Origin of the sequence: Chryseobacterium capnotolerans (genome assembly GCF_021278965.1) — a bacterium.
GTDB lineage: Bacteria > Bacteroidota > Bacteroidia > Flavobacteriales > Weeksellaceae > Chryseobacterium > Chryseobacterium capnotolerans.
In genome coordinates this window covers 2481505-2538545 of the sequence record NZ_CP065589.1, presented here as the reverse complement: position 1 = coordinate 2538545, position 57041 = coordinate 2481505, and the positions used below count along the sequence as shown (strand labels likewise).

Annotated in this window: 58 protein-coding genes and 2 pseudogenes (2 of these 60 only partly in view); 26 read left to right on the top strand and 34 right to left on the bottom strand. The window is 34.8% G+C overall.

The genetic code is table 11. The annotated features are described in order from the left end of the window. Both H5J24_RS12085 and H5J24_RS12080 read left to right on the top strand, forming a co-directional pair. Positions 1-349, top strand: partial view of a bestrophin family protein gene (locus tag H5J24_RS12085; protein WP_346729998.1) — the 3' end only. 452 nt of this gene lie to the left of the window's left edge; 349 of the gene's 801 nt are visible here — the last part of the coding sequence; its start codon lies beyond the left edge, outside the window; its stop codon occupies positions 347-349. Positions 350-359: 10 nt separating this feature from the next. Then, positions 360-905, top strand: coding sequence for a DUF488 domain-containing protein (locus H5J24_RS12080; RefSeq protein ID WP_390881154.1), 546 nt, complete (start codon positions 360-362; stop codon positions 903-905). Positions 906-966: 61 nt separating this feature from the next. On the opposite strand, the gene H5J24_RS12075 is transcribed toward H5J24_RS12080, so the two are convergent. The 6 genes from H5J24_RS12075 to moaA all read right to left on the bottom strand — a co-directional run bounded on the left by H5J24_RS12075 (position 967) and on the right by moaA (position 5785). Beyond that, positions 967-2007, bottom strand: coding sequence for a HesA/MoeB/ThiF family protein (locus tag H5J24_RS12075; protein WP_068942981.1), 1041 nt, complete (start codon positions 2005-2007; stop codon positions 967-969). A 343-nt stretch (positions 2008-2350) separates the two neighbouring features. Further along, entirely contained in the window at positions 2351-2956 is a 606-nt protein-coding gene (locus H5J24_RS12070) for an NTP transferase domain-containing protein (RefSeq protein WP_068942982.1), read from the bottom strand. Beyond that, complete coding sequence (gene moaC, locus H5J24_RS12065) at positions 2937-3413, bottom strand: cyclic pyranopterin monophosphate synthase MoaC (protein ID WP_068945060.1); 477 nt, start codon at positions 3411-3413, stop codon at positions 2937-2939. The genes H5J24_RS12070 and moaC overlap by 20 nt, the downstream gene beginning before the upstream one ends. A 178-nt stretch (positions 3414-3591) precedes the next feature. Continuing rightward, positions 3592-4065, bottom strand: a complete 474-nt coding sequence (locus H5J24_RS12060; protein WP_232816328.1) for a molybdopterin-binding protein — start codon at positions 4063-4065, stop codon at positions 3592-3594. Next, positions 4065-4793, bottom strand: coding sequence for a molybdopterin molybdotransferase MoeA (locus tag H5J24_RS12055; RefSeq protein WP_232816327.1), 729 nt, complete (start codon positions 4791-4793; stop codon positions 4065-4067). Before H5J24_RS12055 ends, H5J24_RS12060 begins: the two co-directional genes overlap by 1 nt. 2 nt (positions 4794-4795) lie before the next feature. After that, a complete protein-coding gene (gene moaA, locus H5J24_RS12050) occupies positions 4796-5785 on the bottom strand; it encodes a GTP 3',8-cyclase MoaA (protein WP_232816326.1) in 990 nt (329 codons plus the stop codon). 338 nt (positions 5786-6123) lie between these two features. Here moaA and H5J24_RS12045 point away from each other — a divergent pair, with 338 nt between their 5' ends. Next, entirely contained in the window at positions 6124-6990 is an 867-nt protein-coding gene (locus H5J24_RS12045; RefSeq protein ID WP_068942984.1) for a helix-turn-helix domain-containing protein, read from the top strand. Between the two features lie 3 nt (positions 6991-6993). On the opposite strand, the gene H5J24_RS12040 is transcribed toward H5J24_RS12045, so the two are convergent. The 7 genes from H5J24_RS12040 to H5J24_RS12010 all read right to left on the bottom strand — a co-directional run bounded on the left by H5J24_RS12040 (position 6994) and on the right by H5J24_RS12010 (position 13136). Beyond that, on the bottom strand, positions 6994-7902 hold the full coding sequence (locus tag H5J24_RS12040; protein ID WP_185124658.1) for a PhzF family isomerase: 909 nt from the start codon (positions 7900-7902) through the stop codon (positions 6994-6996). 302 nt (positions 7903-8204) lie between these two features. After that, entirely contained in the window at positions 8205-8960 is a 756-nt protein-coding gene (locus H5J24_RS12035; protein WP_068942985.1) for a LytR/AlgR family response regulator transcription factor, read from the bottom strand. Beyond that, positions 8957-10024: a sensor histidine kinase gene (locus tag H5J24_RS12030; protein ID WP_082811178.1), complete on the bottom strand. Its 1068-nt coding sequence runs from the start codon at positions 10022-10024 to the stop codon at positions 8957-8959. The genes H5J24_RS12035 and H5J24_RS12030 overlap by 4 nt, the downstream gene beginning before the upstream one ends. A 33-nt stretch (positions 10025-10057) precedes the next feature. Continuing rightward, on the bottom strand, positions 10058-10966 hold the full coding sequence (locus tag H5J24_RS12025) for a DUF6268 family outer membrane beta-barrel protein (RefSeq protein ID WP_068942986.1): 909 nt from the start codon (positions 10964-10966) through the stop codon (positions 10058-10060). 471 nt (positions 10967-11437) lie between these two features. Continuing rightward, positions 11438-11839: a DoxX family protein gene (locus tag H5J24_RS12020; RefSeq protein ID WP_068942987.1), complete on the bottom strand. Its 402-nt coding sequence runs from the start codon at positions 11837-11839 to the stop codon at positions 11438-11440. An 11-nt stretch (positions 11840-11850) separates the two neighbouring features. Then, a complete protein-coding gene (locus tag H5J24_RS12015; RefSeq protein ID WP_068942988.1) occupies positions 11851-12471 on the bottom strand; it encodes a hypothetical protein in 621 nt (206 codons plus the stop codon). Positions 12472-12536: 65 nt separating this feature from the next. After that, positions 12537-13136, bottom strand: coding sequence for a Crp/Fnr family transcriptional regulator (locus tag H5J24_RS12010; protein ID WP_068942989.1), 600 nt, complete (start codon positions 13134-13136; stop codon positions 12537-12539). 166 nt (positions 13137-13302) lie between these two features. On the opposite strand from H5J24_RS12010, the gene H5J24_RS12005 reads away from it, so the two are divergent. The 3 genes from H5J24_RS12005 to H5J24_RS11995 all read left to right on the top strand — a co-directional run bounded on the left by H5J24_RS12005 (position 13303) and on the right by H5J24_RS11995 (position 16973). Continuing rightward, positions 13303-13755 carry a hypothetical protein gene (locus tag H5J24_RS12005; RefSeq protein ID WP_068942990.1) on the top strand — a complete coding sequence of 151 codons (453 nt, stop codon included), beginning with the start codon at positions 13303-13305 and terminating at the stop codon, positions 13753-13755. A gap of 655 nt (positions 13756-14410) precedes the next feature. Beyond that, a complete protein-coding gene (locus H5J24_RS12000) occupies positions 14411-15835 on the top strand; it encodes a tetratricopeptide repeat protein (RefSeq protein ID WP_228407618.1) in 1425 nt (474 codons plus the stop codon). Between the two features lie 724 nt (positions 15836-16559). Further along, the gene (locus tag H5J24_RS11995) at positions 16560-16973 is read left to right on the top strand and encodes a hypothetical protein (RefSeq protein ID WP_068942992.1); all 414 of its coding nucleotides are present in this window, start codon (positions 16560-16562) and stop codon (positions 16971-16973) included. Positions 16974-17079: 106 nt separating this feature from the next. Here the strand turns inward: H5J24_RS11995 and H5J24_RS11990 are convergent, their stop codons facing one another. The 7 genes from H5J24_RS11990 to H5J24_RS11960 form a co-directional block, all read right to left on the bottom strand. Further along, a complete protein-coding gene (locus H5J24_RS11990) occupies positions 17080-17520 on the bottom strand; it encodes a hypothetical protein (RefSeq protein WP_082811180.1) in 441 nt (146 codons plus the stop codon). A 7-nt stretch (positions 17521-17527) separates the two neighbouring features. Further along, positions 17528-17875 carry a DoxX family protein gene (locus H5J24_RS11985; RefSeq protein WP_068942993.1) on the bottom strand — a complete coding sequence of 116 codons (348 nt, stop codon included), beginning with the start codon at positions 17873-17875 and terminating at the stop codon, positions 17528-17530. Between the two features lie 220 nt (positions 17876-18095). Continuing rightward, entirely contained in the window at positions 18096-18509 is a 414-nt protein-coding gene (locus H5J24_RS11980) for a hypothetical protein (RefSeq protein ID WP_068942994.1), read from the bottom strand. Positions 18510-18714: 205 nt separating this feature from the next. Then, a complete protein-coding gene (locus H5J24_RS11975) occupies positions 18715-19905 on the bottom strand; it encodes an MFS transporter (RefSeq protein WP_068945065.1) in 1191 nt (396 codons plus the stop codon). Between the two features lie 257 nt (positions 19906-20162). Beyond that, positions 20163-20765, bottom strand: a complete 603-nt coding sequence (locus H5J24_RS11970; RefSeq protein WP_232816325.1) for a response regulator transcription factor — start codon at positions 20763-20765, stop codon at positions 20163-20165. 6 nt (positions 20766-20771) lie between these two features. Continuing rightward, positions 20772-22952, bottom strand: a complete 2181-nt coding sequence (locus H5J24_RS11965) for a sensor histidine kinase (RefSeq protein WP_232816324.1) — start codon at positions 22950-22952, stop codon at positions 20772-20774. 71 nt (positions 22953-23023) lie between these two features. After that, a complete protein-coding gene (locus H5J24_RS11960; protein ID WP_232816323.1) occupies positions 23024-23764 on the bottom strand; it encodes a hypothetical protein in 741 nt (246 codons plus the stop codon). Between the two features lie 885 nt (positions 23765-24649). Between H5J24_RS11960 and H5J24_RS11955 the strand changes: the two genes are divergently transcribed. From H5J24_RS11955 to H5J24_RS11920, 8 genes are all read left to right on the top strand, one after another. Next, positions 24650-25009, top strand: coding sequence for a helix-turn-helix domain-containing protein (locus H5J24_RS11955; protein WP_068942997.1), 360 nt, complete (start codon positions 24650-24652; stop codon positions 25007-25009). Positions 25010-25417: 408 nt separating this feature from the next. Beyond that, positions 25418-26692: an aminotransferase class I/II-fold pyridoxal phosphate-dependent enzyme gene (locus H5J24_RS11950; RefSeq protein ID WP_068942998.1), complete on the top strand. Its 1275-nt coding sequence runs from the start codon at positions 25418-25420 to the stop codon at positions 26690-26692. Next, a complete protein-coding gene (locus tag H5J24_RS11945) occupies positions 26685-27323 on the top strand; it encodes a TetR/AcrR family transcriptional regulator (RefSeq protein WP_068942999.1) in 639 nt (212 codons plus the stop codon). Before H5J24_RS11950 ends, H5J24_RS11945 begins: the two co-directional genes overlap by 8 nt. Positions 27324-27423: 100 nt before the next feature. Further along, positions 27424-28509: a DNA polymerase III subunit gamma/tau gene (dnaX, locus tag H5J24_RS11940; RefSeq protein ID WP_068943000.1), complete on the top strand. Its 1086-nt coding sequence runs from the start codon at positions 27424-27426 to the stop codon at positions 28507-28509. Between the two features lie 32 nt (positions 28510-28541). Further along, positions 28542-29123: a hypothetical protein gene (locus tag H5J24_RS11935; RefSeq protein ID WP_228407619.1), complete on the top strand. Its 582-nt coding sequence runs from the start codon at positions 28542-28544 to the stop codon at positions 29121-29123. A 396-nt stretch (positions 29124-29519) separates the two neighbouring features. Beyond that, the gene (locus H5J24_RS11930; protein ID WP_068943001.1) at positions 29520-30602 is read left to right on the top strand and encodes a chorismate mutase; all 1083 of its coding nucleotides are present in this window, start codon (positions 29520-29522) and stop codon (positions 30600-30602) included. A gap of 125 nt (positions 30603-30727) precedes the next feature. Next, positions 30728-31654 carry a ribosome small subunit-dependent GTPase A gene (rsgA, locus tag H5J24_RS11925; protein ID WP_068943002.1) on the top strand — a complete coding sequence of 309 codons (927 nt, stop codon included), beginning with the start codon at positions 30728-30730 and terminating at the stop codon, positions 31652-31654. 610 nt (positions 31655-32264) lie between these two features. After that, on the top strand, positions 32265-32681 hold the full coding sequence (locus H5J24_RS11920) for a nucleoside-diphosphate kinase (RefSeq protein WP_034687444.1): 417 nt from the start codon (positions 32265-32267) through the stop codon (positions 32679-32681). An 83-nt stretch (positions 32682-32764) separates the two neighbouring features. Here the strand turns inward: H5J24_RS11920 and H5J24_RS11915 are convergent, their stop codons facing one another. Then, positions 32765-34612 carry an alpha-L-fucosidase gene (locus H5J24_RS11915; protein ID WP_068943003.1) on the bottom strand — a complete coding sequence of 616 codons (1848 nt, stop codon included), beginning with the start codon at positions 34610-34612 and terminating at the stop codon, positions 32765-32767. 153 nt (positions 34613-34765) lie between these two features. Between H5J24_RS11915 and chrA the strand changes: the two genes are divergently transcribed. The 3 genes from chrA to chrI are packed head-to-tail and all read left to right on the top strand — an operon-like array spanning position 34766 to position 36616. Beyond that, positions 34766-34990: an MNIO class RiPP chryseobasin precursor ChrA gene (chrA, locus tag H5J24_RS11910; RefSeq protein WP_068943004.1), complete on the top strand. Its 225-nt coding sequence runs from the start codon at positions 34766-34768 to the stop codon at positions 34988-34990. Positions 34991-34993: 3 nt separating this feature from the next. Then, the gene (gene chrH / locus H5J24_RS11905) at positions 34994-36091 is read left to right on the top strand and encodes an MNIO family chryseobactin maturase (protein ID WP_068943005.1); all 1098 of its coding nucleotides are present in this window, start codon (positions 34994-34996) and stop codon (positions 36089-36091) included. A gap of 33 nt (positions 36092-36124) precedes the next feature. Then, positions 36125-36616, top strand: a complete 492-nt coding sequence (gene chrI, locus H5J24_RS11900) for a chryseobasin maturation helper ChrI (RefSeq protein ID WP_068943006.1) — start codon at positions 36125-36127, stop codon at positions 36614-36616. Positions 36617-36830: 214 nt separating this feature from the next. Here the strand turns inward: chrI and rpe are convergent, their stop codons facing one another. Both rpe and chrP read right to left on the bottom strand, forming a co-directional pair. Continuing rightward, positions 36831-37481 carry a ribulose-phosphate 3-epimerase gene (rpe, locus tag H5J24_RS11895; protein ID WP_068943007.1) on the bottom strand — a complete coding sequence of 217 codons (651 nt, stop codon included), beginning with the start codon at positions 37479-37481 and terminating at the stop codon, positions 36831-36833. Positions 37482-37596: 115 nt separating this feature from the next. Next, entirely contained in the window at positions 37597-38670 is a 1074-nt protein-coding gene (gene chrP, locus H5J24_RS11890; RefSeq protein ID WP_068943008.1) for a chryseobasin maturation metalloprotease ChrP, read from the bottom strand. Between the two features lie 51 nt (positions 38671-38721). Between chrP and H5J24_RS11885 the strand changes: the two genes are divergently transcribed. Further along, a complete protein-coding gene (locus H5J24_RS11885; protein ID WP_068943009.1) occupies positions 38722-39426 on the top strand; it encodes a DUF4294 domain-containing protein in 705 nt (234 codons plus the stop codon). A gap of 34 nt (positions 39427-39460) precedes the next feature. Here the strand turns inward: H5J24_RS11885 and H5J24_RS11880 are convergent, their stop codons facing one another. Both H5J24_RS11880 and mnmC2 read right to left on the bottom strand, forming a co-directional pair. Continuing rightward, positions 39461-39877, bottom strand: a complete 417-nt coding sequence (locus H5J24_RS11880) for an NUDIX domain-containing protein (protein ID WP_068943010.1) — start codon at positions 39875-39877, stop codon at positions 39461-39463. Positions 39878-39981: 104 nt separating this feature from the next. Next, entirely contained in the window at positions 39982-40656 is a 675-nt protein-coding gene (gene mnmC2 / locus H5J24_RS11875) for a tRNA (5-methylaminomethyl-2-thiouridine)(34)-methyltransferase MnmC2 (protein WP_068943011.1), read from the bottom strand. A gap of 85 nt (positions 40657-40741) precedes the next feature. Between mnmC2 and H5J24_RS11870 the strand changes: the two genes are divergently transcribed. The 4 genes from H5J24_RS11870 (at position 40742) to H5J24_RS11855 (ending at position 44096) form a co-directional block, all read left to right on the top strand. Then, positions 40742-41812, top strand: coding sequence for a branched-chain amino acid aminotransferase (locus H5J24_RS11870; RefSeq protein ID WP_068943012.1), 1071 nt, complete (start codon positions 40742-40744; stop codon positions 41810-41812). Between the two features lie 295 nt (positions 41813-42107). Beyond that, positions 42108-42620 carry an FKBP-type peptidyl-prolyl cis-trans isomerase gene (locus tag H5J24_RS11865; protein ID WP_068943013.1) on the top strand — a complete coding sequence of 171 codons (513 nt, stop codon included), beginning with the start codon at positions 42108-42110 and terminating at the stop codon, positions 42618-42620. An 81-nt stretch (positions 42621-42701) separates the two neighbouring features. Continuing rightward, positions 42702-43739 (top strand): peptidylprolyl isomerase, encoded by a 1038-nt coding sequence (locus H5J24_RS11860; RefSeq protein WP_228407691.1) that lies wholly within the window; start codon positions 42702-42704, stop codon positions 43737-43739. Positions 43740-43874: 135 nt separating this feature from the next. Then, on the top strand, positions 43875-44096 hold the full coding sequence (locus H5J24_RS11855) for a hypothetical protein (RefSeq protein ID WP_141395677.1): 222 nt from the start codon (positions 43875-43877) through the stop codon (positions 44094-44096). Between the two features lie 81 nt (positions 44097-44177). Here the strand turns inward: H5J24_RS11855 and H5J24_RS11850 are convergent, their stop codons facing one another. Then, the gene (locus H5J24_RS11850; RefSeq protein ID WP_141395678.1) at positions 44178-44423 is read right to left on the bottom strand and encodes a hypothetical protein; all 246 of its coding nucleotides are present in this window, start codon (positions 44421-44423) and stop codon (positions 44178-44180) included. Between the two features lie 714 nt (positions 44424-45137). On the opposite strand from H5J24_RS11850, the gene H5J24_RS11845 reads away from it, so the two are divergent. Continuing rightward, on the top strand, positions 45138-45656 hold the full coding sequence (locus H5J24_RS11845) for a hypothetical protein (protein ID WP_068943017.1): 519 nt from the start codon (positions 45138-45140) through the stop codon (positions 45654-45656). Between the two features lie 230 nt (positions 45657-45886). Here H5J24_RS11845 and H5J24_RS11840 read toward each other — a convergent pair whose 3' ends face one another. The 7 genes and pseudogenes from H5J24_RS11840 to H5J24_RS11810 all read right to left on the bottom strand — a co-directional run bounded on the left by H5J24_RS11840 (position 45887) and on the right by H5J24_RS11810 (position 53933). Continuing rightward, positions 45887-47245 carry a M20/M25/M40 family metallo-hydrolase gene (locus H5J24_RS11840; RefSeq protein ID WP_068943018.1) on the bottom strand — a complete coding sequence of 453 codons (1359 nt, stop codon included), beginning with the start codon at positions 47243-47245 and terminating at the stop codon, positions 45887-45889. A 2-nt stretch (positions 47246-47247) separates the two neighbouring features. Beyond that, positions 47248-48609, bottom strand: coding sequence for a M28 family peptidase (locus tag H5J24_RS11835; RefSeq protein WP_232816322.1), 1362 nt, complete (start codon positions 48607-48609; stop codon positions 47248-47250). A gap of 1 nt (position 48610) precedes the next feature. After that, positions 48611-50017: a M28 family peptidase gene (locus H5J24_RS11830; protein ID WP_068943020.1), complete on the bottom strand. Its 1407-nt coding sequence runs from the start codon at positions 50015-50017 to the stop codon at positions 48611-48613. Between the two features lie 55 nt (positions 50018-50072). After that, the gene (locus tag H5J24_RS11825) at positions 50073-51317 is read right to left on the bottom strand and encodes a DUF1015 domain-containing protein (RefSeq protein WP_068943021.1); all 1245 of its coding nucleotides are present in this window, start codon (positions 51315-51317) and stop codon (positions 50073-50075) included. 2 nt (positions 51318-51319) lie between these two features. Further along, complete coding sequence (locus H5J24_RS11820; protein WP_068943022.1) at positions 51320-52285, bottom strand: D-2-hydroxyacid dehydrogenase; 966 nt, start codon at positions 52283-52285, stop codon at positions 51320-51322. Between the two features lie 122 nt (positions 52286-52407). Beyond that, a pseudogene (serC, locus tag H5J24_RS11815) lies at positions 52408-53471 on the bottom strand (3-phosphoserine/phosphohydroxythreonine transaminase). A 111-nt stretch (positions 53472-53582) separates the two neighbouring features. After that, entirely contained in the window at positions 53583-53933 is a 351-nt protein-coding gene (locus H5J24_RS11810; protein ID WP_068943024.1) for a 4Fe-4S binding protein, read from the bottom strand. Positions 53934-53992: 59 nt separating this feature from the next. Between H5J24_RS11810 and H5J24_RS11805 the strand changes: the two are divergent. The 3 genes and pseudogenes from H5J24_RS11805 to H5J24_RS11795 all read left to right on the top strand — a co-directional run bounded on the left by H5J24_RS11805 (position 53993) and on the right by H5J24_RS11795 (position 56241). Then, positions 53993-55028, top strand: a pseudogene (locus H5J24_RS11805) (acyl-CoA reductase). A 47-nt stretch (positions 55029-55075) separates the two neighbouring features. After that, a complete protein-coding gene (locus tag H5J24_RS11800; protein ID WP_228407620.1) occupies positions 55076-55522 on the top strand; it encodes a peptidylprolyl isomerase in 447 nt (148 codons plus the stop codon). A 29-nt stretch (positions 55523-55551) separates the two neighbouring features. Then, the gene (locus tag H5J24_RS11795; protein ID WP_068943026.1) at positions 55552-56241 is read left to right on the top strand and encodes a Bax inhibitor-1/YccA family protein; all 690 of its coding nucleotides are present in this window, start codon (positions 55552-55554) and stop codon (positions 56239-56241) included. Positions 56242-56926: 685 nt separating this feature from the next. Here the strand turns inward: H5J24_RS11795 and H5J24_RS11790 are convergent. Beyond that, positions 56927-57041 carry the 3' end of a DUF6952 family protein gene (locus H5J24_RS11790; RefSeq protein ID WP_002980002.1) on the bottom strand. It continues 134 nt past the right edge of the window, so 115 of the gene's 249 nt are visible here — the last part of the coding sequence; the start codon falls outside the window, past its right edge; its stop codon occupies positions 56927-56929.

Genomic DNA, 57041 nt, shown 5'->3' with positions numbered 1-57041 from the left:
TTTTGATAAACTCTCTGATATTGTCGGTGGGTGCGAAAGGATTGTGTCCACTCCGCTTCCTTACAGTTACCGTGTTTTATTGCATCGTACTGTATATATTTACTGTTTTCTTTTGCCGTTTGGATTAGTAGATTCACTAAGGTGGTTTACTCCGCTTATTGTTGTATTTGTAGCCTATACTTTTGTAGCATTTGAGGCCATAGCAGATGAAATCGAAGAACCGTTTGGTACAGAAGCCAATGATTTAGCTTTAAACAGTATGAGTGCGATGATTGAAGAAACTATTCATGAAATGGCGGGAGAGGAAATTACTGTTTCTAAGAAAGAACAACACACCATCATAGACTAATTACAGACCTATGGAATCTTTGAAAAAACCAATTATTTATACGATTGGACATTCTACTCATTCCCTGGAAGAATTTATAGAGATGTTGAAATCATTCAACATTGAAGTTCTTGCTGATGTACGCAGATTTGCCAGTTCAAAGAGGTATCCGTGGTTCAGTAAAGAAAATCTAGAGAAAGTATTACCTGAAAATTCTATTGAATATATCCATTTTGAAACCTTGGGTGGAAGGAGAAAAGTACAGGCCAATTCAGTCAATAGCCGTTGGAAAAATGAATCTTTCCGTGGTTATGCTGATTATATGCAGACTGAAGAATTCACCAAAGCAATTGAAAAACTGGATACAATAGCAAGATTAAAAAGAACCGCTTTTATGTGCTCAGAAGCCGTTTGGTGGAGCTGTCACAGATCAATGATCTCGGATTATCTAAAAGCAAAAGGATGGGACGTAGAACATATTATGAAGATTGGAAAATCAGAAGAACATCCTTACACAACACCTGCAAGAATCAGTAACGGGCAAGTTTTCTATTCAGATGCCAGTTTATTTGATTAATCAGCTTCTAAAGAGATGAACTAAAAGTGTTCAAACTAAAAGCTTTTGTGGCTAAATAAAGCTATCCGGGTATTCCATCAATACCATTTTGCAAAGAAAACACTTCCTTCTCAGGAAATACTTTTTTAATTTTTCTCACAGCTTCCATACTTCGTTTGCCGGACTGGCAGTACATCATTATAGGGTTTGAAACCGAAGAAAGAAAAGGGAAGTGTTTATCCAATTCATCCAGTGGAATATTCTTTCCGCCAATATTAAACTGTTGATGTTCCTCCTTTGTTCGTACATCTATAATTTCAAAGTTTTTCTGATTCCGTTTAAATTCTTCAAAACTGATACGTTGAACAGTTTGAGTAAGACCAGAGATTTGGATAGAAGTTTTTTTAAGCTTTATAATCTGAGTTTTGCCGCTCATTACATTCATCATCCAGAGTTTTCCTGCCAGAGTTTCTTCGGATCCAATAAGGTATTTTATGGCTTCGTTGGCTTGTATACAGCCTACTATTCCGGCTAGAGTTGGAAGTACACCACCTTCTCTGCAGTTAGGAACCTGAGATTCTTCTGCATTAGGAAAAACATCACGATAATTAGGAGAATAACTGCCATCTTTTTGTAAAACATTCCAGATGCTTACCTGACCTTCATCTTGATAAATAGCCCCATACACCAAAGGTCTTCCTGCTAAAACACAGGCATCATTCAATAGACATTTGGTTTCAAAATTATCTGTTCCTTCAATGATGAGGTCAAACTCTGAAATCAGTTCCATCACATTGGAAGAAGTGATGCGTACTTTATAGGGAATAATGGATACAGAAGGGTTTTGTTGTTGTAATCTTTTGGCTGCAACATCTACTTTGTAAGCTCCTATATCCTCAGGGCTGTATAAAATCTGACGATGGAGATTACTCAAAGAAACAATATCATCATCCACAATACCAATGGTTCCAACACCGGAAGAAGCAAGATATTGGGCCGTAGGACAGCCAAGTCCACCCATACCCACAATAAGAACTTTTGCATTTTTCAACAGTTCCTGGGATGCCATACCAAATCCCGGTAAAGCCATCTGACACTGATAACGTTCAAATGATGTATTCATAATTGTTTCTTTATATTTTTGCCTCTATTTTTTGCCACGAATGCACGAATTTTTTAATGTTTACGATTCAGTTTATTTCTATTAATTAATCTATAAGCATTCTTAATTATAGATTCTAATTATTTATTACATCTGAGAATCTTATTCGTGGTGCTTAATATTCCCTCGCAGATCATGCAGATGGCGCAGGTTTTTCACAATCATCTGCATAATTCGCATAATCTGCGAGAGATAAAAAATATCTGCAAGATATGCCGCATTCAATTGTATCGCAGATAAAATCCTCGCGCCTTAAAAACGTTTTAAAAAGAAAAAATTGGCGCCCTTGTGTTTTCCAACAAAATTAACTTTTTAGAATCCGGTGAGCTTTTTCAGCATCCTCAGGCGTATTCACATTCATTAAAGCATTCGGATTATCAGGTTTCAAAATTAACGTATCACTATTGATTAGAACCTTTCGTGGACATGTATTTCCAATTCCCAGAAATTGAAGCAGCAAAGGATAGCTTTTAGGCTCCCAAATCGTAATTAATGGTTCTGGTAAGCCATCAAAAGGACTTTCATAAGTAGTTGCAGCCTTTTCAGGATCTCTTGACTGTACTAAGAATTCCAGAGATTTCGGATCCAGTAAAGGAAGATCACAAGCTACCACCAACCATGCCTTATCTCTTTGAGAACGTAGTGCTGAGAGAATTCCGCCAAAAGGTCCCATATTCAGAAATGTGTCGGTAAGAGCTTTATAATTGGGATCAAAGTTTTCCAGTTGATCCTGTCTGCAGGAGATAAAAACCTCATCACAAAACGGAGTTAGAAGATCTGCTGCAAAATAACGCTGTTCTTTTCCATGCCATTGAAGGAGATCTTTAGCTTTTCCCATTCTTACACTCTTTCCACCAGCGAGAACAAGACCATTAATTTTAGGAACGGTATCAGACTCTTTTGAAATCATTTTTTCCACCTGATTTTTCTATTAATTTTATTTCTTTGATAATAATATCATGGCTTAATGCTTTGCACATATCATAAATAGTAAGGGCTGCAACAGAGGCGCCGGTAAGAGCTTCCATTTCCACTCCTGTTTTAGCTTCTATACTGGCGGTGCATTCAACGACAATATCGTTTTGCTCATTCAGTTCTATCTGTAAATGACAGTTATCGAGTCCGATGGGATGGCAAAGAGGAATAAGTTCACTCGTTTTTTTAGCTCCCATAATTCCTGCGATAATGGCAATCTGGAATACAGACCCTTTTTTTGTTTTGAAATCGTCCTGTTGTAAAGCTTCCAATATATTTTCAGGCAAAGAGATTATAGCTTGTGCAACAGCTTTTCTTTTGGTTACACGTTTTCCACCAACATCTACAATAGCAGGCTGTCCGTTTTTATTAAGATGAGTAAATTCTGACATATCTTCTTTTTTAACCCACAGAAATACATTTTTATTAGCCACGAATGCACGAATTTGTTTAAATATCTCTTGCATTATCATCTATGTATCTATGTGGTTGTTTTTTACCATATAGACACATAGATTTTGAGACGCTAATTAATTGTATTCGTGCATTCGTGGCATTTTATATGTTATTTTAATTATTATATTTCCATACCCGGTATACTTCTCCTTTTTTAAAGGTGTTCTTTTCCAAAGGAAGTTCCATAAAAGCATTGGTATCCGCAAGGTGGGAAAAATCTCCCGAACCATTTGTATTAACAGATTCAGCAGTGAGCTGCCCCATTTCATTTGTCCCCAATTTCACCTGAACAAAATACTGGAGTGAAAAAGGTACCTCAATATCATTCTGTAATACTGCAAACTGAGGCGAGTTTCCTGATATTTCCAAAGACTTTTCCAGCCACGGAATAAAGTATCTGTGTAGACACATAAATACCGAAACAGGATTTCCAGGAAATGCAAAAACAAGTTTCTGTGTATCATTTTTGCCAAACCAAAATGGTTTTCCCGGCCTTTGTTTGATTTTGTGAAAAAGCTTTTCAATCCCCAGTTCTTCACAAACCTGAGGGAGATAATCAAATTTTCCCATAGATACACCGCCACTCATCAAAAGAACATCATATTCAGTAATGCAGCGGGAAATTTCTTTTTGATCTCTTCATAATTATCGTTGAGGTGAAGAGTATCTGCTTCAATATGGTATTGTTTTAAAACAGATTGTATTGTAATTCCATTTGAACGTCTTAACTGATAAGGAGAAGGAATAGATTCCGGGCTTACCATTTCATCTCCCGTAGAAATGATGATGATTTTAGGCAATTTTTTTACGTTGATAGAGGTTTTTCCAATGGAAGAAGCTATTCCAATAATAGCCGGAGTAATAATCTGATTGGTTTTTACCAGAATTTCTCCTTCTTTTTTATCTCTGCCCTTCAGGTGGATATTCTGTCCTTGTTTAATATCAATAGTAAGGGTTGCAATTCCATTATGTATTGAAATATCTTCATACCGGATAACAGTATCTACTGAACAATCCAAAGCAGCACCGGTCATAATTTCTATACATTCAGTTTCCGAATCAATAGGTATTGAGGCTTCTCCAGCAGATTGTATTGCTTTTACACGGAAGGAACGATTTCCTTTTTCATAGGCGGAATAACGGATGGCAATTCCATCAACAGTAGGTCTGTCAAAAGGCGGCAAGTCCCGATCTGCGGTAAGATCTTCTGCCAAAACTCTTCCTAATGCCTGGTCATAAGCAATATATTCGGTTCCAAAATCATTTGTTTGGGAAAGTATAATGTCTTCTGCCTGTTGTACAGTTATCATTTCCATAGTTATCCTCCGATTGTAGCCATTGACTGATGAATAGATGAAGCATTAAGGCTTTGTTGCTCTGCTTCCCATCCGTCTTTAGGTTTATGATGTATGCTGTTGATTATTATATTTTTTAATGCATTGTCAGTGGTACCTGAACGAATCATATCTTTTAAATTAATCCCTCCACCTTCATACAGACAGGTTTTCAATATTCCGGAAGGAGTAATTCTTATTCTGTTACAGTCTCCACAGAAAGAACGGGTATAGGCTGCAATAATGCCAATATTTCCTGTAAAACCTGGTACTTTATAATTGTATGAAGTAGAGCTTTTAGGATCTTCCATTTTTTCTATAGCTGGAAAATGATCTTTGATATAGCTATAAATTTGAGGATAATTCCATTTTGGAGCAACTTCAGAATCATTATTTCCATTGAAAGGCATCTCTTCAATAAAACGAACATCTACCGGAAGATTTTTCGTAAGTTCAACCAAGGGAATTATATCTTCTATGTTCTGATTCTCCATTACTACCGTGTTGATTTTTACCCTGATCTGATGGTTCAGTAAACCATCCAGTGTTTTCATCACTTTATCAAAGCTTTTACGGCGGGTGATTTTGAAAAAACGTTCCTCATCCAACGTATCAAGGCTAAGGTTAACAGATTTTATTCCGAATGATTTCAGTTGTGGAATGTATTGTTCGGTAAGAAGTCCATTGGTGGTTAAACTGATATCAGTAAGCCCATGAAGCTGTGCTATTTTTTCAATAAGGCTGATACAGTTCTTTCTGACAAAAGGTTCACCGCCTGTGATTCTGATTTTATCTACTCCAAGATCTGTAAATACAGAACATATACGGAGCATTTCTTCATCAGTCATCAGATCATTCTGTTTAATCCATGGAAGTCCGTTTTCCGGCATACAGTAAGTACATCGAAGGTTGCATCTGTCCACAACGGCCAGCCTCAGATAGTTGATAGGTCTTCCAAATTTGTCTGTTAACATATGAAGTATAGGAACAAGATCCTTACACAAATATACTTATTGTTTTAACGATAAACTAAAAATATGCTTATTGAAATTAAGGGTGAAAAAGTAAGGTGATAAGTCTTAAAAGTAAGAAGGATAGAGGGATATAGTCATATTCTCTTGATTTTTTGTATCCTCATTAATCTTAAATGATATGAAAACAGGATATTCTTATCACGGTTTCTGATATTTCCGGAAGGAGAAGAAGAATGTATCTTTGCACGCTGCTAAAAATAATAGGAAATAAAATATATTGTATTTACAGAAAATAATATATGAGGGGATTTTCATAAATTAGTATTGAAAAGATTAGTATGATAATAGATAAAGAGCTGATAAATAAAAATTCAGTAGAAGAGGTATTTAATAAAGGAATTGACGTTGTTTTTCAGGACGAGATCAGTGGTGATTCTCTTAATTTTTTTCCTGAAAACTGTTTTACCATTATCTTATTGGATCAGTGCGAAGGCGGAAAATGTACCACCGGTCTGAATCAATATAATTTAAAAGCTCAGCAATTGTTCATCCATCTTCCCAAAAGGGAATACAAATGGGAACTGGCCCCCGAAACAGTAGGAAGGAGGTTGATTATTAATGATGAAATCCTTAAAACCTTTTCTCCAACCCTTAAATTTACATTTTCATCTTACAGTAAATATGAAATGATACAGCCTGATGATGAAACCTATCATAGATTCAGTCTTGAATTTAATGCCATCAGAAAGGAAATTGCTGCTGATGTTGTATTTCCGGAACTTATCAATGCAAGAGTAAGGCTTTTAGCTCTTATTATCAATTTATGGGTAGAACATGCTTATGGAAATAAAGCCTTAAGCACTCCGGACAATCTTGCTTTCCGTTTTCATATGCTGGTAGACAAATATTATAAAACTCAAAAGAATGTGGCGTTTTATGCAGATGAGCTATGTATTACTCCTAATTATCTGGGAGTGATCTGTAGAAAACAGTATACAATTTCACCTCTTGAGTTTATCAAAGAAAGAATTATTCTTGAAGCTAAAAATCTGCTTCACAGTTCAGATAAATCCATTAAAGAAATTGCTTTTGAATTGGGATTTCAGAACTTTTCTCACTTTTCCTATCTATTCAGAGTGAAAACCGGATCTACTCCAAAAAATTACAGAAAAAAACTGGAAGAAACAAACCCGGATTCAGAATAAATATCATACAGGCATCACCGTACGAAAAACATGAACCGCATTCCCTGTAATTCTGATGATCTCCGGGCTATGATTTTTTACACTTACCTCAACTTTCATTTGTCCGATTCTATTGATGGCTTCCCCTTGTCTTCCGATAAATTCAAAAGTTCCGTCAGCAACGTCTACGATTTTATTCTGAATGAGATAACCACCCAAAGGTCCATTGGCATTGCCCGTAACAGGATCTTCCTGAATACCGATGGCAGGGGCAAACATCCTTCCATAGGTTAAAACATCTTTATCATCAGAATCAAAAGTAAATACAAAATAACCATTACAACCAATTTCTTTGCTGAGATGGGCTAAAGCAGTAAAATCTGGAGTCAGATGATTCAGCAAAGTTCTGCTGTTAATACCTATCATTACTTTAGAATGGCCCGTAGAAGCAATCTGCACTAGGCACTTTTCGTTAAGGTCTTCCTTCTTTAACCCTAAGGCATCCACAATTCTTTGCTTTACGGAAGGTTCAAAAGCAGGTTCCAGGCTAAAACTTCCTTGGGTCATGGTAATTTGATAGTCATGATCTGTTTTTAGAATATCGATAGGTAAAATACCAACCTGAGTGTTGATCCTAATAATACAAGAATCTAGCTGGTCTTCTATAGCCTTAGCATAAAGCGCTCCAATAGTGGCATGTCCGCAGATAGGAACCTCTGTTGTGGGAGTGAAATAACGTACGTGGTAATCAAAATTTTCATTCTGCTCAGGTTTTAAGACAAATGCCGTTTCCGAATTATTAAGCTCCCTTGCAATGAGCTGCATTTCTTCGGCTGTCAGACTTTCAGCATTGAGTACAACACCAGCAGGATTTCCTTTGAACTTTTCTTTTGTAAAAGAATCAATTTGATACACGATTACTTCCTTCATCATAACTTATTAAATTCAGGATAAAGATAGGTGAATGTATTTTGTTGGGAAACGCAAAGACGCTATTTTTTTTCTTTTTAAGGTGCAAGGATTTTATCTGCGATAAAATTGAATGTGGCATATCTTGCAGATATTTTTATCTCTCGCAGATTACGCGAATTATGCAGATGATTGTGAAAAATCTGCGAAATCTGTGTGATCTGCGAGAATAAGTTAATCGCCACGAATACACGAATAATTCTAAGAATAAAGGGAATAAATTAGTAAATAAACATTAAAAATATTCGTGCATTAGTGGCATTTATTTAGTCATCATTCAGCCATTCAAGGAAGTTCTGGACCCTTACGCGGCTCACTACAATCTCATGGGGACATTCCGGTTCAAATTCAATTGTTAACCGGCTGTTCACCAGTTTTTTAATTCCTTTAATGGCCTTGATATTAGCAATGCAGTTTCGGGAAACCCTGAAAAACAGATCTTCTGTAAGTTGTCCCTCCAGTTGATCCAAAGTGTAATTAATAATATATCTTTTGTTATCAAATGTATGCAGCATGACTACTTTTTCTTCACTGTAGAAGTAGGCAATGTTTTTTGATTCCACGTATAGGTATCCGTCACGGGAATGAACAAGAAATCTGTTTTTTACCTTTTTCATCAAGGAAGATTCTACCATCCGGATGCCCATTTCTTTTTGCTCTTTGTCAAAATGAAGGTCTTCAAGCTTAATGAGAGCACGTTCAAGCTCATCTTCAGAAATAGGTTTCAAAAGATAATCTATGCTATTGACTTTAAAAGCCTGTATGGCATATTCATCGTAAGCCGTTGTAAAAATAATAGGAACCTCTACCTTGATAGGATTGAAAATTTCAAAACAGCTGCCATCTGATAAACTGATGTCCATCAAAATAAAATCAGGTTTATGTTCCTGCAAAAACTCAACAGATTCCAATACACTTTCTGTTCTTCCCAATAACTGATAATCTGGTCTAAGGCTTTCTACCATTCGTTTCAGTTCAGAAAATGCCAGGCGCTCATCTTCAATAATTAAATATTTTTTCATTCTACGAAAGGTATTTTGACGATAAAATCATTTTCTTCTTCTATTATTCTGAGTTTTTTATGATAACGGTCGTATTGTGTATTCAGAAAAGATAACCCAATTCCTTCTCCTTTGGTAATATCATTCCGTAAAAATATTCTATTTCTGAAAGATATTCCGTTTTCATCCACAGAAATGTAGATCAATAGAGGATTGGCAGCAGAACTTACATTGTGTTTAAAAGCATTTTCCAAAAGAAGCTGAAAGCTGAAGGCTACCAATTTACGGTGTTCCCATTGTTCAGTAGGCTCAATTTCTATTTTAAAGCCATTTTCAAATCTTATTTCCATTAGAAACAGATATTGTCGGAAGAAATGCATTTCCTCTTGTAAAGTATTCAGGGGCTTTTTGCTGACAGATAAAACCTGTCTGTAGACCTGTGATAAAGCTTTGGTATATTTATTAGCTTGTTCCTGATTTTCATAAATGAGAGAAGACAAAACATTCAGAGAATTGAATAAGAAGTGAGGATTTACCTGTGCTCTTAATGCATTATACTGATACATCAGCATATCCCGTTTAGCTTTCTCAGAAGCTTTAATCGCCTTACGTTCTGCCTGAAAGTAAAACAGCAGATCAATAACCAGAAGGATGGGCAAATTGGCAGTAATATTGAGAATAAGGCTTGTTTTATAAGAAAGTGACTGTCGGATTCCCACATCCATTAGCTCCGTTACTGTGAAGCTGAAGATGATATAGAGAATAGCGCATAACAGGATATTACTTACAAACAAAGCGGAAGCATGTCTATATAAACTGTTGTGCAGAGGTGTAATCTCATTAATAAACTTAATCAAAAGATAATCCAGAAACGTCATAACCAGTACAATGGGATAGAAGATGACAAACTGAAGCAGGAAATTATCCCATAAGCTGCTTTTTGAAAGAATGCTGCTCTTCAAAATCGTATTGAAGAAAATGATTTGGTATATGGTGTATAGAGTAGTTACCAAAAAATAATAGAGCGGAAGCACATATCTTTTGGTTTTCATTTCCTGATTGGGGAAAATTTCAGAAAGATCCATATGAAGTTCAGTTTATAAAAAGGTTGGTGTTTCTTATTTCTGCCTTTTTGCAAAGTTATATTTTATCCCTGCAGAAACATAGAATGAAGGGTCAAAAGTTGCATTTCCCCATTTAAGAAATTGAGAAGGTTCTCTGTCACGATAACGGTCTGTACGTCCGAAGTTAGCACCCAATGTACCGCTTACCGTCCATTTATTAAAGCTATATTCCGGTTCCATTCCCAAACTTACATAATGATGGTCAAAATATTTCTTTTGGCCATCAATCTTAGCGAGAGAAAAGAAAAACTTGGGACGGTTAACAATACGCAGTGCAAAAGTTTCATTAAATCTGTACCCTACAGAAAATTTCGGACTATAGCTCAATTCCGCATGATATTCCATTCCACGGGCTTTTTCACTGTGGTACTGAAAGTAGGGGAAAGGAATAAGCATAGGTTTGTCAAAAGCATTATTTCCAACAAGAGCAACCCCAAGTTTTATTTTGGGACGAAGCTGCCATATAAAAGAAGAATATACATTAACCACAACATGATCCATGTCTAACTTTTTCAGATCGGTATCTGTAGAATAAACCCCTGCGGATGCTCCACCAATGAACATCAGTTTTTCGTTTAATGGGGTCATATACATTACCCCAAGGTCTGCCGAAGCCATTTCTTTAGGCAGAGCTTCAGCTGCTATTCCATCATTACTGAATGAAGTATAGGAAGCATTAAGCGTTGCTGCCCATAGGGAAGGCTGTTGGTAGTTTGATGGTTTTACACTTACAGGAATGGTGGCTGTGAAAGTAGTGGTGAGTACTGAACTTTTTCCCTCCGTTTTATTTCCGTTATTATTGATGTACTTTTGCTGAGGCAGATATTCAGACCTCAGTTCTATCTGTGCAAAAGCATAAGCTGCCTGTGTAAACGCAGCAATAATCATCCATTTTTTTCTCATTCTTTTCTTTTTTGACACCACAAAGAAACTTTAATATTTGTTCAATTAATTGTTGTTCAATGTGTTAAAAGATGTCTTGTAGAATAAGATAGATGAAGTGAAGGATTTCTAAGATGAATTTTAACTTTCGAACATGAAAATCCATTTATAAATTGGTTTTTTCCGAAATTAACGTCTCGGAATAAGATCGAAAATGCCACGAATGCATTCATAAAATTATTTGTGTATCCGTGGCAAAAATAAGCGGTACTCAATTTTATCGGAGATAAAATCTTTGCGTTTTCGAGCAAAATTCTATGTACCTATTGTGGTTAGAATTTTTTAAACCACATAGGCACATAGTTTTTTAGATATTCTCATATCCGTAGTAAATAAGCGGTATTCAATTTTATTGTAGATAAAATTTTTGCGCCCTAAAACGTGTTGAAAGGAAAAGAAAAAATAGCGTCTTAGCGTTTTCCAACAAGATATTTAATCCCACTTATTTGCCGTAGAAACCGCATATTTCCCAGCTCCTGCAAAGAAAAAACTAATTCCCACTAACATATAGATCACTAATAATTCCAATGCCCAGCCTCCAAAGTCATTCAGTTTGAAAATATTAGCCGTTTGGGCAAGAACGGTTGCAGTAAAGCAGTTGGCTGCAAAAATTAAACCTGCAAGCCTTGTTCTGAAGCCCAGCATCAGCATAATAGGAGCTATAATTTCACCTGCAAATACTCCATAGGCAAAGAAGGAAGGCAAACCGTGCATGGTCATCATATCTTCAATAAATCCTATTCCGTGAATCAACTTATTTACTCCATATACTGACATTGGAAATCCAATGGCGATTCTGCTGATTAATAGTCCTAAGTCAATGTTCTTTTTCATTATATTATTATTTAAAAGTTATATTTTACAAATGCCCCAACATTTTCAAGGGTCTTTTTGGCGTTGTTGAACTGGTCGAAATTGGAAGCCACTCCGTACATGATTTTATCCTGTTTTATGCCCAGGCGGATAAACTGTAAGCCTCTTGGATAGCCACTGTTATCAATATTGCCAATAGCTAACACACTGAAGTAGCCCTGAAGATTTTCCTTCAGATAAGGCATGTATTCAAATGAAACAGACTGTTCCAGAGAAAACCCTTTCTGATAAGTAGTTCCAATAGAGTAGGAAAGTGAATAAGTGGGTTTTGCAATCCTGTATTGTACATAAGCACTGAAGAATGCTCCAGGATTTTTCATCCCTATTGCAGCATTGATACTGAACCTTTTGGTAAGATTGTAAGCAAGGGTGTTTCGTATGAAGAATATATTTTCTTTGTCTTTGGTATATTCTGTATCAAATAAAGTGAGGTTGTTGAGCTTTAGCCGATCATTAAAATAATAATTGACATTATGCATATAGGTATAGGAACGGTGTCCTAAAACAAGGTCCGGAGTAAAGTTTAGTTTCTGTGCATTCAGACTTAAAGAGACTGATGCAAGAGCTGTTATGGCGATGATTTTTGCCTTCATATTGCACTCATTAAAATTCTGAGAGCAAAATTATTCAGGCGGGGAGGGAATAAACTTAAGATATCTTAAGAAACGTCAGACAGGTGCTTTTTTCTTAAATAACTAAGGTACTCTACAGTAATTCCCAGGTAAGAAGCAATCATATATTGTGGAAAGCGCTGCTCAATATTACGGTAAGCAGATACAAAGTTTCTGTATTTGGTGTAAGCGTCCACTCTTGAATGTTCAAACGTTCTTTCTTGTAAAGTAACATAGGCTGATTGCATTTTTAGACGCCAGAATTCGGAGATGGCAGGAATTTCTTTATATAAGAGTTCCAAATTACTTTTACTGATTTGAACAATTACAGCATCTTCGTTAGCCTGAATAAACATTCTTGAAGGAAGCTCGCTCAGATAGCTGTACAAATCATTAATCCACCAGTTTTCAATACCGAGCTGAGTGATATTTTCCTTACCTTTTTCATCAATATGATAAGCATATAAACTTCCCTGGGCAATGAATCGCATATGTCTTGAAATTTGTCCTTCACGGAGCAGATATTCTTTCTTTTTAAGCTGAATAAATTCCAGTTTTTGAATCACAAGGTCAATTTCTTCCTTTTTTAAAGGGACAATTTCCTGAAAATGTTCTGTAAGCTGCGAAACGATAATATCTGTATCCATAATGAAGTCGTGGTATTGCCTGCTAGTGCGTATTAACAGACAGATGCTGTCCAAATTTACGTAAATATTATGGCAAATATCAAGTATAACTTGTGGTGAAATTATACATTCAAATGGATGGATAAAATTTACTATCTTAACTGGTTTAATTGCAAATCATCAGAATATGAGCCATTTTGATACTAAATTTCAAAAATATCTTGCAGAACTCGTTGAAACCGGCTTTGAATTTGTAGATAATAATTCAGAAGAAGTAGATGCTGTGTATATCATCGGGTTAATAGAGACAGGATATTTTTATAAAGTTTTTTATGAAATTAATGGCTATCTGGTGAAATCCCATAATGTGAATGAGGTATCAGATATGCAGTATGATATTAGCCATGAGAAATTGTTTGAAATGCTCAATAAAGGTAACCGGATACTGAAAGATATCGAAGACCTTTTTAAAAATGATAGGAGAGATGCTCCCATCATGTTGAAGTTATCATACCACCCAAAAACAGATAAATTTAATAGTGATTTCAGCTATGATAATGTTTTTACAGAACATAAGTTAAAAACAGTAGAAGATATATATGAAGAATGGTTTGGGCAAATGGAAAAATTAAATGGGTAATATTCTCATTTGTAATCATTAAAAGATACGTGTTATACTCATAAATGATATAGACAAAATCATTTTTTATACAGTTTTCAAAAAAGAAATCTCTCAAACACCTACAGGTTACATAAAATCAATATGCTAAAACGATACGGTTTTTAAATCGGATGGTTAAATTGATACAAAACTCCCAGGCTAGTTACAAAGCACTTGATAAGCTTTGATATACAGCTATTTACTTTAAGTAATAAAAGACTCTATTTCTATCAATCTTTTTTGGCCAGATTTTAAATTTCATAATCAAGTATGGTATCTGGGGCCAATATATCTCGTGTTGAGTTAAAAAAATAAATTGATATAGGAAATGTTTGCATGTTAATAATAATTTCAGACTGGATCTGGAAGTCATCTTCAATTTTGAGATGGCTTCTTCTTTATTATAGAATTCTCAATTAATTTGAATTTTTGTAAGGTTGTGCGGAATAGATTTTTATCTAGAAGAAAAATTATATAATAGAATTGGAATACTATTTGTAATGCAATATCGAAATTACAAATGAACAGAATTTATTAGCAATCAAATATTTATGTTAAACAATCAAATGAATTAAAATTTAACAATTATTATCTTTAAATAATTAATAACATGTTCCCATCTCGATTAAATAGAATGTTTTATTCATATAATCTCTTGTTTTTATTCCTTTTGTGTTGTGCCGGATCAGCGTATGGTCAGGAAGCATTTTCACGTGAAAGGTTTGATAGCATTCTGCTTAAGAAAACAGAGTCACTCCGAATTCAAGGAGATTATGAAAACCTTGTCCGCCTTAATAAAGACTATTTGAATCTGGCGGAAGAAAAGGAGTATAAGGAAGGAATTATCCTTTGTTACATCAATATTTCCAATATTTCAGCAACCATAGGGAATTATAAAAGAGGATTATCTTATCTTTCTCTGGCTGAAAAAGAACTTAAGAATGTTAATAGCCCGGTATTAAAGGCAAGGCTGTATCAGGAACATGGCCAGCTGAATGGGGTAATAGGACTCTATAAAAGTGCGTTGGAACTGAATGCGAAAGGCTTATATTATCTTAAAAATATTTCAGATGCAGAGAAAAGAAAGTTTTATCTGTATAGACTTTATGCCAACAGGGCTGATTTTTTGTATAAAGCGAATAAAGCAGATTCAGCATACATTTATTTGCAGAAAGGGAAAAGGATTGACGGTCAGGGAGTTCTTTTGAATACACTTTTGGCTAAGCATCATCTGATGTACACTAAAAGGAAAGACTCTGCCCTCATCTATCTTCAGAAAGCTTCAGAGAAAATTGTTAATACCGGTAAAGTAAATGTTCAAAGTGGATTCGTATATCTCACCTATGGAGATTATTTTTTTACATTGGAGGATTACAAAACAGCATTGGAATATTATAATAAAGCATTGGATTACTATAGTAAAACAAACAGGCTGTATAATATCCCTGGAGTCTATGAATCTATAGCTAAAACCTACAAGATGCTGCATGAACCTCAGAAAGAAGAAGAGGCAATGCAAAAATATACAGAAGAGAAAACAGCTCTCGACAATATTCAGAATGAAGCGATCAATATTTCAATAGATCATATGCTGAGTGATAAAGCAGAAGAATCCAATGGTTTTCAAAAGAAGATCTATCTTTCTATTGGCTTGATAATTATTTTGTCGTTGATGATATTTATTTTATTCTACAGGTATAACCGGGCATTAAGACAAAAGAAAAATGAATTTAAAAGTGAGGCACTTTCGTTGAAAAGTAAAATCAATGATTCTTTTGATGAATTGGTAGGGCTCGCTAAAAAAAATGATTCTACATTTTTGACAAGATTCCAGGAAATCTATCCTGAGTTTTGTCCTAGACTTCTGGAGATCAATCCAAGACTTGGGGCTTCAGAATTGGCATTCTGTGCAATGATAAAGCTTAATTTCAGCTCAAAAGAAATTGCCGAATATACCTTTATACAACATAAATCTGTACAGCAGAAAAAACACAGATTGCGAAAAAAGCTGAATGTTCCTACTGAACAAGAACTGTTTATTTTCTTCGATTCTTTATAAATCCTTAGTCAAAGAAAGATTATTGGCCTCCTTAAAGATAAAACAACGGCTATTTGTGTTTTGTTGTTAAGGTGTTGTAAGATATGTTGTTATAAACTATGTAGTATATGTGTGGTAGCTGAATATTCGCAAATATTCTTATTTTATTTCTGTTTTATATTACTTAGCATTTTATTAGCTTTCTTGATATAGTGATACGATGTGGTATCAAAAATTTTAGTGTTGAAGAGATTACGCATAGAAATTGCAGTAGTCTCTTTTTTTGTTGATTTCTACTTCTAATATAGAATAGATCGTAAAATATTTTTTATAGTATAGGATAAAAGATGATTTTCGGCCTCAATCTTTCAACTTTCAGCTTTTCCTTAACCTGATGGGAAAAGTAGAAATGCATCATTTTGTTAACTTGACGTATGGTTTTTTTATAGATATTTATCGATAAATGCTTTGTTGATGGGTGAAATCGACAAATGTGGTATAAATGTAGTATGATAAAATTGTTGTTTTTTTTAATAAGTTTTTAAAATTTGCAAAACCAAAAAGAGGGGGCAGATAAGGAGACTTAAAAATCAATAAAAATTCTAAAAACACAATGATGACCCCTCTTTTATTATAAAGAAATTAAATTAAGAAAATAGGTTAGGAAATTATAAGGTAAATTTAATGTCCAACAGAAATAAGTATCATAAAAAATAAGTAAATTCATCTATTAAATTAAACATATATGAAAAATGTAAAACAATTTATTACAGCAATGGCAGTTGTAATGTTCGCTTCAGGAGTTTCAGCACAACTTACTCCAAAAGGCGCAGGTTCAGACAAAGATAAACATGGTTGTAAAGGATCTGCAGGATATACATTCTCAGTAATAAAAAATGACTGTGTAAGAATTTTTGAAGAGAAGATACAATTAAAAGAAGTGGATAATAAAAAAACATACACTTCTAATGCCTCAGTAATTCTTAGCGAAGATGGAAAAAAAGCAGAGATATTTCTACCTTCATCTGATGGTAGCTTAGTGCTTGATAAAATTGCTTCTAAAAAAGTAGTAGCCTATAAAAAAGGAAAGTATACACTGACAAAAAACAAAAATGCTTATACATTAAAACTAGCAAATAAAATAGTTTTTAAAAGCTAAAAAGACAATCTTCATTAGTATCAAAGCACAATTGATTTTAGATAGATGTGCTTAAAGGCTGTCTCACAAAGTAGGACAGCCTTTTTTATACTTTAGAAGTCTATATTTATTTATCCTGCCCAATATCCAATCGGTCAAATTTCCCTTCAGCATTTTTATGAAATTTGAAGAATACCGGAAAGGTTCCCCACTGTCCGGCTTTAAAATTCCCGTGAATATTTTTTCCATCATTTTCAATACGGTCTATGCTGAGAAACATTTCTTTGCCTAATGCATTGGCAAAAAAAGATTTAAAATCTACTGTATTGCCATCATCCGTCATGGCTGGATTTTCAATAAAGAAGCTGTACCAGCTTTTATCCCCTGTTTGAAGAGCCTCTATTGCCTGTTTTACCTGTGGGTCCGTTATTTTAGATACATCCATTGTCTGTTGTTTTTTTGAAGTTGGAGTTGGAGTTGAGGTTTGTTTTTCTTTGTTTGTATTTTGACCGCAAGCTGTGTATGAAAGCCCTATAGCCAATAATATTGTAAGATTGGAATATTTCATATCAAAGCTAATTTTTAAGAGGATGCTGAAGATAAATAATCAACAAGTTGAGGAAAAGAAAGGGAAGCTCTATGAGGACTCCTTTAAAATCCTTTTCCATCAAATGAAAACAGATAATCAACAAAATACCTGCAGCCATTAAAAAGTTTCCCCAGACAAATGTTTTAGGAAACAGTATCAATAGTGAAGCCAGGATTGTGATAGCTCCATTAATCATCAGTCCGGTTTTGTCAAACCCCCATTTTCCAAACATAGCAGTCATTTCAGGTTTTCCGGAGAACATGGCAGTTCCCTGTTTAAAACCCATAAAAACGGCAGTAAGAATAAGGATGGAATTAATAATTTTTAAAATCATATCGAGTGTTTTTTTGTATTAATGAAATAATAGCTTCATACAAATATGCACGAAATGACTGATTTATGTATGGTGAATTTTTCGGAATTTTTAAGACATCGATCTTCATCAATGAATTGATGTAATCATTATTTATTACTTATTGATCACTCATATTCTAAAAGAAAACCACAGTTTAGCTGTATAAACTGTGGTTTTCGATAACTAAGAACTATTTAACTTATGACTCTGTCTTCAGGTAGCCAAAATGTAAAGCAGGTTCTTTCCCGAATAAGCACGAGAAAATGTTTTGAAACTCGTGGATATACTTGCATTTGATGGCATTCCCATATATTTTCAACCCTTCCAGGATTTTTCTGGAGCTCAAGTCGATATCATATTTTATAAAAGCTTCCGGTCTTTCATATCTGATCGTTTGATCTGAACTGTATGTTTTTGAAAACCCCAGTTTTTCAAGCCATTCCTCTGTTATTTTAATAGGTTTTATAGCTTCTGCCGGAACCGAAATACTGTGAATATCATTTTCAATTTTAACAAAATATCCCTGTTCTATACTCTGAAAAATTTCAGTGATCGTATAAATCTGATTTTTGTACTCGACTAAGTTTTTGATTTTAAGATCTGCTACATTCATAATATTTTGAATTTTTAGTGGATGATAAGGTCATGTATAAACATCAAATATTATGCCTTGCATCTTATTAAAAAGTCATGTTTATTTGAATATTTGGTTAAATTTTTAATGCAAAAAATTAAGAATGTGTTAAAATAATAGGATATTGCTGTTTCTTATAATTTACTGCAAAAACAAAATGTGGTATGGATGTGGTATCAATTTTTTATTTTTTTTGAGAACGGTTAGCGGTTGCCAGAAGAAGGGCTGTTACTACAGCAATCACAAGAAAAGCAATAAAAACATTCCATGAATAAGAATGAAGAAGATAGCCGGTCCCGCTTCCTAAAATACTTGATCCAAAATAATAGAACAACCAGTAAATGGAAGTGGCTGAAGATTTGCCTCGTTTGGCATAAAGGGCAGCCATCTGGCTTGCCATAGTGTGGGCTGCAAAAAAGGAAAAAGTGAATAATCCAAGGCCAAAAATGAGAATATAAAGGTTTTCAGACAGCAGTAACAAAGCTCCAACCAGCATACTGAGAATAGAAGATTTAAGAATAGTGTTGGAAGAAATCTTTTTGGAAAGCCGGCCAACAGTCATTGTTCCGAAAACTCCGAAAATATACATGAGGAATATAAAAGCGATAATAAAATGACTTAAAGAAAAAGGCTGAGCCTCTAATCTGAAAGTCAGGTAGTTGTATACACTTACAAAAGCACCCATCACAAGGGCTGCTATGAGGTACAACCGAAGCATATAAGGATTGGTAAGGAAAAACTTCATTTGTTTTACCTTAAGGTGATAATCAGTTTTTTGTGGATTGAAAAACTTTGATTTTGGAAATAATTTCCAGAATACCACTCCCAGAACCAGGCTTTCTATTCCGATCACCAAAACAGCATTGCGCCAGCCAAATTCTCCCGCAAGAATGGTGGCTAATATTCTTCCGCTCATTCCACCGATGGTATTCCCGCTAAGGTACATACTGATGGCCGCTCCTATGACCGATGCGTTTACTTCTTCTGTAAGATAGGCAAGGGCTACTGCCGAAACCCCGGAAACGACAAACCCTTTACAAATCCCGATAGCGATCAGAAGACTGAGACTCGGAATCCATGTTGAAATAATGGTCAGTAAAGCAGAAGAAACTAATGAAAAAGTCATCAAGCCCTTCCTCGAATAACTGTCTGCTTTAAAAGCGAAGAATAGTAAGCCCAATGCCATTCCGATGGTGGATGATGAAACCAGAAGAGAAGTATCTCCAACAGATACTTTGAACTGTTCTGCGGCCATGGGCAGCATTGGCTGAAAAAGATAAAGCTGTGCAAATACCGAAAGTCCGGAAAAGAAAATACAAAGTTTTATATATCGGAAACGTCGGCTTCCCTGATCTGCTTTTTCCAATGGATTCATGATTTTTTGCATTTAAAATGCAGCGGTTTCGTATAAATAAGGTCCTGTAAATTTCCTGATTATTTTTTAATTGTAAAAATCATTCTTTCAATCGTGGTAATAGGCACTGATTATAGAGTAGGGAAGCTGGAAGTTTATACTGAACATATAATTTAAAATAGGGAACAAAATCAATAATTTTCCAATTAAAACAATGAGATCACATTGATTCTGAAGACTTAATAACTTCCAGCTTCCGGCATCCAACTGTTAGTGCATCATTTCATACACCTTAATGAGTTCTGCAATATTGGCAACATCAAGCTTCTGGAAAATTCTTTTTTGTAAGTACTTACGGTTGACATCTGAATGTTCAGCCTATTAGCAATTTCAAGATTTCCATTTCCGTCTGCTAAAAGCTTAAAAATTTCGTATTCACGGGACGATAATTTTTCAGCAGGGTTGCTTTTTTTGTTCTGAATGATCAGCCCAATAAGTTCTGCAGGGTAAAAATATCCTTTTTCAATAACGTTTCGCACCGCATTTTTAATCTCTTCCTCACTGCTCTGTTTATTCAGATAGCCCTCAGCACCTTCTCGGATATACTGTATCGCTACATCTTTGTCATATCCGGAAAATACAAGTATTTTTATATCATTCTGTATGCTTTTGAGTTCAGAAATCATTTTTTTATATTGGGTTCCAGGCATATCAATATCCAAAATAATAAGGCTGTAATCCTGGGACTCCAGCATTTTCTTTACTTGTGCATAGTTTTCTGCAAAATCTATTTTCAGTTCAGGAAACCCCGATTCGAGGACTAAAGCGGTTCCTGCTCTGACTACATAGTGATCATCAGCAATTAAGATTCTTTCATTCATAGTAAATTAGTTTTTATTGAGCATTAATTCCACAACGGTGCCCTGGGGCTGGTTGTGCCTGAAACTGATTTCAGCATTTATTTTTTTGACCAAATGAATAACCATGTGCAATCCAAGACCTTTTCCTTTGAAACTAGGGGTGTCCAATTTTGGGTTTTTAAATAAACTCATGTACATATTAATCTGTTCATCAGGCATTCCTATTCCTGTATCAGAGATTGTAATGGAAATTTTCTGATTGATTTCTATTGCATCAAGATATATTTCTCCATCAAAGGTGTTTTTTACAGCATTATCAAGAATATTATGAATAATAGCTGTTAAAATACTTTCATTAACTTGAGAGTAGACTTTATTTTCTACAATATTAATGATTTTTGTTCCTCTTTCTTTTGCAATTTCACAGAAGAGCTTTTTCTTGATCTCTAAAATCTTGTTGACGGGATATTCTTCTTCTTCAAAAATATTCTCTGCCTTATACAGTTCTGTATATTCTTTTAAGTTCAGAGTAAATTGATAAAGCTGCTCAGAAGATTTATAAATACTGTCAAAGTACTTTTTCTGAAGTTCCAGATCATCAGATTCATGAAGTTTCTGCGAAAGCATGGCGATAAATCTGATAGGAGTGGTAATATCATGACTGATAGTCTCCACCAGCTTTTTCTGGTATTCAGTTTCTTTGCGTAAATCACTTTTCACTCCCTCAAGGGTAAGAGAAATTTCCTTTAATTCCGAATTCTTATTATGGACAATCTGCTTGAGTACCCTGTTTTTTATTCTTAAAAAATTCGTCATCAGCTGAACAATCACAATGATGATAATCAGAATAATAATGGATGCAGAAACACGGAATAATAATGTTTGATAAAAAAAGGGTTGAATCTTAAATTGGATAGACTTTTGTTCAAATTGTCCATCCGGAGAAATCAGCATCCGGACATTCAGAGTATAATCTCCCGGAGCAAGGTTGCTGAGTGTGTATTTAAGTTCTTTTCCAGTAGTGATCGGCTCCCATTCTGAGTTTTCTTTACCAGAAACTTTTGCCTCCAAATAAAGGTTTTCCAGATTAGAATAATAAGGAATATCAATAAAGACTTCCGCTGTTTTATAATCACTGTGAAGATCAAGAGTATGACGGAAATATTGAGGTTCAGAATTTCCGATTCTTACCCTTTCTATATAGATTTTGTTTTTATCCGGATAAAAAGTTCTGACGGTGTCCGGATTAAAAAATACAAATCCATCCATCGAAGGAAATACAAAATCTCCATTTTCCAATGCATAAGCGTTAGGTTGTGAGCTTCCATTGAATTCATTGGTCAAAAAACCATCTCTTTTTGTGAAGCGGTAATAATAGACCGGACTTTTCCTGTCTTGTGCATACTGCAGAAGTTGTTTCTTTGGAACTTTGAAAAGACCATTATTAGAAGATATCCAATAGAAACCCTTTCTATCTTCCAGAATATAATGAGCAGACATAAGATTATTACTTCTATCAGTCGGCATTTTTATAAGCTTCCGATCTTTGAGAAGATAAAACCCGTTTTTATTGGTCATCACCCAAATCAGATTATCTTTCGTTTTGATAATACTTTTTACATGAATATTTTTGTGAATAGGAGTGATAGTCTTGCTTCCTAAAGTAATAGAATAAAGAGCATTACTGTTACCTACTAAAATTTCATTTTCATCGTATTGGAAAAAAGTATTGACAAAACCATCAAATTCATAAGTGTAATCCGGTTTTGTAAACGGATCTTTCTTAAAAATCTGAAGCTGGCTTTTTGAAGAATCGGAAAATGAAGCTCCATACAAACTTCCACTTTGTAAGAAAGCTTGAAACCCCTGTTTTATAAAAGTAGAATCTTTTCTTTTATAACCGGAATCCTTGTAAAATTTAATGACACTGCTTCTTTTCCGGATCAGTATATTTCCGGCTTTATCATACATCATAAGATAGTTGTCATTATTGCCAAAAGGGTGCTTTTTCACTATTCCGTCTCTCCCGAATTCAGTTCCATCCTCAGCAATGATCGTGCTTTTACTGAAAGGTAATGAAGCGTAATAAACGTTGTTCGAGAAATCCTCTTTTTTCTTGGCTACATAGAAATCAGAGAGTTTCAGAACATTCAAGCCATTATTAAGGGTTCCGAGATAAAGTTTGTTGAATTTCCATCCATAAAACATAGAGCAATAGGAGTGGCTGCCTATTTCATTGTATTTTACAAGAAATTTGAGCGAAGGTTTATTTTTTTCACCTACAACAATATAAATGTCATTGTGATTGATGACAAAGGTTTGATTGGTAATCTGCTGCCAGTAAATCCTTGTATTGGGATCATTAAAAAGATTGGGCTCATCATGAATGGAAAGTCTCCCGTTATCAATGGAATAGGTTTTTCTTTTTTTACATCATTAATGTAAAGAACTTCATTGAACACAAACATATTGTTCAGATCCTTATTGGTAAAAGGAATGGATATTTTTGTTTCATTCCCTTTGTGATCCTTATAAAGGATAAGATTGTTTTCAGTGAAGCTATAGGTTGCGTTTTTAAGCTTTACAAAATATTGGATATCATTGTAAAAATTGCAGGCCAGAATGTTATTGGCAACACGATGTATAAATTCATTTCCAGTAGTGAAAGTGATCTTGTCACTGCTGTGAAGTTGGGTCAGCTTAGGAAATCTGTTTTTAATAATGACTTTGTTTTCCTGAAAATCATTCAGGACTGTAATGCTGTCCTGTGAAGGATCACCAATAAATTCACCAAAGTGAAGGTTGTTTATTTTAAAATTATTGAACGTAATAAAGGAACTCCCATCATACCGTACAAGACCGTTTTCTGTAGAGATCCAGATAAAACCATATTTATCCTTAACAATAGCCTTTGCACTGCTTTGTGGAAGTCCATTGTCAATATTATACCAGGTAGATGTATAGCGTTGTCCGTATATGTTGAAATATAAGCAAGTAAAAAACAATGCCCAAACTCTCATGCAAAACTGATCTGTGTCTCTTGCCTTAAAGCAAAAAACGGTTAATAATAGTTTTTGTACAAGCCGAAGTTTTTTTAATAGGTAGGAACGATTGGAAATAAATTTTTGTCATTAATTTTTTGCGTGTGTGTTTTTAAGCGTTAAAATGTTTTTTTGATGCTGTAAAAATAATGAAATTATACAGATAAATTAGCATGTTTTAATTTGTTTTATGATAAGTTTTGTCTGTATTTGTTGATAGTGACGCTTATATTAGTCGGCTTTTTTGTAGTAATATTTCTACACAATGTGATAATTTGTTTTGTGAATTGGGTTATAAAGAAACTTCTTGAACTTAGTTTTTATAATTGATAATTCATTTATAAAGGATTAGAATATCTTTTTACAATTATAGAAGGAGTGTAAGATGTGGAATAATTGGGGTGTAATGAATGAAAATTATTGCAATACAAAGAGTTAAACTTTGCCAAATGATTATCAACTTTTAAATGGATAGATGTTTTGGCTGTAGCCCTTATTCATTGGGTTTTGTAGTAAAAATTTTACATGCATATTATGATTATTCTACAATTTTTTTTTGATCAGGGATGATGGGTTATCTACTTTTGCAAACAGTTCCCGCAGTGATGAAAATAGGTCGCTTATTACAATAAAGGTTCTAGAAACACAAACGATTTATCTCAAAAAAAACAAAGGTCTCTGCAAGAGATCTTTCGTTTTTTTATAGATATATTCCTAAATGAATAAAGTCAGAAATGTACATTAATTCTTAAGCATAAAATCTAGAACATAAGTATCTGTACTTTACCCGAAAAGTTCACCATATGGATTTTAATTCGTATTTTTAGTTTTATAGTTTTAATTAATTATAAATAAAAAAACAAGATGAAAAGAAGTGAAGAAATAACCCATCACTATTTTGATTTTTTAGAAAATCATATCCAACAAGTGATTTCGGGAGAGGTTCCTGAGTTTATGGAGGTCAATGAAATTGCTGGTCAGCTTGCCATTTCACACAAACACCTTACCGATACTATTAAAAAAGAAACAGGCCGGCATCCCTGTTCCTTTTATGACGAAAAAATTATCCAGCGGGCCAAGCAAATGCTTGCTGATTCGGATCATTCTGTAGCAGAGATTGCCAGGATATTTACTTATGACCCCTCCAATTTTTCAAAATTCTTTAAAAAAATGACAGGCGTAACCCCCGGCGATTTCAGGAAGTCATCTCAAACCAGGCCTTAATTTTTAAAGCTCCTAATAAATATTGTTTGAATCGTTTTTAATGATTAATTTTAATATAAAATACAGAATAAAAGCGTTGCCAATTATAGCATTATTTAACAGATAGAATAATGGAAAAAATAATCATTTATAAATGAGATTGTTATGAGAAATAATCATAAATTTTTGTTTTTTATTTATAAATATTGTTTTATTGTTTGCTTTTTTTTATTAAATTTAGGTAAGAAAAACTAAATAATTTACTTCCAAAGAAAAATATTCAAGGTTACAGATATTTAAGTTATTTGGTTTCCAGCGACTAAGAGAAATTATTGTGTCATTAATAATATTTAATCTTTTACATGAGCTTAAGCCTTTTAAAATAGCTATATATTTGCTCCTTATAAACCACAACAAACAAGATTAAGGATGAGCATCAATTTCACAACAGCAACATTTAGGGATTTTGAGAATATCCCAGACTTTGATATAGTTAAAAGAGCTGAAATATTTTATGATTTTTTAGACTATATGAAATCGAATGGACACATGAATTACAGATTGAAAAATAACTCAGGATGTAGTTCCGTGATGAATGTAGATATAGCAGGAAAGTCAAATGATTTTGTAAGTTTTGTTTCTAATGATTATCTTGGTTTTACACAACATCCGAAAGTGAAACAAGCTGCCATTGATGGAATACAGAAATATGGAACCGGAGCAGGAGCCTCGCCACTTATTGGAGGGCATTTTGTTTTTCATGATGATCTGGAAAAAAAGATATCTTCTTTTTTTGGAAGAAAGCAGGAAGAAGCAGTGATATTTACAACAGGATATACAGCGAACAGTGCAACTCTTCAGATTTTATTACAAAAAGAAGATATCGCAATTATAGATATGGCTGTACATACCAGTGTACATGAAGGATGTGCTTTTACTAATACAAAAACATTTCCTCATAATAATTTGGAAGCTTTGGAACACATTTTGAAGTCATCTGAAGATAAATTTCGTACAAAGCTAGTTATCATTGACGGTATTTATTCACAGGATGGTGATGTGTCTCCTTTGAAAGATATCTATAATTTAGTGAAAAAATACAATGCCTATTTAATGGTAGATGATGCTCATGGAGTAGGAATCCTGGGAGAAACAGGAAGAGGAGCATTGGAAGATGCTGGTTTGATGGATAAAGTTGATTTTATTACAGGGACATTCAGTAAAACGTTCGGTAATGTAGGAGGTTATGTGATCTGTGATAAAAAGATGGCGGCTTTTATAAGATTTCAGTCCCGCCAGCAAATATTTTCTGCAACAGCTCCGCCGTCTACAATGGGGATTATCAAAGCAATTGAACTTGTAGATGAAGAGCCGATGTGGCGTATTAAGCTTTGGGAAAATATAAATTACTTTAAAAAAGGATTGAATGATATAGGATTAGATACAGGAAATACCTGTTCCGCAATTGTTCCGGTGAAAATAGGAGATCCTAATATAACCGGAGATGTAGGAAAGCTCCTTATAGAGCATGGTGTTTATACTAATCCCATATTATATCCGGCAGTAGCGAGGAAAGATGCAAGAATCAGAATGGCTGTAATGGCTACTCATGAGAGAAAACATTTAGACAAAACGCTAAATGCATTTGAAGATATCAATAATAAATTGCATATTGCAAAAAAATTTAATAACAACCATGCCTAGAAAAGTTGTACAGGGTCCTATCAGAGATAAGGAGAAGACCAAACAGAAACTGTTGGCCGCAGTTGGTAAAATTTTAAGAGTAAAAGGTTACTCTGGCCTAAAAGTAAGCAAAATTGCAGCAGTAGCTGGTTTTGATAAAAAATTGATCTACGAGTATTTCGGAAGTACTGATAAGTTGATTGATGAGTATATCAAATCTCAGGATTACTGGAGTAATAATCTTGCAGGCGCTAACGAAATTGACCTTAGTGACGGTGGGAAAGAACTGTCTAAAATTGCTTTGATTAATCAATTCGAAAGCCTTAAGAAGAATAAAGAACTTCAAAAGATTATTCTTTGGGAACTTTCAGAGCATAAACCTATTTTAAGGAAACTTGCCGATGAGCGTGAAGAAATGGGAGATGTAATGTTTAAAAATATTACTGATCCTTATTTTGGTGAAGATGGAGCAAAAAGATTCAGAGCTATTATGGCATTGCTAATTTCCGGGGCTTACTATCTGAATATTCACACCGCTGCTAATGGAAGTACTTTCTGCGGTCTGGATATGAAAAGTGAAGAGGGCCGATCAGAAATAGAAAAAGCAATTAGTGATATTGTTGAGTTTGCTTATCAGGACAAAAATAAATAATTAATTAAAAGTTTTCCAATTAATACAGAATTATACTTCTTGTGGATAATTTGAAAACTTTTAATTTTCAAATTAAAACTATATTTCTTATTTTTGACCAATGGAAAATTTTATAGTATCTGCAAGAAAATATCGTCCTCAGGAGTTTGACACAGTTGTAGGACAATCCCATATTACGGATACTTTAGAACATGCAATTGAAGAAAGCCAGCTTGCTCAGGCATTGCTTTTCTGTGGTCCTCGTGGAGTGGGTAAAACTACTTGCGCAAGAATTCTAGCAAGAAAAATCAATGAGAAAGACGGCTCCGTTTCAGAAGATGGATTTGCATATAATATCTATGAATTAGATGCTGCATCCAATAACTCTGTAGATGATATTAGAGAACTGATAGATCAGGTACGCTTTGCACCCCAGGTTGGTAAATACAAAGTATATATCATTGACGAGGTCCATATGCTGTCTTCCGCTGCTTTCAATGCTTTTCTTAAGACGTTGGAAGAACCGCCGGCTCATGCCATTTTCATTTTGGCAACGACGGAAAAGCATAAAATTATTCCAACCATTCTATCCCGTTGTCAGATTTATGATTTTAAAAGAATCACTATTGAAGACATTCAGGGACATTTAAGAAACATAGCTCAAAAAGAAAATATCCAATACGAAGATGATGCCCTTTACCTGATTGCTCAAAAGGCTGATGGAGCATTAAGGGATGCTCTTTCTATCTTCGACAGACTTTCTACATTCTCCCAGAGAAATATTACCCTGGCAAAAGCCGCAGAAGTATTAAACATTCTGGATTACGATCAATATCTGAATATTGTGGACCTTGCCAAGGAAAATAAAATTCCTGAAGTTCTTTCCGCATTTAATGATATCGTTAAAAAAGGTTTTGATCCCCATATTTTTGTTGCCGGACTAGGAAATCATTTCAGAGATCTAATGATGGCTCAGAATGCTTCTACCATAGATTTGATTGAAGTAGGAGAGAAAACAAAATCGAAGTTTGTAGAACAAGGTCAGAAATGGAATGCTCAACAACTGATTGATGGTATCGAGATCTGCAACCATGCGGATATTAATTACAAGAATTCCAAAAACCCAAGACTTACGGTTGAAATTGCATTAATGCAATTGGCTTCGCTGACTGCTAATTCAGACGTTACTAAAAAAAAAAATTCCTGATACTGGCTCCGTTTCTCAATGAGAAGCAGGAAGTGAAAATCCCTGAAAAAGTTCAGGAGAAAAAAGAAGTCGTTAAGACAGTGACCACTGTACAGGCAGAACCTGTGCAGGCTGCTGTGATTAATAAAACTACAAAACCATTATCCAGACCGGGCGTTTCTTCAGGCTTCAGTATCAATTCGTTTTTAAACAAAGAAGAGAAAACTGAAGTAGCAGAAGATGTTGCCGTGAGAACTGATCATCTTCCAAAAAATCATTTTACAGATACAGACCTTCAGGCTGAGTGGAAAATTATGCTTAAACATCTGCAGATAAAAAACAATTTTGTTTTTAATGCAGTAAAAACATTCAAACTGGAGAAAAAAGAGGAGAATAAGATCAAAGTTTTATTCCCTTCCGATTCTGCAAAAGTAGAATTTGATAAAATAAGTGGAGAATTTTTTAATCATTTCAGAAGAAAAGTTCAGAACTATTCCATTGAGGTAGAATACGTGCGAGACGTTGAAAATCTGAAGATTGAGGTAGTCACCAAAAGAAAAATTTACGAAAAATTCATAGAAAAAAATCCACTTTTGAAAGATCTTGATGATTTAATGAAGTTTGATTTGACATAATTTTTATATATTTGTCAAAGTTTTCTGCTGAAAATAACTTTTCAACAAAAACAAATTATAGTAAGAAACGCTAAAACAAAGACATTTCCAGAACAAAATGGAAAAATTATCTAATACATATCTGTCTTTCTTTGCACCCGCTAATTATTTTAGCGGTTATTTTAGCTTTTCTGCTTCTTATTTTAGAAATTTTAGAACGTATTACCGATTTTATTGGTACTGTTAATAAAATTTCTTTCCAAAAAATACAGGAGAAGTAGAGCCCTTTCATTTTCCTGATTCCTTTAAACAATTTTTGAACGGCATTTTTTGAAAAGAATTATAAATTAAATTTTATAATCAAAGGGCTATTGCTGTGAACTTAATAAAAAATATAAAAACAATAAAATTTAGAATATGAATTTAAAAGATTTAAAAAACGAGTGGATCGATGGGCTTACACAACCATTAATGATCGCAGGACCATGTAGTGCAGAAAGTGAGGCTCAGATGCTTGAAACTGCCAGAAGAATTAAAGAATCTAATGCTCAGGTATCGGTATTCCGTGCAGGAATCTGGAAACCTAGGACGAAGCCTAATGGATTTGAAGGAGTAGGAGTGATTGGTTTGAACTGGCTAAAAAAAGTAAAAGAAGAATATGGTTTTAAAACTGCAACTGAAGTCGCTAATGCTCACCATGTATTTGCAGCGCTAGAAGCAGATGTAGATGTCCTTTGGATTGGAGCACGTTCTACTGTAAACCCTTTCACAGTACAGGAAATTGCAATGGCTTTAAGAGGAACAGATAAGCCGGTATTCGTTAAAAATCCTGTAAACCCAGATCTTGCCTTATGGGCTGGAGCGCTGGAAAGACTTTTAGGTCAGGATATTAAAAACCTGGGAGTAATTCACAGAGGGTTCTCAACATACCAAAAAACAAAATACAGAAATAATCCTAACTGGCAGATCGCTCTTGATTTCAAAAGCCAGTTCCCTAATATTCCAATGCTGATTGACCCTTCTCACATTTGTGGTAACAGAACTGGATTGGCAGATATTACCCAGGAAGCGCTTAACGTGGGTTACCAGGGAGCAATCATCGAAACACACTCTAATCCTGATGAAGCTTGGAGTGATGCTGCACAGCAGATTACTCCTGAAGTATTGGCTGATCTGATTGGGAATTTAAAAGTAAGAAGTACAAATCTTGCTGGTTTCGAAGGGGAAATGGGAAGACACAGAACATTAATCTCAGATCTTGATTTCCAATTAATTGAGCTTCTTTCCCAAAGGATGAAAATCTCAGAAAAGATCGGTAAGCTTAAAAAGGAAAATGATATCGCGATCTTCCAGCCCGAACGTTGGAAAGTGATCACAGAATACGCAACTCAAAAAGCAAAAGAAACAGGAATGTCTCAGGACTTTATTGAGAAAGTGTTCAAAGCCATTCACGAAGAATCTATTGAGGTACAGAATAGTATCATGATCGATAAGAATTAAATTATTGACCACTGATAATAAAGAGTAGGGCTTAGGGAATAAGAACTTAGGAAATTAAAACATTTGTTTTCTCCTATATTTCTCAACCCTAAGCCCTAATTCCTTATATTTGCACCATATTATCTATGAAAGGAAAAATTATTAAATCTACAGGCAGCTGGTACCAGGTTTTGGAATTGGAAACAAATAAAATTTTCGAGGCCAGAATCAGGGGGAAATTCAAATTGATTAAAACACGACTTACCAATCCGCTTGCTGTAGGAGATTTTGTGGAATTTCAGCTCGAACAGGATGATATTGCATGGATTACTAAAATAGAACCACGCAGAAATTATCTGATCAGAAAATCTGTAAACCTTTCAAAAGAAGCGCATATTATTGCCTCCAATATTGATCTTGCCTGCTTTATTTTTACTTTGAAGCATCCGGAAACCTCATTAGGTTTTCTGGATAGATTTCTGGCATGCTGTGAGGCTTACAATATAAAACCTCTAATTCTTTTTAATAAAATTGATGTTTTACATGAAGAAGAAATTGAGATTGTAAAAGAGGTTGAGCTTGATTATCAGAACATAGGGTATGAGACATTGGAAATTTCATCATATTCAAAATTAAATCTGGATCAGCTTCAGGAAATTCTGAAAGATAAAACTTCTGTATTTTTCGGCCATTCAGGATGTGGAAAATCTACTCTGGTTAATGCCTTGCAACCTGGATTAAACCTGAAGACTTCTGAAATTTCAGATACGCATTTAAAAGGAAAGCATACCACCACATTTGCACAAATGCATTTCTGGCATTTTGGCGGAAATGTTATTGATACTCCTGGAGTTCGTGAGTTTGCTATGATTGATATTGAAAAAGAAGAAGTACAACATTACTTCCCTGAAATATTCAAAAAAAGGGAAGAATGTAAGTTTCACAACTGTCTTCACATCAATGAACCTAAATGTGCCGTATTGGACGCTCTTGAAACTGGAGAAATTCAACACTCCCGCTATGCAACCTACGTAAAGCTGATGGACGAAGCCGAAGAAGCCGCTCAAAAATAATTGTAAAATATTTTTATCAATATCATACCTTCATATAATAAATATGGAGGTGTTTTTTTTAAAATCTAACAAGTTTTTAAAATCTGTTAGGTTTGTTCTGTGCTTTAGATTTCTAATTCCGTTTCTAATCTTAGAAACCAACTTTAAAACAGTAAATAAAATAATTTAGGAAACTTATTTCATTTTTAGAGAAAAGAAATAAAAGGATTTTAAAATAACTCTACTTTTTATCGCATGTAATTTGTTGTATAACTCTACTTTTTGTGTCAAAATATTTTGAAATAAAAAAATATTTAAAAAAAATCAATTATTTCATTGATTGAATTAGAAGCAATACGATATTAATCTACTTTTATATGGTTTTCAATTTTGTCAAATTATCAAAAAAACATTCAATTTTTTACAAATAAAAAACCCAGCCGAAGCTGGGTAAAAACTAATAACCATGAAAACTCAAATTAAACATGAGAATCGTAATAGAATTAACAATTACTGTGCCAAAGGTTGGTTCATGGTTTCTTAACAAAAGTTATTTTTATGTTAAAAAAAAATTAAAATAAAAATCAAAGATATTTTTTGTAATTTTGCACCATTAAAAAAATATACATTTATGTCTAACATTACATTCACTATGATTAAGCCTGATGCAGTTGCTGACGGACATATCGGTGCAATATTGGGTAAGATTGCTGAAGGAGGTTTTAAAATCAAAGCTTTAAAATTAACTCAGCTTACAGTTGCTGATGCAAAAAAATTCTATGAAGTACACGCTGAAAGACCATTTTATGGTGAATTAGTAGAGTTCATGAGTTCTGGTCCTATCGTAGCTGCAGTTTTAGAAAAAGACAATGCAGTTGAAGATTTCAGAACATTAATTGGAGCTACTAATCCTGCTGAGGCAGCAGAAGGTACTATCAGAAAAATGTTTGCTAGAAGCATCGGAGAAAATGCTGTTCACGGTTCAGATTCTGACGAGAATGCATTAATCGAGGCTCAGTTCCATTTTTCAGGAAGAGAGATTTTCTAAGAAGATTTCTTACAAAATAAAAGATCCGGAGAATATTTTTCTCCGGATTTTGTGTTTTTATGAGCTCTTATTTTGAACTTTAATTAAAGGTTGTTTTCAATAGCTCCTACATTTTCTCTGTATAATTCAATAGGTTTATTCAGCAAAACAGCTAAGACAGTCATCTGTTTATCCAGTCTTTCTTTAGGAATATCAATGTAAATGATTCCTGGCCGGTCACTCCAGTATAGTTTATTGTAAATAGTGTGAGTAAGCATGCTGCCATCACCCACGATTCGTATTCTGGCAACGTCATTTTTTATTCCTTTTAGAGCAATAGGGCCGGTAGGGGCTCCCTCTATAAAAAGATAAAGGGTTTGTTGGTCTTTTGATAAAGCACTCATTCCAGAGAAGTGTCCCTCTGGTAATCCTTTTCCTGTTTCAAATAAAGCTTCAGAGTGTTTGCTTATCCATTGCAGGGTTTCCGGGTTTGTTTGAGGTGTTTTTTTAATTTTCATATCAAGACCATCATGAGTTAAACCATCATGTGTCAATAAATTATGATCATAGTGCAGAGCATTAGCTATATTATAAACTGCTTCCTGTGTATTTTTGATTTCCAATATCTCGGCAAGAGACTGTTCTTCCTTCTTAAAATCTTTCAGAAATGTAGGTGGATTCTCAAAAATAACTTCTACAACAGTAACATCTTTATCAAATTTTACATTGGAAAATTTTAAAGTCAGTGTTTTTTCAGCATTATAATCTGTTGTAACAACAGCGGCAGGATCTCCAATGATTTTTGCCAAAAGAGGTTTTGTTGCCAGTCCATAGATTTTTGTGAAATTTTTGGCTTCATCAAGATAAAGGAATAATGATTTTTTAGAAGTTGATAAAGATGATTTTCCTTTGTAATTATTAAAAGGAATTCCGCGTGTTGTTTCGTAAACAGCATGCTGATTTTTGGAGGTCCAGCGTCCAAGGTTTTTAAGAATATCAATCTGTTCCTCCGGAATGGTTCCGTCTGATTTCGGACCGATATCCAGCAAAAGATTTCCACCCATGCTGATCACATCTGCCAATGTGCTTACGATCATATTCGGGGTCTTATATTTTTTATCATAAGGCTGGTATCCCCAGGAATCATTCATGGTATAGCAAAGCTCCCAATAAGGGTTTTGTGGAGGTACTACCGGGATGCCTTGTTCAGGAGTGTCATAGTCTCCATGATTATTGAGCCTTGAATTGATGATAATATTAGGGTTGTATTTCTTAAGTAAATCTAAGGTTTGAGTGGCTTTCCATTCCTCAGATGTATGTTCCCAGTCTCCATCGAACCAAAGAAGATCGGGGGCATAATGAGAGGAGAGTTCATTAAGCTGACTTTGATAATAGCTGATAAAATTCTGCCATCGTGTAGGTTCGTCTTTTATTTCGTAACGCTTTTTTGTCCGGGTATTGATGTCATAATACGGATGGCTCCAGTCTGGCAATGAGAAATAAAGACCTGTTTTTAAACCTGACTTTTTCAGTGCGGAAATAAAAGGAGTGAGAACGTCTTTTTGGGCCAGAGCGTTTTGGGGAATGCTTATCGCTTTTTCTGCTTTTGTGTTCCAGAGTGAAATACCATCATGGTGTTTTGTGGTAATAACAGCATATTTTGCTCCGGATTCCTTAATAAGGTCTACCCATTGCTTTGGCTGATATTCTGAAGCTGAAAAACCATTCAGCTGTTTCATATAATTTTCGTGATTAATATAATTATTGAAGAATGACCAGGATTCGGAGATCCCGTTAACAGAGTAGATTCCCCAATGAATAAAAATGCCCAGTTTTGCATTTTTAAACCATTCCATTTTTTTACTGTTGTCAACTGTTTGAGCCTGAGCATTGATACTCTGTGCAGAGAATATCAACCCAAGGAAAACAGCTTTAATCAGACGGCTTTTCATATATAGATTTATTTTAACTTTAAATATAAATAAAGAAAACAGTATACTATAAAATAGTTTCTAATATTTATTAAGAATTGCTATTGAAACGTTTCTTATTATTGTATTTTTATAAATGGAACATTTATTGTAATTTTTTTCTAAAAGAGCATTATGAAAATCCCAACATTATTAATGGCGAGTTTATTGGCAGTAGGAGTTTCAGCACAAACTACAAAACCTGCAGCAAATACCAAAAAGCCGGTGAAGAAAGTTAAAAAGGTTGCTCCAGCTCCAGAAAGTCCAGAAAAACCTAAACCGACGACCCCTAAAGCTATTGTTAAAAAAGATACCGTGAAGATGAGTCATTTTTCTTGTCCAGCCTGTGGAATGGGGTAGAATATGAGAAGACCACTGCTAGGATTATCTATGATGGCAGAAGCAGAGTTTATTTCTGCTATTATGCCTTTATTACAAAGCAATTCTGTTGAAGTGCTTGAATGGTCATTTGATACATTCTACAATATGGAAGAACCTTCTTGGCTTGGTGATCTGCTTAATTTTTATGCAGAAAATAATCGTTTGATTGGTCATGGAGTATATTATTCTTTATTTGATGCCCAATGGAGCGAAAGACAGGAGATGTGGCTTAGCCAATTAAAACAAGAGTTTCAAAAAAGAAAATATAACCATATTACGGAACATTTCGGTTTTATGAATACCGAAAATTTTCATCAGGGAGTACCATTACCCGTTTCTTTACACTCTAAAACATTAGAGATTGGGAAAGATAGGCTTTACAGGTTACAGGATGCCGTGCAGGTTCCTGTTGGGATAGAAAATCTTGCCTTTTCATTTTCATTGGATGATGTAATGGAACAAGGAGCGTTTCTTGATCAATTGACAGAAGATGTGGATGGGTTCCTGATTCTTGATCTCCACAATATCTATTGCCAGTCCTGTAATTTTGAAGTGGAAATGCAGGAAATTATTAAGCTGTATCCTTTGAATAAAGTTCGGGAAATTCATCTGTCAGGAGGGAGCTGGCAGGAAAGTGCTTACGGGAAGAAACCGGTGCGGAGAGATACGCATGATGATTCAATTCCTGAAGAGATACTGCTGATATTGCCTTCAATATTATCCCAATGTGAAAATCTGGAATATATGATCATTGAAAGGTTGGGACACACCATTAATACAGAAGAGAAAAGAAACCGTTTTCTGGATGATTTTGATAAAGTTAGGGCACTGATTGACTCATCAGATCTGGAAATTCAAAATAAAAATCCCTGGAGTAAGAAGGAAGTGCAATTCCCCCAAAAACCTTTAGAAGATATGATTTTACATGAAGAACAGACATTGCTGACAAAGCTGTTGTTTGACAGTGTTGAAGCTGTATCTATTCAAAATCATGAATTTCACTATTTTAAAACAGAAAATTGGGATCCGGAAATGATTCTTACCGCTCAGAACATCATTAAAAAATGGAATCCTTACTAAATGATGATCCTCTAATAACCACAAATCAATTATATGAAAATGACAACTGTATTATTAATCATCACAGCTGTACTTACAGCACTTATTGCAGGGCTTTTTTACGCTTATTCATGTTCTGTAGTGCTTGGGTTAGGAAAGCTGTCAGATGTTGAATATTTGAAGGCAATGCAGAATATCAATCGTGAAATTCTGAATCCTGTCTTTTTTGCAAGTTTTATGGGGACTGCAATTCTTCTTCCGGTGTCTGCATTCTTCCTGCGTGGAGAACAGCCTGTTTTTATGTTTCTTTTATTAGCAGCATTAGCTTATTTGATAGGTGTTTTTGGAGTTACAGTAGCAGGAAATGTTCCTATGAATGATCAGCTTGATCAATTTGATATCTCCGGAGCTGGTATTGAGGCTATTAAACAAATGCGTGAGAATTTTGAAACAAGATGGAATTTCCTGAATAATATAAGAACTGTTTTTTCGGTAGTCAGTATTATATTGACAATTTGTGCTTGTATTTGGCATAAAGAAGTATAGAGAGATACGTAATAAGTGAAACTACTCAGCTATAAATTCCGTATTTCTACGGATTGACTGGAATTAATTTTATACGGAAATTTGTTTTGTTAGTAAGAAGGAATTAAACATTTAAGAATTTTGGAAAAAAATTAATAACCAGGACGACTCAAATTCAAACTGAAAAAGGCAGCTCCATCGGAACTGCCTTTTGTTTATGTAAATTTCTATCTTTTTAGATTTTCAAAAGTTCAATAGTTCTTTCCGGGCTTTCAGCAGAGAATACTGCATTTCCGGCAACCAGAACATCTGCTCCAGCTTCGAAAAGTTTAGAAGCATTGTCAAGGTTTACGCCTCCGTCTACTTCAATAAGAGCGGTTGAGTTATTGCTCAGGATAAGATCTTTAGTTTCAGCAATTTTCTTGTAAGTGTTCTCAATGAATTTCTGTCCTCCAAATCCTGGATTTACACTCATTAATAATACAAGATCTACATCTGCAATAATATCTTCAAGCATTAAAACAGGGGTAGAAGGATTTAGAACAACACCGGCCTTTACTCCTTTGCTTTGGATATGGTGGATTGTTCTGTGAAGGTGGGTACATGCTTCATAATGAACAGATATAAGGTCCGCACCATGGTTGATGAATTCATCAACATATTTTTCAGGCTCTACGATCATTAAGTGAACATCCACGAATTTTTTAGCATGCTGCTGAACGGTTTTCATTACTGGAAAACCAAATGAAATGTTAGGGACGAATCTGCCGTCCATTACATCAATATGGAACCAGTCTGCCTGAGAATTGTTTAACATTTCAATGTCTCTTTGCAGGTTCCCAAAGTCTGCAGATAAAAGGGATGGAGCAATAAGCTTCGTTTTCATTTTTACTTTTTACTTAATATTAGATGTTAGAATAAAGAGAAAAGAATAAAGACACTTGATGTTTAATCATGTATGACTTTAAGTCTTTTCTCTTTACTCTTGGTTCTTTCTCCTATTAATGATACTTCAGTTTCATCTCCGGCTTAATCTTCAGAACTGTTTCGTAGATCAATCTAATAACATTGGCTACGTCTTCTTTAGACACCATTTCTACTGTTGTATGCATATAGCGCAAAGGTAAGGAAATTAGAGCACTTGGCACACCGCCGTTAGAATGTGCAAAAGCATCAGTATCTGTTCCTGTTGCTCTGCTTGCTGCAGCCCTTTGATAAGGAATTTTCTTTGTTTTTGCGGTGTCAATAATAAGCTCTCTGATAGTATGGTGAACACTTGGTGCGAAGAATACTACAGGTCCTGCGCCGCACTTCTGATCTCCTTCTTTCTTTTTTTCGATCATTGGAGTCGTTGTATCGTGTGTAACATCAGTTACGATTGCAATATTAGGTTTAATGGTGTCAGCAATCATATCAGCACCGTATAACCCAACTTCTTCCTGTACAGAATTGGTAATATAAAGACCAAATGGAATAGATTTTTTGTTTTCTTTTAGAAGCCTTGCTACTTCAGCAATCATAAAACCACCGATTCTGTTATCAAGAGCTCTGCAAACAAAATACCGGTCATTCATTTCGAAGAATTCATCAGGGTAGGTGATCATACATCCTACAAAAATTCCCATGTCTTCTACTTCTTTTTTGGAAATAGCACCACAGTCGATAAAGATATTTTCGATTTTTGGAGTAGGCTCGTCCTGATTGGCTCTGGTATGAATGGCAGGCCATCCGAATACACCTTTTACAATTCCGTTTTCTCCGTGAATGTGTACTACTTTTGATGGGGCAATGGTCTGATCTGAGCCTCCGTTTCTGATTACATAAATCAATCCATCATCCGTAATATAATTAACATACCAGGAAATTTCATCAGCATGAGCTTCAATCACTACTTTGAATTCTGCTTCAGGATTGATGATCCCGTAGCATGTTCCGTAATGATCCACTTCAATCTTGTCTACATAAGGTCTGATATAATCCATCCAAACCTCTTGTCCCTTATGTTCGTAACCTGTTGGAGATGAAGTGTTTAAATATTTTTCTAAAAATTTTAAAGATTTCTTTTCAAATTTCATAAAAAGGAATGATTTTTGCGTTTAATTTTTGTTCTTATAAGTGTAAAAATAATGAATTTTAGTAAGATTATCTGTCTTTTTATGTTCTTTTTTGGAGCCAGTGTTTATGGGCAGGAAGATACTGTGGTCGCAAAACCGCTGAATCAATACCCCGCTGAGTCTTTAAAAGTAGATGAATTTGGCAATAAGTATTATTATGACGAGCAGCAGAAAGTTAAGATCTATGAAGTAAATGGGGAGCCTGTAGTAGTAATGGATGAACTGGTTTTAGTGAATAAACCAAGGTTCAATAATCAATTAGATAAAAACTATTATTATTTCTTAAACAAGAAGCTATATAGGGTGTATCCGTTATTTGTAACTGCATTACAGCAATACAGAGATATCCAGGTAGACATGACTGATATGGATAATAAAGCCAAGAGAAAGTTCATCAGAGAAAGGCAAAATATGCTTGCTGATCAATATGAAAAGCAATTAAGAGATCTTACTACTACCGAAGGACAAGTTTTTGCAAAGCTAATGAATAGAGCAACCGGTAAAAATGTATATGAAATCATTAAAGAGATGAGAGGTGGATTTAGTGCCTTTTGGTGGAATCTGAAAGGAAAGATGGCGGATATTGATTTAAAAGAACGATATGATCCTCATAAAAACAGAACAGACGAATTTGTAGAATCATTACTGCAGTCTAACTGGAATTCGGGGTATCTGAAACCTTATCCGGGAGCAACTGATTTTAAAGTAAAGAAGTAAATAAATAATAATATCAAAATTCCTGTAAGCGAGCTTACAGGAATTTTTCTTTTAATTTATCGAAAACGATTTTATCTATAGGAAGAGGGAAAGGATTATCAGGTCTGTCAATATCCATCCATTCCGTTTTTTCAATACATGGATCCAAAATAAGGAAATCCTTTTCGTCCACAATGTTTACAATATAATATATGGTAAGAAGCTGTTCGTTTTCTCTGAAGCGCGAAACAAGAAAGTTTTCCTGAGTGTAGAAATGTTCTACAATATCTATTTTCACATTCAGTTCTTCATCAAATTCACGATGCAGGCATTCCAGCGTTCCTTCACCATATTCCAATCCACCACCCGGAAATTTCACTAAAGGTTCGCCGGCATATTCTTCAAACAAGGTGAGTACTTTCTTATCTTTTACTGCACAGCCATACACTCTAATGTTGATCTTGTCTATCATATATATAATGTATAATATTTTGTATAGCTAAGGTAAGAAATTTTTATGAGGCATATATTGATGAAAGATGAAAATGTAAATTCACTAATGGGTATTTTACTTTATTAAAGCTTGATCGCGTTAATCATTTCTCTTTTCCCCGGAGGTCCCTGCTTTTTCTCAACCTGAAAGTTCAGTTCCTGAAGAATTCTTCTTACACTTCCTTTAGAAGAGTAAGTCGTTAATAATCCGTTAATGGACATTTTGTCAGAGACCAATTCGAATAATGGTTTTTCCCAAAGATCTGGCTGTACTCTTGCCCCGAAACAATCAAAATAAACAAGGTTGATTTTAGGCAGGTCTATATTCTTTAGATCAAAAAAGTCACATTCTATCTTTTTAAGGTTGAATCCACTAATGATTTCTACTGACTTTTCCCAATCTGCCAGATGAATTTTCTGATAAATATTTTTGAACTCAGGGTTATCAAAAAGTTCAAAGTAGGCTAAATCCTTAACTTCGGATTCATTTATGGGGTATTTTTCAAGCGAAAAATAATTGATGACATGATTTTTGTCAGTTTTTAAATATTCATTAATTGTTACTAAAACATTCAAACCTGTTCCAAAACCTAGTTCTAAAATATTAATTTCGCAATCATTAATTAAATTTAATCCATTTTTGATAAACACGTGTTCTGCTTCTTGAAGAGCTCCGTGATGAGAATGGTAATTTTCATTTAAATCATTGATAAACAATGTTTTACTTCCGTCGTTTGTGGTCTTAATCTCTCTTTTCAAGCTATTTTTTTGTCAAATTTACTCTAAAATTTTTATATTTAGAAAATTATGTTAAATTTGTAGAACATCGTAAAAATTTTAAAAAATGATAATTCAAAAAACTGAAAACTCCAGAATTTCTACATTTGACCCTAACAATTTTTCATTTGGTGGTACTTTCATAGATCATATGATTATATGTGAGTATGAAAACGGAAAATGGGGTGATGTAAAATTAGTTCCTTACGGTCCAATACCATTTACACCTGCCATGATGGGAGTAAACTATGGACAAGCTTGTTTTGAAGGTATGAAAGCCTATAAAGACAAAGATGGGCAGGTTTTCCTTTTCAGGCCAGAAAAGAATTTTGAACGTATCAACAAGTCAGCGAAGCGTCTTGCTATGCCTGAGGTGACTGAGGAAATGTTTTTAGACGGATTAAAAGCATTAGTGGATATCGACAGAGACTGGATCCCTCAAGGTGAAGGTATGTCTTTATATATCAGACCATTGATTTTCGCTACAGAAGAAGCTTTGAAAGCAAGAGTTTCTGAAAAATATATGTTTGCTATCGTAGCAACACCTGCAAAGAGCTATTACTCAGAGCCAGTATCTGTAAAAATCTCTGATCACTATTCAAGAGCAGCAAACGGAGGAGTAGGTTCTGCTAAAGCAGCCGGTAACTATGCGGCTTCTTTCTACCCAACTCAGTTGGCTATTGAAGAAGGATACGAACAAATCATCTGGACTGATGATGCAACTCATGAGTATTTCGAAGAAAGTGGTACTATGAACGTATTTGTAAGAATTAACGATACAATCTATACTCCACCAACATCTGAGAAAATTCTTGACGGAGTTACAAGAGACAGCTTCATTCAATTAGCTAAGAGAAGAGGAATCGAAGTAAAAGTGGAGCCAATTGCTGTAAAAACAGTTATTGAAGCATTGAAAAATGGTTCTCTTAAGGAAGTATGGGGAGTTGGAACTGCGGTAGTAACCACTCAATTCCAGGCTTTAGGATATGAAGGTGAGAAATTAGCACTTCCAAGATTATCAGACGAAGAAAGCTATGCAGCCATTCTTAAGAAAGATTTAGTAGATCTTCAAAACAATCTTTCTGAAGATCCATTCGGATGGAGAGTTGTTGTAGATCATGCACTTGAAACAGTTTAATAGTATTTCAATATTATAGAGAGCCGGGAATTTTCCCGGCTTTTTTTGTTATTCAATACTTTTACATTTCATTCAAATCAAAAGATCGGAGCATTTATAGTTAAACTCTAGCCACAGATTGTACTTATTTATACAGCTATTTATATATAATATTTGTTCACAGATTGTGAACATCAGTCCATTTTTTGCAGCTAGATTTTGACCATAGATGACAACAGTGGTTTTTATATAATTTACATTAATGGTTTAAAGCTTTTGTAATTGATTCACAAAATGTGTATTTTCGCAAAAGGTTATGAAAAAATTACTCTTCATATCAGCCATAAGTTTGCTGAGCTGTAATAGAAATACACAGACTGCCCACCCTCCGGTAGGCGGTGTTTTAAGCCAGAAAGATCTGGATGTTTCTAAAAACAGAATGAAAAACCTGAATACCATCGAAAGGGGTCAGATTCAGGATTGGATCAATGGACAAAACGTAAAGTTTTATCCTACACAGCTTAATTATTGGATTACGGTTGATGGTTTCGATCGTAGAGAAAGAAGAGTAGATAACTCTCTGATTTCCTATTCTTATGAGTTGTATGATTTTGACCAGACGAAAATCTACGACCAGCCTTTTGAAAGAAGAGATGCCAAGTTCGGGCATTTTGATGAGCTGAGAGCAGTGGAAAATGCTTTGCGTTTTATACATGATGGAGAGGAAGTGACGCTTTTGGTACCATCTTCTTTGGCTTATGGAACTTTTGGAGATGAAAAGAAAATAGACAATGATATCCCGTTAATCATAAAATTAAAAGCTTTATAATACATGAAATTGTTTAACAAGAATATAATTCTGGCAGCGGCAAGTGTTTCGCTGATGAGTTGTACCCCAATTTATAAAAAAATGAACGTAGACAAAGAAACTTACGAAGGTCTTAATGACGGGCTTTATGCCAATCTTCAAACTACAAAAGGTAATATGATTGTGAAGTTTGAGGACAAGAAAGCACCAGTAACTGTAGCCAACTTTATCGGTCTTGCAGAAGGGAAAATCGACAACAAAGCTAAGGCTAAAGGAGTTCCTTATTATGACGGAACTATTTTCCACAGAGTGATCAAAGATTTTATGATTCAGGGAGGTGATCCTCAGGGAACAGGAATGGGAGATCCTGGATATAAATTTGAAGATGAAAGAAATGACCTTAAACACACTGGGAAAGGTATTCTTTCTATGGCTAATTCAGGTCCAAATACAAACGGTTCTCAGTTCTTCATCACTGAAGTCGCTACTCCTTGGTTAGACGGAAGACATACGATCTTCGGAAAGGTAGTAAAAGGAAATGATGTGATTGATGCTATCGCAAATGTTGAAAAAGGAGCTCAGGATAAGCCTAAAACAGATATCGTTTTAGAAAAAGTTTCCATCTTCGGTAAAGGTGATGAGTACAAAAACTACGATGCAGCGAAAACTTTCAACGAAGGAAAAGCTAAAATCGCAGAAAATAACAAAGCTTTCATTGCTAAAGAAGAAGCTGAGAAAAAGAAAAAAGAAGAAGAGTTCAAAGCAAACCAGGAAAAATTAGTTGAAAGCTTAAAAGCTGGAATGCAAAAAACTGAATCAGGTCTTTACTACAAAATCACTAAAACTGCTGACGGAAAAGCTCCAAAAGCAGGTGATAATGTTTCTGTACACTATGCAGGAAAATTAGTAGATGGAACTGAATTTGATTCTTCATTCAAGAGAAATGAGCCAATTGATATTCCAATCGGAATGGGAAGAGTAATCAAAGGATGGGATGAAGGGATTCTGTTATTGAAAGAAGGAGAAACTGCTACTTTATTAATCCCGCCGGCAATGGCTTACGGAGAAAGAGGAGCAGGAGGAGTTATTCCACCAAACTCTTGGTTAGTTTTCGATGTTGAGCTTGTAAAAGTAAAATAATTGAATTTTTAAAAATATGAAAGCCATCCTGAGAAGGGTGGTTTTTTTGTTTCAATGTACCGTAAAAATACGGTGTCCTATGAATATAAATTATTACTATCTTTATCTCCAACCAATGAAATAAAAATAGAAAATATGTTTGATTTGAATTATGATTTAATAAAGCAGACCATAGAGGCTGAAGTTTGTAAAGAACATAACTTGCATCCGGAATTTATTAAAACAGATGATGGGTTTGGAATAAAAGCCTGTTGTGAACCTTTTCACAAAGAATTAGTAGCAAAATCTGAAAAAATGGTCGAAGAAGAGACGACCCAATTCCTTGAAAAGATGATGAAAGATATATTTAAAGAATAACTGGTGAAATTGTAGCAAAATTATATAAAAAAACCGCCCTTCAATAAAGGACGGTTTTTCAGTAAAAGAGTGAAATAAAAGTTATATGTTTCTACCGGATCTTTTCTTCATCCCCGTTCCGGCTAGGGAACTGATGAATACAAGACCGAAGCCGATATAAGCGGCAAAGGCGGTAAGATATACTATTAAGCTATTAAAACTTGGTTGTGAACTGTATACCAGTACAGAAAAGGCAGCAAAACTTAATACCAAAAGCAAGCTCCAGATATGCATTTTTGCAGCATCTTCATTTCTCTTAAAAATCATTTCAAAAAAGGCTCTCATCATTACTAACATTTTAAGGGTTATACATTAATTAATTGAGAATAAAGCAGATGTTATTATCATGGTATAAAGAAAGCATATTTCTTTACTGGGCTAAGGTTCATGATAACTTTGCCGTTTATTCAATATTATGATACCGGGCTCTGAAGTCCGGAATTAATAATCATTTTTGAATCAATAAATGACTCACGGGTTTATTGATGATACCAGTTAGATACGGGGCATAATTCAGCTGTGAAAGATCAACCTGAGGGCTAATCAATCACGTACCCGTATCTTTTACGGCATCGTAGAAAAAAAGGATTCATATACGAGATACGAACTTTGAATCAGTGGAAAACTGAAAATCCACAGAAAACCTTTTTTCTCATCCTTAGTGCTTTTTTAATTTTTTCTCAAAATAGTACATACGAATATCATGCCAAAGTGATTATTTCACAATTAACACTTTGTTTAAAAGTGGTGTATGGTATTGTTTTTTAATGAGTTTTGATTATTATTTCCTTAAACGAAGAAAAAAGTTTTATTTTTAAATTCTCATTGTTTAAGATAAACAGAATATATATAAGGATGATTTTTTTTTCAACAGTTTAGGATATGGGCAGCAGCTTTCTGAAAAAGAAAAAAGATGTCTGAATTAGTGGGAACGTGGAAAACTGAAGTGGAAGGAAGTTTACTGACTTTAATATAATTTTAAAAAGCTTTAATTTTGGAAAAGTGAGCAAAGAAAATTTAAGAGAAGAGATCGAGACTTGTATTGTTAATCTTCAACGATTGGCAACGATTACTTGTTGGAACAAGATATCATCTAATGTTGTTTTTATAGTATCTGACTTCAATGAATTTGAAGGGAGGAATTTTTTTGAGCAAGGGAAATCCAGAAATAGAGTAAATAAATATAAAACTAAACTTTCGCTAGATTCTGCCATCGAGGTTTTAGATAAAGAGTATTCGGATCTTTATGATGTTACTTTGTATATTTTCAAAGCGAGTCAAAAAGAAACTGTAATTGAAATTCAATATTATAGGAAATCAAATTTTGAATCTGATTATTTTGCTGTGGTAAAAGACAATCCGCCTATTTTTCATTCTAAAATCTCAAAACCCTATTATGCTAATAATCATAGTAAGTTTGATATCAATTGGGAATTAGGAGGGGTAAGATATTTCTGGAATCATTTTCTTGCTCAAATTAAGTATAAGATGCATACTTTTAAATATTTAAATTCCAAATAACATTTAAATTGTTACCTGGAAGAATCTTAACAATAATATTTTTATTTGGGTTTCTATAGAATAACGAAGATTTTGGTGAGGCTTTAATTAGGATTTTTTTTTCAATTTCCATTTTATACCATAATATTGTGTTATTTGTGGAATCATTTGTTCTATGTGTTTTAAAGAGAAAACCCCATCAAATCTTATAAAATTTATTGGGGTTCGTTTATCTCAAGATGGTATTTTCCTTACCAGTTCTTATCAATCATATAAATAATATGCGTCATGGTTACAGCGCCTAATAAAAGTTCTCTTCGGTTTACTTTTTCAAAGGTATCTTCTTCAGTATGATGGATATCAAAATAACGCTGAGAGTCCGGCATTAATTCTGCTGCAGGAACTCCCATGTCATGAAGTGGATAGAGATCTGTTCCGGAGAATCTTTCTTCAAAGTTATAGACTCCATAAGGCAGGAATAGCTTTGACCAGCTTTGAATCTGTTTTCTTTTAGCATCATCCATATCCAGAGCAATTCCTCTTGGAGCAAAGCCTCCGGCATCGGATTCTATGGCAAAAATATGCTTCTCATTCTTTTCTTTTACTGTTTTTCCATATTGAATACCTCCTTTAACTCCATTTTCTTCATTGGCAAAGCACACTACTCTGATGGTGTGATTATTCTGTATTCCTAATTTTTTGAACGTTCTTAGCACTTCAATACTCTGAACAATTCCTGCACCATCATCATGTGCACCTTCTCCTACATCCCATGAATCAAGGTGACCACCGACTACGATTACGCTTTGGTCTTTTTTACCCGTAATTTCACCAATCACAGAGTGGGAGAGTTTTTCGCCTTTCATTCCGCAGTTGGAATTCAATTTTGCTGTGATTTTCTGATTTTTTAATAAGGCTTCTAATTCATCTGCAGTGGTACTTCCGATCGCTACAGCTGGTATTTTAGAAACATTTTCTTCATAACGCATGGCTCCGGTATGAGGGACATCATCAAATGCTGAAGACAGTGATCTGATAATGGCAAATTTACCTCCTTTTTTAGCCGTTAAAGATGCGGCCGTTGTTCTGTACTTGGAAGCATCACCATACCCTTTAAACGTTTCTATGAATGATTGTTTGAAAGCATAATTGAAGAATAGGATTTTATCTTTTACCTGCTCCGGAGTAAGCTTATTGTATTCATCCATAGATTTAACCATGATGATCTCTCCCGAAACATCTTTTCCACCTGTTCCTTCTGAATTTCCAAGAGAAAGCATTTTAAGGTTTTTCCAGCTTCCGTTGAATGTTTTGATGTGTAAGGATTCTTTTCCTCTCACCCAAACAGGAATCATCACATCCTGAAGCCATACTTTGTCTGCTCCGGCATCACGAAGTTTTTGTGCTGCCCATTGTACCGATTTTTCATAGGCTTCAGAACCGCTTAAACGGTGGCCTATATTTTTAGTAAGTTCGTGAAGATCATTGTATCCTTTCCCGTTATTTAAAACTTCAAGGGAGATCTTACTGAATTGTATTGAATCTTCCTTGGTCTGGCCAAAAGCGGCCATTCCAAAAAGTAATAAGGAGGTTCCTAATATTTTTTTCATTGTTACCAATTTTTATCAATCATATAAATAAGTTGTGTCATCACCGTTGAGCCAAGTAATAGTTCTCTTCGGTTGACTTTTTCAAAAGTATCTTCTGCGGTGTGGTGGATGTCAAAATAGCGTTGTGGTTCCGGAACGAGTTCTGCTGTTGGAACGCCCATCTCATGAAGCGGGGCAATATCCGAACCTGAATACTTTCCTTCAAAATTGTAAACTCCGTAAGGTAAAAACAGATTCCCCCAGCTTTTGATCTGGTTTCTTTTAATATCATCCATTTCCAGGGAGATTCCGCGGGGTGAAAATCCTCCGGCATCGGATTCTATGGCAAAAAGATGTTTTTCATTGTTATCTTTTGCTGTTTTTCCATATTGTTTTCCGCCTTTGGTACCGTTTTCTTCGTTGGCGAAACAAACTGCTCTGATGGTATGGTTGTTTTGGAGCCCTAGTTTTTTGAATGTTCTTAAGACTTCAATACTTTGGACGATCCCTGAACCATCATCATGAGCACCTTCACCTACATCCCAGGAATCAAGGTGGCCGCCCACTACGATTACATTTTGGTCTTTTTTGCCTGTATTTTCACCAATGACGGAGTGGGAGAGTTTCTCACCCTTCATTCCACAATTAGAATTAAGTTTTGCAGTAACTTTCTGATTGTTTAGCAAAGACTCCAGTTCATCTGCTGTTGTATTCCCAATTGTAACTGCCGGGATTTTGATAATGTTCTCTTCGTAGCGCATATTTCCAGTGTGCGGAACATCGTCAAATGCTGAAGAAAGAGATCGGATAATGGCAAACTTACCACCTTTCTTTGCTGTTAAGGATGCAGCTGTACGTCTGTAAGCACCTGATTCTCTATAGGAAATAAAAGTCTGAACGTGTCCCTGATTGAAAGGGTAATTAAAGAAAACAATTTTATCTTTTACCTTTTCAGCAGGAAGATTATCATATTCTTCAAGGGATTTAACCATAATGATCTCTCCTGAAAGATCTTTTCCGCCTGTTCCTTCAGAATTACCTAAAGAAAGCATTTTAAGACTTTTCCAGCTTCCGTTGGACGTTTTGATGTGTAAGGATTCTTTTCCTCTTACCCAAACCGGGATCATGACATCCTGAAGCCATACTTTATCAGCACCGGCATCACGAAGTTTTTGGGCTGCCCATTGTACAGATTTCTCATAAGCTTCAGATCCACTTAAACGGTGGCCGATATTTTTAGTCAGTTCCCGAAGTTCATCATAGCCTTTTCCGTTATTTAAAATTTCAGTGGAAATTTTGTTGAACTGTATAGAATCTTCTTTGGTTTGACCTGATATAAAGGCTGTTCCTAAAGTTAATAATGAGGTTGTAATTGTCTTTTTCATGTTACCAGTTTTTATCAACCATAAAAATCATCTGTGTGATGGCGACTGCACCCAGAAGAAGTTCTCGCTTATTCACTTTATCAAAAGTATCTTGTTCAGAATGATGATAATCGAAATACCTTTGAGTGTCTACTACGAGTTCTACTAAAGGAATATCCAGCTTCTTCAAAGGTGAGATATCCTGGATAGCCTCTGTTTGGTCAAAGTCATAAACGCCATAAGGAAGAAAATATTCTTTCCAGGGAGATACGAGCCTTCTTCTTTGAGGAGACATATCTAAAGAGAATCCTCGTGGAGAATAGCCTCCGGCATCTGTTCCCAGCGCGAATATATGTTTCTCTTCTCTTTTTTTGACATAGGCTGCATACATTTCACGACCTTGGCCTCCGTTTTCACTGTTGGCATATAAAACGACCCGGATGGTGTGATTATTTTCATAGCCAAGTGCTTTCAATGTTCTTAAAACTTCGATACACTGAGCGACTCCCGTTCCGTCATCAACTGCCCCTTCACCAATATCCCATGAATCAAGCTGAGCGCCTAAAACAATCACTTTAGAGTCTTTATTCCCTTGGATTTCAGCAATGATATTGGGATTGGTTGTGCTGCCTTTTGATTCTGCAGTCATATTAATTTTAGCCGTAACTTTTTGCTTTTTCAATGTTTTTTCCAACTCATCCGCTGATCTTACACCTATTGATAAAGCAGGAATTTTAACTTTATCATCTTGTTCATAATAAATCATTTTGGCATGAGGCGTGTCATCAAGAGCTGTTGTCAATGATCTTATAATTAAAGCTTTTGCGCCCGTCTTAGCAATAACGGACGCCGAAATTAATTTTGATTTTGCAGTCTGTAGATAAGAATCACTGGTATTAATGATTTTGGGATCCATAGGAACATTCACGAATACTATTTTGTCTTTTAGCTGACCTGTGGACATTGCATTCAGTTCTGACGTGGAATTAATTAAAACAATTTCACCTGTCAGATCTTTACCGCCTGTTCCTTCAGAGTTTCCAAATGATAGCATTTTGATATTTTTCCAATCTCCATTTTCTGCTTTTATCTGTAAGGATTCTTTCCCCCGGACCCAGATAGGAGCTTTAGCTTCCTGTCTCCAGATCATATTAATGCCAATTTCCTTGAATTTCTTTTCAGCCCATTCTACTGCTTTTGAATAGCCGGGAGTGGCGCTGAAGCGAGGGCCGATACCTTTTGTGAGTTCTCCAAGATTTTCATAAGCCCTGCCATTGGTCATGATCTCGTCTGAGATCTTTTTGAATTCATCATGATAATTTAATTTTACAGGAATTGCTGTTCTGCCGGCAGGCTTTTTCTGGACTTTTTTTTGAGAAAATAAAAATCCACTCAAAAAGAGTGGAAGTATAATGAATATTTTTTTCATTTTTTATTTACCTTTCTTTTTCCAATGATAAAAGTAGGAAAAAAATAGGAATTTATTAAGGTTTCATATCGTACATTACCAGTGCTGTAATTAATTTTGGCTCAATGAATGTACATTTTGGAGGCATGCTTAGTTTTAAGTCTGAAATTTTAATCATATCATTAAAACTTACAGGATAAATTCCGAAGCCTGCTTTTCCTTCTCCGCTTTCCACCTTTTCTTTTAAGATGTTGATTCCATTGAGATTGGAAGTGCCCTTTACGTAAGAAATCAGATCAGAGCTATCCGGATCTTCGATTTTTAAAATACCTTTAAAAATATATTTGTCCAGTAAATGGTGATCCAGGTTATCTAAAGACATCTCTTTAGAACGAAGATCGTGCTTTACGTGAAGTGAATAGAATTTTCCATCCAAATACATTGAAATATGGAATTTCTGGGAAGGGTAGTAAGGGGTTTCACCTTTTTCGTGGATCAGGAAATATTGATCAAGCTCTTTCAGGAATTGTTCGCTGGAAAGACCGTTTAGATCGTGCAAAATCCTGTTATAGTCGTGAATTTTGATCGATTGGTTGGAAACGATAAAGCTGTATACAAAGTTATATTGCTCTGTACCATTATGCCTTTTGTTTTTATCCTTATGTTTTTTTGCATTTAATGCTGTAGAGCCAATTCTGTGGTGTCCGTCGGCAATATAGAATGAGTCGATCTGATCGATCACTTCTTTAAACTGCTGAAGTTTCAAACGGTTGTCTATTCTCCAGATTTTATGTCTGATGCCCAAATGATCTACGTGGTTGAAGATGGGAACGTTTTTTTCCTCATGATTCATCAGCAGCTCAATTTTTGAGTTGGCAGGATAGGTAAGAAGTACCGGTTCAGCCTGAAGGTTTACTTTCTCAAGATAATGAGCCAGTTTTTCTTTCTTTTGGGGAATGGTACTTTCGTGCCTTTTTATCTTTCCGTTCCAGAAATCTTCAATACTGGCAAGACCTAAGAGTCCTCTGAAAATTTGTTTGTTAGGATATATTTGTTCATAAAGATAATAGGCAGAATTATCCTGAACGAGTTTCTTTTCTTCCAGAAGTTCTTCAAATGTGGAACGGATCTTTCTCAGATTCCGGTCTACATCCTTAGATTTACTTACAACATACGGTTTTATCATGTTGATGTATGTGTTCTCAACTTGTGCTTTTTCTGCTATTTCTTCCTGGGTAAAATTATCCAGTGGATGGGTAGGGAAAGTATCCTCAAAATCTCTGTGAGGTCTGATTCCACGGAAAGGTTTAAAAACAGGCATATTTATCTTATAGTTTCTTTTTGTAGCTTAATAATTTGTTCTGCAAGTTCGATACCGATTTTCTCTTGCGCATCTACCGTATTTCCTCCTACATGAGGAGAAAGAGATAGTGCCGGATTCATTAGTAATGGAAGTTCCGGATTGGGTTCGCTTTCAAAAACGTCCAATGCAGCTCCCGCTACTTTTCCTGAATCAATAAAATCAATCAGCGTCACTTCATTCATTACACCGCCTCTTGCAGTATTTACAATATAGACTCCATCTTTCATTTTTTCAAACTGTGGAGTGTCTATAATGTATTCATTCGTTTTCGGAGTATTGATACTAATAAAGTCTGATTCTTTAAGGAATGCATCCATATCATTGGTAGAAGTGATTTCAAAGTTCACCGATTGCCCATCAAAGAAATTCAGCGTAAGAACTTCTGTTTTTGGACTTCTTGTGAGAACCTGTATTTTCATTCCCAAAGCAATTCCTATTTTCACGACTTCCTGGCCAATACTTCCAAAGCCGATTACTCCTAATGTCTTTCCTGAAAGTTCATAAGCATTGCTGAATGACTTTTTCATGGCATTGAAGTGCGTTTCCCCCTCCAAAGGCATCAGTCTGTTTGATTCATGAAGGAATCTGGCTAATGCAATGAAGTGTCCAAAAACCAATTCTGCAACGGACTTTGAAGATGCTGTAGGAGTGTTGATGATTTTAATCCCCTTGCTTTTTGCATATTCAACATCAATATTGTCCATTCCAATGCCGCCACGGCCTATGATTTTAAGTCCCGGGCATGCATCAATCAGGTCCTGCCTTACTTTTGTTGCACTTCTTACAAGAAGAACGTCTACATTATTTTCGTTGATAAAATTAATAACGTGATCCTGAGCCACTCTATTGTCCAGAATTTCAATTCCGGCTTCTTTTAAAGCTCGTTCTCCTGCTTTTGAGATTCCATCGTTTGCTAAAACTTTCATGTGTTATTGGATTTAAAGATTGAAAAATTCAGGTCTTTCAATATTTTAAAACTAGAGTGCAAATTAAGAAATTTAAATTTGTCACTTCTGAATCTTTCAATCTTTGAATTTTTATGCTTAAATTATTTGATAGATTTCATTACATCCACCAATACCTGTACACTTTCAATAGGTAAGGCATTGTATAAGCTGGCTCTGTAACCGCCCAGGCTTCTATGTCCGTTTAATCCACTGATGCGTGCAGCTTTCCATGCATTATCAAATTCTTCTTTTTGCTTTCGTCTGTTAATTTGAAAGAAACATTCATTAATGAACGGTCTTCTTCTACGCAGAACGTTTCAAATAATGGGTTGTTATCGATTTCATCATAAAGAAGTTTAGCTTTAGCTTCGTTTCTTTTTTCAGCCGCTGCAATTCCACCATTGTTTTCCAGGTATTGCAGTGTTAACAGAGATGCATAGATAGGGAATACTGGTGGAGTATTGTACATTGACTCTTTGGAAATATGCTGAGAATAATCAAGCATAGACAGCATATTTTCTCTTCCAGTTTTGCCAAGGATTTCTTTTTTGATCACTACTAAAGTAACCCCTGCAGGTCCCATATTTTTTTGAGCTCCTGCATAGATTAAATCAAATTTTGAAAAATCCAGTTGTCTTGAGAAAATATCAGAACTCATATCACATACCATCAGGGTATCTACTTCAGGGAAGGATTTCATCTGAGTTCCGTAAATAGTATTATTGGAGGTACAGTGGAAATAATCATATTCTGAACCTACTGTATAATTTTTAGGAATGAAAGAATAGTTTTCTTCTTTTGAAGAACCTACTACGTCTACCGTTCCTAATTTTTTTGCTTCTTTGATCGCTCCGGCTGCCCAGGTTCCTGTGTCCAGATAAGCTGCTTTTCCGCCTACTTTCATCAGGTTGTAAGGTACCATGGCAAACTGCATGCTTGCTCCGCTTCCTAAATAAAGTACCTCGTAATCATCACCAAGGTTCATCAGCCTTTTTACAATTGCACGTGCTTCGTCCATTACTGCAACGAAATCCTTACTTCTGTGCGAAATTTCAAGAAGAGATAATCCGATCCCGTTAAAGTCTAAGATTGCCTGTGCTGATTTTTCAAATACCTCTTGTGGTAAGATACATGGCCCTGCGCTGAAGTTGTGCTTTTTGTTCATATTTTTATTTTTTGGTTGCGTAAAGAATTGAAATCCTTTAGCTTAATTTTTGGTTTTGTTGGATTTTTGGTTAAAAAAAGCCGCCTCAAGCATTATGAGACGGAATTTTTTTTATTCGCCGTGTAGGAATGCTTTTTTGTTAAGCAGAGCCTCTTCAGATTCTACATGATCTTCATCCGGTACGCAGCAGTCTACCGGACATACTGCAGCACACTGTGGCTCCTCATGGAATCCTTTACATTCTGTACATTTATCAGTAACAATGAAATAAACATCATCACTTACAGGTTCCTGAGCTGAATCTGCATCCACAGTAAGTCCTGAAGGTAATGTTATAGTTCCTTGAAGGCTAGTACCATCAGAAGCTTTCCAGTCTACAGCTCCTTCATATATTGCATTGTTTGGACATTCCGGTTCACAAGCCCCACAGTTAATGCATTCATCAGTTATTTTAATAGCCATCGCTAATTTTTTTTAAATTTGCACAAAATTACAAAATATTCCCCAATTTTAAAGTAATTATGAATACCGAAAATCAAGTTTTAGGACTTATTAAATTAAGTGATTATATAAAAGCGTTTTTAGCGAAGAAACCAGAAGATCACAATGAAGATGATGCAAATATTGAATTATTATTAAAGAAATCCGAAATAGAAAAATCCGTGGTTTACTGTTGATAATCAGAAATTTGCTTTGAAACAATGGGCAGATCTTCTTACTGAAGAAAATATTAAAAACTGGCTGAAAAATTATTCAATCTCTAAAATATCTAGGAGAGTTGGATTGATTTTAGCAGGAAATATTCCTTTGGTAGGGTTTCATGATGTGATTTCTGTAGTGTTAAGCAATCATATTCCTTTACTGAAGCTATCATCTAAAGATAGATATCTGATTCCGTTCTTGTTGAAGAAATGGAAAGAGTTTTCTAACGATCAAATTCAGTTTGAATTTGTAGAAAAACTACAGAATTTTGATGCGGTTATTGCTACCGGAAGTAATAATACAGCAAGATACCTTGAGTATTATTTTAAAGATCATTTAAGCATTATCCGTAAAAACAGAACTTCTGTTGCTATTTTAAAAGGTGATGAAACTGAGGAAGAACTTCAACTGCTTGCTAATGATATTTTCCAATATTTCGGTTTGGGATGCAGAAATGTTACGAGAATCTTTATTCCTCAGGATTTTGTGATCGACAGGCTGTTTGAAAGCTTCTTAGGGTTTCAGGATATTATCAATCATAATAAATATGCCAATAATTATGATTACAACAGAGCAATTTATCTTCTGAATCAGGAGAAATTTTGGGATAATAATTTTGTGATGCTGAAAGAAGATGATAAATTATTCAGCCCACTTTCTGTGATTAATTTCAGCCGATATGAATCATTGGATGATGTTAAAAACTTTATTGCTGAAAACGAAGAAAATATTCAGTGTGTTGTAGCTAAAGAAGAGCTGGGATTAGATTCTATTTCTTTTGGTGAAGCCCAAAATCCAGGTCTTGATACGTATGCAGATAATGTGGATACGATGAAATTTTTAGAACTGGTCTGATTTTCGTATCTTCCATGACCTATTTCACTAATAACAAAATGAATTGTATGAAAAAATTATTTTTAGGTCTGGCAATTGTTGGCGCGCAGTTTATGTTTGCCCAGAAAGTCGTAGGGCTGAAGGTTGAGAATAACCAGAAGAAAGAGCAGCCGGCTACCATAAGTAAGGATAAAGTTAATCTTTATAATGATAATTTCCAGAAGTTTATCACAGCTTTACAGGCTTCGGATTATAAAGCTGTAAATGAAGTGCTTTCTGATAAGGTAAAAGAAATTGTTACAGAAGACGTCCTGAAAAAGGTAAAAGAAGGTATTGATACCAATAAAAAGCTGGAGATTTTAAAAGTAGGGTATTATGTAACGATGGATGGTCTTAGTCATCCTAATATTAAATACAAATATGCCGGAGATTCGTCATCAAAAGAAGTGATAAGCGCTGTATTTGAAGATGATGGGAAACTCTTGGGGGTATTGCCTGCTAAAAAGGATAAATAAATTTCGATTAATCAAAAAAAATATTAACTATGATGACAGATGTTTTAGTCGCTCATTCTTCCGATGTGGAGAAAGCGAATTTTTACAAGAAGACGTATTTGCATGTTGCATTATCGATTCTTGCATTTATTGGAGTTGAAACTATTTTGTTGAAGACTGTACCAGTTGAGCTTATTGCGATGATGTTTCAGGGAAAGTTTACCTGGCTATTGATCATTGGGGTTTTCTGGCTGGCTTCTATTTTAGCGTCTAAATGGTCGCTTTCACAAAGTCAATCTACTCAGTATCTTGGGTTAGGGTTTTATATTGTACTGGAAGCGGTTATCTTCTTGCCATTGCTTTATATCGCTACTAATGTTGCTGGTGGTGCTAATATCATCTTCCAGGCAGCTACTTTAACGGTTGCGATGTTTGCAGGAATTTCTGCAGTTGCTTTTACTTCTAAAAGAGATTTTTCTTTTTTAAGAAATATCATTATTATTGGAGGGTTTATCTCTATTGGATTAATCATTGGCGGAATGGCCTTTGGATTTAACCTTGGATTATGGTTCTCTGTAGGAATGGTGATTCTTGCTTCTGCAACGATTTTATATCAGACAAGTAAACTAAAAGATTCTTATGCTACGAATCAGTATGTGGGGGCGGCATTGCAGCTTTTTGCATCTATTATGCTTCTATTCTGGTATATCCTGAATATTCTGATGAGCAGAAGAAGTTAATTTGAAATATATTTAACTTTATAATAATAGTCCTGGTGATTTTTCATCAGGATTTTTTATTTCTGGGATGTGGATTGGTTTTGTTTTGCCCGCAGATTATGCGGATTGAGCAGATTTTTTTTAACAGCAAATGCTAGAAATGCTTTCACGAATGGCGCTATTGCAATATGATAATTGCTATTGTAAAGATTTAAACGCAAAGGGAAAATGATTCGTTTGTTGAGTTGTAAGTGAGTAAAGGGAAGCGACAGAGTCGCTGATGAAGTAATATGGCTATGCGTATGCTTAGAAAGAATCAATGAAATTGATTCCATGCTTTGCTTGCTTGAAATAATAAGGTTTGTAATATAAAACTTTGCGATTAAACATAAATAATACAAATGTTTTAACAAATGATACTATTGCTGCAACTGGTATTTGTGTTGTTCGTGCAAGATCATTCGTGGAATTTGTGTTTAATATAAACGGTGAACCCAAAAAATCCTGATGACACATTTCACCGGGATTTTATTGGATATTCTTTAATTATTCTGTGCTGAATATAGCTTCAGTAGAACTGTTGATGGTCCCTAAAGTTTTATTTCAGATAAAAGTAGAGTATAGGGTAAAGAATAGGGAAGTATAGTGTTGAGGAAAACCTCAGATTTTTTCTTTCGTGTTTTTATAGAATATTAAATGATAAAAACTACTTATCAATAGATCCTAAAACCTTTTGTGCAAAAGAGTTTAAGGCATCTTTTTCGCTCATTCCGTTTTGTACGTTAGCATGAACTTCTAAAGCTCCGCAAATGTTGGTAATA

What these genes read in the sequence shown, in the direction of transcription:
- H5J24_RS11880 (WP_068943010.1), bottom strand. Translation starts at nt 39,877, where the DNA reads ATGATAGACAAGATCAACATTAGAGTGTATGGCTGTGCAGTAAAAGAT.
- H5J24_RS11970 (WP_232816325.1), bottom strand. Translation starts at nt 20,765, where the DNA reads ATGAATGAAAGAATCTTAATTGCTGATGATCACTATGTAGTCAGAGCA.
- H5J24_RS11995 (WP_068942992.1), top strand. Translation starts at nt 16,560, where the DNA reads ATGAAAAATGTAAAACAATTTATTACAGCAATGGCAGTTGTAATGTTC.
- H5J24_RS11950 (WP_068942998.1), top strand. Translation starts at nt 25,418, where the DNA reads ATGAGCATCAATTTCACAACAGCAACATTTAGGGATTTTGAGAATATC.
- H5J24_RS11860 (WP_228407691.1), top strand. Translation starts at nt 42,702, where the DNA reads ATGAACGTAGACAAAGAAACTTACGAAGGTCTTAATGACGGGCTTTAT.
- H5J24_RS12035 (WP_068942985.1), bottom strand. Translation starts at nt 8,960, where the DNA reads ATGAAAAAATATTTAATTATTGAAGATGAGCGCCTGGCATTTTCTGAA.
- H5J24_RS11830 (WP_068943020.1), bottom strand. Translation starts at nt 50,017, where the DNA reads ATGAAAAAAATATTCATTATACTTCCACTCTTTTTGAGTGGATTTTTA.
- H5J24_RS11960 (WP_232816323.1), bottom strand. Translation starts at nt 23,764, where the DNA reads ATGAGAGTTTGGGCATTGTTTTTTACTTGCTTATATTTCAACATATAC.
- H5J24_RS12015 (WP_068942988.1), bottom strand. Translation starts at nt 12,471, where the DNA reads ATGAAGGCAAAAATCATCGCCATAACAGCTCTTGCATCAGTCTCTTTA.
- H5J24_RS11985 (WP_068942993.1), bottom strand. Translation starts at nt 17,875, where the DNA reads ATGATTTTAAAAATTATTAATTCCATCCTTATTCTTACTGCCGTTTTT.
- H5J24_RS11980 (WP_068942994.1), bottom strand. Translation starts at nt 18,509, where the DNA reads ATGAATGTAGCAGATCTTAAAATCAAAAACTTAGTCGAGTACAAAAAT.
- H5J24_RS12025 (WP_068942986.1), bottom strand. Translation starts at nt 10,966, where the DNA reads ATGAGAAAAAAATGGATGATTATTGCTGCGTTTACACAGGCAGCTTAT.
- H5J24_RS11885 (WP_068943009.1), top strand. Translation starts at nt 38,722, where the DNA reads ATGAATTTTAGTAAGATTATCTGTCTTTTTATGTTCTTTTTTGGAGCC.
- H5J24_RS11965 (WP_232816324.1), bottom strand. Translation starts at nt 22,952, where the DNA reads ATGTTTTATGGATGGAAATTCAACAAACTTTATCTCGGAACCCTTAAT.
- H5J24_RS12020 (WP_068942987.1), bottom strand. Translation starts at nt 11,839, where the DNA reads ATGAAAAAGAACATTGACTTAGGACTATTAATCAGCAGAATCGCCATT.
- chrA (WP_068943004.1), top strand. Translation starts at nt 34,766, where the DNA reads ATGAAAATCCCAACATTATTAATGGCGAGTTTATTGGCAGTAGGAGTT.
- H5J24_RS11975 (WP_068945065.1), bottom strand. Translation starts at nt 19,905, where the DNA reads ATGAATCCATTGGAAAAAGCAGATCAGGGAAGCCGACGTTTCCGATAT.
- dnaX (WP_068943000.1), top strand. Translation starts at nt 27,424, where the DNA reads ATGGAAAATTTTATAGTATCTGCAAGAAAATATCGTCCTCAGGAGTTT.
- H5J24_RS11930 (WP_068943001.1), top strand. Translation starts at nt 29,520, where the DNA reads ATGAATTTAAAAGATTTAAAAAACGAGTGGATCGATGGGCTTACACAA.
- H5J24_RS12070 (WP_068942982.1), bottom strand. Translation starts at nt 2,956, where the DNA reads ATGATTTCAAAAGAGTCTGATACCGTTCCTAAAATTAATGGTCTTGTT.
- H5J24_RS11920 (WP_034687444.1), top strand. Translation starts at nt 32,265, where the DNA reads ATGTCTAACATTACATTCACTATGATTAAGCCTGATGCAGTTGCTGAC.
- H5J24_RS11800 (WP_228407620.1), top strand. Translation starts at nt 55,076, where the DNA reads ATGAAAAAATTATTTTTAGGTCTGGCAATTGTTGGCGCGCAGTTTATG.
- rsgA (WP_068943002.1), top strand. Translation starts at nt 30,728, where the DNA reads ATGAAAGGAAAAATTATTAAATCTACAGGCAGCTGGTACCAGGTTTTG.
- H5J24_RS11825 (WP_068943021.1), bottom strand. Translation starts at nt 51,317, where the DNA reads ATGCCTGTTTTTAAACCTTTCCGTGGAATCAGACCTCACAGAGATTTT.
- H5J24_RS11855 (WP_141395677.1), top strand. Translation starts at nt 43,875, where the DNA reads ATGTTTGATTTGAATTATGATTTAATAAAGCAGACCATAGAGGCTGAA.
- H5J24_RS12075 (WP_068942981.1), bottom strand. Translation starts at nt 2,007, where the DNA reads ATGAATACATCATTTGAACGTTATCAGTGTCAGATGGCTTTACCGGGA.
- H5J24_RS11850 (WP_141395678.1), bottom strand. Translation starts at nt 44,423, where the DNA reads ATGATGAGAGCCTTTTTTGAAATGATTTTTAAGAGAAATGAAGATGCT.
- H5J24_RS11810 (WP_068943024.1), bottom strand. Translation starts at nt 53,933, where the DNA reads ATGGCTATTAAAATAACTGATGAATGCATTAACTGTGGGGCTTGTGAA.
- H5J24_RS11945 (WP_068942999.1), top strand. Translation starts at nt 26,685, where the DNA reads ATGCCTAGAAAAGTTGTACAGGGTCCTATCAGAGATAAGGAGAAGACC.
- H5J24_RS12060 (WP_232816328.1), bottom strand. Translation starts at nt 4,065, where the DNA reads ATGAGTGGCGGTGTATCTATGGGAAAATTTGATTATCTCCCTCAGGTT.
- H5J24_RS11915 (WP_068943003.1), bottom strand. Translation starts at nt 34,612, where the DNA reads ATGAAAAGCCGTCTGATTAAAGCTGTTTTCCTTGGGTTGATATTCTCT.
- chrI (WP_068943006.1), top strand. Translation starts at nt 36,125, where the DNA reads ATGAAAATGACAACTGTATTATTAATCATCACAGCTGTACTTACAGCA.
- H5J24_RS12080 (WP_390881154.1), top strand. Translation starts at nt 360, where the DNA reads ATGGAATCTTTGAAAAAACCAATTATTTATACGATTGGACATTCTACT.
- H5J24_RS11870 (WP_068943012.1), top strand. Translation starts at nt 40,742, where the DNA reads ATGATAATTCAAAAAACTGAAAACTCCAGAATTTCTACATTTGACCCT.
- H5J24_RS11865 (WP_068943013.1), top strand. Translation starts at nt 42,108, where the DNA reads ATGAAAAAATTACTCTTCATATCAGCCATAAGTTTGCTGAGCTGTAAT.
- H5J24_RS12055 (WP_232816327.1), bottom strand. Translation starts at nt 4,793, where the DNA reads ATGGAAATGATAACTGTACAACAGGCAGAAGACATTATACTTTCCCAA.
- moaC (WP_068945060.1), bottom strand. Translation starts at nt 3,413, where the DNA reads ATGTCAGAATTTACTCATCTTAATAAAAACGGACAGCCTGCTATTGTA.
- H5J24_RS12040 (WP_185124658.1), bottom strand. Translation starts at nt 7,902, where the DNA reads ATGATGAAGGAAGTAATCGTGTATCAAATTGATTCTTTTACAAAAGAA.
- H5J24_RS11840 (WP_068943018.1), bottom strand. Translation starts at nt 47,245, where the DNA reads ATGAAAAAAATATTAGGAACCTCCTTATTACTTTTTGGAATGGCCGCT.
- chrP (WP_068943008.1), bottom strand. Translation starts at nt 38,670, where the DNA reads ATGAAATTTGAAAAGAAATCTTTAAAATTTTTAGAAAAATATTTAAAC.
- moaA (WP_232816326.1), bottom strand. Translation starts at nt 5,785, where the DNA reads ATGTTAACAGACAAATTTGGAAGACCTATCAACTATCTGAGGCTGGCC.
- H5J24_RS11835 (WP_232816322.1), bottom strand. Translation starts at nt 48,609, where the DNA reads ATGAAAAAGACAATTACAACCTCATTATTAACTTTAGGAACAGCCTTT.
- H5J24_RS11795 (WP_068943026.1), top strand. Translation starts at nt 55,552, where the DNA reads ATGATGACAGATGTTTTAGTCGCTCATTCTTCCGATGTGGAGAAAGCG.
- H5J24_RS12010 (WP_068942989.1), bottom strand. Translation starts at nt 13,136, where the DNA reads ATGGATACAGATATTATCGTTTCGCAGCTTACAGAACATTTTCAGGAA.
- chrH (WP_068943005.1), top strand. Translation starts at nt 34,994, where the DNA reads ATGAGAAGACCACTGCTAGGATTATCTATGATGGCAGAAGCAGAGTTT.
- H5J24_RS12045 (WP_068942984.1), top strand. Translation starts at nt 6,124, where the DNA reads ATGATAATAGATAAAGAGCTGATAAATAAAAATTCAGTAGAAGAGGTA.
- H5J24_RS11820 (WP_068943022.1), bottom strand. Translation starts at nt 52,285, where the DNA reads ATGAAAGTTTTAGCAAACGATGGAATCTCAAAAGCAGGAGAACGAGCT.
- H5J24_RS11955 (WP_068942997.1), top strand. Translation starts at nt 24,650, where the DNA reads ATGAAAAGAAGTGAAGAAATAACCCATCACTATTTTGATTTTTTAGAA.
- H5J24_RS12000 (WP_228407618.1), top strand. Translation starts at nt 14,411, where the DNA reads ATGTTTTATTCATATAATCTCTTGTTTTTATTCCTTTTGTGTTGTGCC.
- H5J24_RS11990 (WP_082811180.1), bottom strand. Translation starts at nt 17,520, where the DNA reads ATGAAATATTCCAATCTTACAATATTATTGGCTATAGGGCTTTCATAC.
- rpe (WP_068943007.1), bottom strand. Translation starts at nt 37,481, where the DNA reads ATGAAAACGAAGCTTATTGCTCCATCCCTTTTATCTGCAGACTTTGGG.
- H5J24_RS12030 (WP_082811178.1), bottom strand. Translation starts at nt 10,024, where the DNA reads ATGGATCTTTCTGAAATTTTCCCCAATCAGGAAATGAAAACCAAAAGA.
- H5J24_RS12005 (WP_068942990.1), top strand. Translation starts at nt 13,303, where the DNA reads ATGAGCCATTTTGATACTAAATTTCAAAAATATCTTGCAGAACTCGTT.